Annotated in this window: 59 protein-coding genes and 1 tRNA gene (1 of these 60 running past the window's edge); 26 read left to right on the top strand and 34 right to left on the bottom strand. The window is 68.8% G+C overall.

Annotation, left to right across the window (positions count from 1 at the left end; translation table 11 throughout):
- Positions 1-438, bottom strand: coding sequence for a hypothetical protein (locus ABGA98_RS35875; RefSeq protein ID WP_347622889.1), 438 nt, complete (start codon positions 436-438; stop codon positions 1-3).
- A 77-nt stretch (positions 439-515) separates the two neighbouring features.
- Between ABGA98_RS35875 and ABGA98_RS35880 the strand changes: the two genes are divergently transcribed.
- The 3 genes from ABGA98_RS35880 (at position 516) to ABGA98_RS35890 (ending at position 2790) form a co-directional block, all read left to right on the top strand.
- Complete coding sequence (locus ABGA98_RS35880) at positions 516-1052, top strand: MFS transporter (protein ID WP_347622890.1); 537 nt, start codon at positions 516-518, stop codon at positions 1050-1052.
- A gap of 92 nt (positions 1053-1144) precedes the next feature.
- Positions 1145-1663: a copper chaperone PCu(A)C gene (locus tag ABGA98_RS35885; RefSeq protein WP_347622891.1), complete on the top strand. Its 519-nt coding sequence runs from the start codon at positions 1145-1147 to the stop codon at positions 1661-1663.
- Positions 1660-2790, top strand: a complete 1131-nt coding sequence (locus tag ABGA98_RS35890; RefSeq protein ID WP_347622892.1) for a Dyp-type peroxidase — start codon at positions 1660-1662, stop codon at positions 2788-2790. Before ABGA98_RS35885 ends, ABGA98_RS35890 begins: the two co-directional genes overlap by 4 nt.
- 3 nt (positions 2791-2793) lie before the next feature.
- Here ABGA98_RS35890 and ABGA98_RS35895 read toward each other — a convergent pair whose 3' ends face one another.
- Positions 2794-4122 (bottom strand): aminotransferase class I/II-fold pyridoxal phosphate-dependent enzyme, encoded by a 1329-nt coding sequence (locus ABGA98_RS35895; RefSeq protein ID WP_347622893.1) that lies wholly within the window; start codon positions 4120-4122, stop codon positions 2794-2796.
- A gap of 34 nt (positions 4123-4156) precedes the next feature.
- Here ABGA98_RS35895 and ABGA98_RS35900 point away from each other — a divergent pair, with 34 nt between their 5' ends.
- Both ABGA98_RS35900 and ABGA98_RS35905 read left to right on the top strand, forming a co-directional pair.
- Complete coding sequence (locus ABGA98_RS35900; protein WP_347622894.1) at positions 4157-4783, top strand: FMN-binding negative transcriptional regulator; 627 nt, start codon at positions 4157-4159, stop codon at positions 4781-4783.
- Positions 4784-4829: 46 nt separating this feature from the next.
- Entirely contained in the window at positions 4830-5285 is a 456-nt protein-coding gene (locus ABGA98_RS35905; RefSeq protein ID WP_347622895.1) for a transcriptional regulator, read from the top strand.
- 291 nt (positions 5286-5576) lie between these two features.
- On the opposite strand, the gene ABGA98_RS35910 is transcribed toward ABGA98_RS35905, so the two are convergent.
- The 4 genes from ABGA98_RS35910 to ABGA98_RS35925 form a co-directional block, all read right to left on the bottom strand.
- Positions 5577-5807 (bottom strand): hypothetical protein, encoded by a 231-nt coding sequence (locus tag ABGA98_RS35910; RefSeq protein ID WP_347622896.1) that lies wholly within the window; start codon positions 5805-5807, stop codon positions 5577-5579.
- Positions 5808-6513: 706 nt separating this feature from the next.
- The gene (locus ABGA98_RS35915; RefSeq protein ID WP_347622897.1) at positions 6514-7185 is read right to left on the bottom strand and encodes a class I SAM-dependent methyltransferase; all 672 of its coding nucleotides are present in this window, start codon (positions 7183-7185) and stop codon (positions 6514-6516) included.
- A gap of 69 nt (positions 7186-7254) precedes the next feature.
- A complete protein-coding gene (locus ABGA98_RS35920) occupies positions 7255-7938 on the bottom strand; it encodes a response regulator transcription factor (protein ID WP_347622898.1) in 684 nt (227 codons plus the stop codon).
- On the bottom strand, positions 7935-9119 hold the full coding sequence (locus tag ABGA98_RS35925; protein ID WP_347622899.1) for a histidine kinase: 1185 nt from the start codon (positions 9117-9119) through the stop codon (positions 7935-7937). Before ABGA98_RS35925 ends, ABGA98_RS35920 begins: the two co-directional genes overlap by 4 nt.
- Before the next feature lie 726 nt (positions 9120-9845).
- Between ABGA98_RS35925 and ABGA98_RS35930 the strand changes: the two genes are divergently transcribed.
- The gene (locus ABGA98_RS35930; protein WP_347622900.1) at positions 9846-11687 is read left to right on the top strand and encodes a serine hydrolase domain-containing protein; all 1842 of its coding nucleotides are present in this window, start codon (positions 9846-9848) and stop codon (positions 11685-11687) included.
- Positions 11688-11741: 54 nt separating this feature from the next.
- Here ABGA98_RS35930 and ABGA98_RS35935 read toward each other — a convergent pair whose 3' ends face one another.
- The 3 genes from ABGA98_RS35935 to ABGA98_RS35945 all read right to left on the bottom strand — a co-directional run bounded on the left by ABGA98_RS35935 (position 11742) and on the right by ABGA98_RS35945 (position 13780).
- A complete protein-coding gene (locus ABGA98_RS35935) occupies positions 11742-12554 on the bottom strand; it encodes a hypothetical protein (protein WP_347622901.1) in 813 nt (270 codons plus the stop codon).
- Positions 12545-12847, bottom strand: coding sequence for a hypothetical protein (locus ABGA98_RS35940; RefSeq protein WP_347622902.1), 303 nt, complete (start codon positions 12845-12847; stop codon positions 12545-12547). The genes ABGA98_RS35935 and ABGA98_RS35940 overlap by 10 nt, the downstream gene beginning before the upstream one ends.
- 459 nt (positions 12848-13306) lie before the next feature.
- Complete coding sequence (locus tag ABGA98_RS35945; protein ID WP_347622903.1) at positions 13307-13780, bottom strand: MarR family transcriptional regulator; 474 nt, start codon at positions 13778-13780, stop codon at positions 13307-13309.
- Between the two features lie 103 nt (positions 13781-13883).
- Here ABGA98_RS35945 and ABGA98_RS35950 point away from each other — a divergent pair, with 103 nt between their 5' ends.
- The 4 genes from ABGA98_RS35950 (at position 13884) to ABGA98_RS35965 (ending at position 15651) form a co-directional block, all read left to right on the top strand.
- On the top strand, positions 13884-14450 hold the full coding sequence (locus ABGA98_RS35950; protein ID WP_347622904.1) for a YceI family protein: 567 nt from the start codon (positions 13884-13886) through the stop codon (positions 14448-14450).
- Between the two features lie 235 nt (positions 14451-14685).
- Positions 14686-14865 carry a hypothetical protein gene (locus tag ABGA98_RS35955; RefSeq protein ID WP_347623135.1) on the top strand — a complete coding sequence of 60 codons (180 nt, stop codon included), beginning with the start codon at positions 14686-14688 and terminating at the stop codon, positions 14863-14865.
- Positions 14866-15075: 210 nt separating this feature from the next.
- Complete coding sequence (locus ABGA98_RS35960; protein WP_347622905.1) at positions 15076-15381, top strand: hypothetical protein; 306 nt, start codon at positions 15076-15078, stop codon at positions 15379-15381.
- A gap of 21 nt (positions 15382-15402) precedes the next feature.
- On the top strand, positions 15403-15651 hold the full coding sequence (locus ABGA98_RS35965; RefSeq protein WP_347622906.1) for a hypothetical protein: 249 nt from the start codon (positions 15403-15405) through the stop codon (positions 15649-15651).
- 374 nt (positions 15652-16025) lie between these two features.
- Here the strand turns inward: ABGA98_RS35965 and ABGA98_RS35970 are convergent, their stop codons facing one another.
- The 5 genes from ABGA98_RS35970 to ABGA98_RS35990 form a co-directional block, all read right to left on the bottom strand.
- The gene (locus tag ABGA98_RS35970; protein WP_347622907.1) at positions 16026-17393 is read right to left on the bottom strand and encodes an amidohydrolase family protein; all 1368 of its coding nucleotides are present in this window, start codon (positions 17391-17393) and stop codon (positions 16026-16028) included.
- Positions 17394-17672: 279 nt separating this feature from the next.
- Positions 17673-18296 (bottom strand): NAD(P)H-dependent oxidoreductase, encoded by a 624-nt coding sequence (locus tag ABGA98_RS35975; RefSeq protein WP_347622908.1) that lies wholly within the window; start codon positions 18294-18296, stop codon positions 17673-17675.
- The gene (locus tag ABGA98_RS35980; RefSeq protein ID WP_347622909.1) at positions 18293-19396 is read right to left on the bottom strand and encodes an LLM class flavin-dependent oxidoreductase; all 1104 of its coding nucleotides are present in this window, start codon (positions 19394-19396) and stop codon (positions 18293-18295) included. The genes ABGA98_RS35975 and ABGA98_RS35980 overlap by 4 nt, the downstream gene beginning before the upstream one ends.
- Positions 19397-19504: 108 nt before the next feature.
- A complete protein-coding gene (locus ABGA98_RS35985) occupies positions 19505-20386 on the bottom strand; it encodes an enoyl-CoA hydratase (protein ID WP_347622911.1) in 882 nt (293 codons plus the stop codon).
- A gap of 71 nt (positions 20387-20457) precedes the next feature.
- Positions 20458-20715, bottom strand: coding sequence for a helix-turn-helix transcriptional regulator (locus tag ABGA98_RS35990; protein WP_347622912.1), 258 nt, complete (start codon positions 20713-20715; stop codon positions 20458-20460).
- An 870-nt stretch (positions 20716-21585) separates the two neighbouring features.
- Here ABGA98_RS35990 and ABGA98_RS35995 point away from each other — a divergent pair.
- Positions 21586-22011, top strand: coding sequence for a DUF5980 family protein (locus ABGA98_RS35995; RefSeq protein WP_347622913.1), 426 nt, complete (start codon positions 21586-21588; stop codon positions 22009-22011).
- Between the two features lie 94 nt (positions 22012-22105).
- Positions 22106-22333: a hypothetical protein gene (locus ABGA98_RS36000; protein ID WP_347622914.1), complete on the top strand. Its 228-nt coding sequence runs from the start codon at positions 22106-22108 to the stop codon at positions 22331-22333.
- A 24-nt stretch (positions 22334-22357) separates the two neighbouring features.
- Here ABGA98_RS36000 and ABGA98_RS36005 read toward each other — a convergent pair whose 3' ends face one another.
- Together ABGA98_RS36005 and ABGA98_RS36010 are read right to left on the bottom strand one after the other, a co-directional pair.
- Entirely contained in the window at positions 22358-22696 is a 339-nt protein-coding gene (locus ABGA98_RS36005) for a VOC family protein (RefSeq protein WP_347622915.1), read from the bottom strand.
- A 60-nt stretch (positions 22697-22756) separates the two neighbouring features.
- The gene (locus tag ABGA98_RS36010; RefSeq protein WP_347622916.1) at positions 22757-22930 is read right to left on the bottom strand and encodes a hypothetical protein; all 174 of its coding nucleotides are present in this window, start codon (positions 22928-22930) and stop codon (positions 22757-22759) included.
- 92 nt (positions 22931-23022) lie between these two features.
- Between ABGA98_RS36010 and ABGA98_RS36015 the strand changes: the two genes are divergently transcribed.
- The 5 genes from ABGA98_RS36015 to ABGA98_RS36035 all read left to right on the top strand — a co-directional run bounded on the left by ABGA98_RS36015 (position 23023) and on the right by ABGA98_RS36035 (position 27078).
- Positions 23023-23661 carry a TetR family transcriptional regulator gene (locus tag ABGA98_RS36015; protein WP_347622917.1) on the top strand — a complete coding sequence of 213 codons (639 nt, stop codon included), beginning with the start codon at positions 23023-23025 and terminating at the stop codon, positions 23659-23661.
- Positions 23662-23694: 33 nt separating this feature from the next.
- On the top strand, positions 23695-25314 hold the full coding sequence (locus ABGA98_RS36020) for a CocE/NonD family hydrolase (protein ID WP_347622918.1): 1620 nt from the start codon (positions 23695-23697) through the stop codon (positions 25312-25314).
- 173 nt (positions 25315-25487) lie between these two features.
- Complete coding sequence (locus ABGA98_RS36025) at positions 25488-26033, top strand: flavoprotein (protein ID WP_347622919.1); 546 nt, start codon at positions 25488-25490, stop codon at positions 26031-26033.
- A gap of 4 nt (positions 26034-26037) precedes the next feature.
- A complete protein-coding gene (locus ABGA98_RS36030; RefSeq protein WP_347622920.1) occupies positions 26038-26247 on the top strand; it encodes a helix-turn-helix transcriptional regulator in 210 nt (69 codons plus the stop codon).
- 9 nt (positions 26248-26256) lie between these two features.
- Complete coding sequence (locus ABGA98_RS36035; protein ID WP_347622921.1) at positions 26257-27078, top strand: hypothetical protein; 822 nt, start codon at positions 26257-26259, stop codon at positions 27076-27078.
- Positions 27079-27269: 191 nt separating this feature from the next.
- Here ABGA98_RS36035 and ABGA98_RS36040 read toward each other — a convergent pair.
- The 9 genes from ABGA98_RS36040 to dnaA form a co-directional block, all read right to left on the bottom strand.
- Positions 27270-27343, bottom strand: a tRNA-Ile gene (locus ABGA98_RS36040).
- 125 nt (positions 27344-27468) lie between these two features.
- A complete protein-coding gene (locus ABGA98_RS36045) occupies positions 27469-28146 on the bottom strand; it encodes a DUF3566 domain-containing protein (RefSeq protein WP_347622922.1) in 678 nt (225 codons plus the stop codon).
- A 2-nt stretch (positions 28147-28148) separates the two neighbouring features.
- Positions 28149-30647 carry a DNA gyrase subunit A gene (gene gyrA / locus ABGA98_RS36050; RefSeq protein ID WP_347622923.1) on the bottom strand — a complete coding sequence of 833 codons (2499 nt, stop codon included), beginning with the start codon at positions 30645-30647 and terminating at the stop codon, positions 28149-28151.
- A gap of 84 nt (positions 30648-30731) precedes the next feature.
- The gene (gene gyrB / locus ABGA98_RS36055; RefSeq protein WP_347622924.1) at positions 30732-32675 is read right to left on the bottom strand and encodes a DNA topoisomerase (ATP-hydrolyzing) subunit B; all 1944 of its coding nucleotides are present in this window, start codon (positions 32673-32675) and stop codon (positions 30732-30734) included.
- Between the two features lie 337 nt (positions 32676-33012).
- On the bottom strand, positions 33013-33513 hold the full coding sequence (locus ABGA98_RS36060) for a DciA family protein (RefSeq protein ID WP_347622925.1): 501 nt from the start codon (positions 33511-33513) through the stop codon (positions 33013-33015).
- The gene (gene recF / locus ABGA98_RS36065; RefSeq protein WP_347622926.1) at positions 33503-34747 is read right to left on the bottom strand and encodes a DNA replication/repair protein RecF; all 1245 of its coding nucleotides are present in this window, start codon (positions 34745-34747) and stop codon (positions 33503-33505) included. The genes ABGA98_RS36060 and recF overlap by 11 nt, the downstream gene beginning before the upstream one ends.
- A 72-nt stretch (positions 34748-34819) precedes the next feature.
- On the bottom strand, positions 34820-35764 hold the full coding sequence (gnd, locus tag ABGA98_RS36070) for a phosphogluconate dehydrogenase (NAD(+)-dependent, decarboxylating) (protein WP_347622927.1): 945 nt from the start codon (positions 35762-35764) through the stop codon (positions 34820-34822).
- A 45-nt stretch (positions 35765-35809) separates the two neighbouring features.
- Positions 35810-36949: a DNA polymerase III subunit beta gene (gene dnaN / locus ABGA98_RS36075; RefSeq protein WP_347622928.1), complete on the bottom strand. Its 1140-nt coding sequence runs from the start codon at positions 36947-36949 to the stop codon at positions 35810-35812.
- A 543-nt stretch (positions 36950-37492) separates the two neighbouring features.
- Positions 37493-39073, bottom strand: coding sequence for a chromosomal replication initiator protein DnaA (gene dnaA, locus ABGA98_RS36080; protein ID WP_347622929.1), 1581 nt, complete (start codon positions 39071-39073; stop codon positions 37493-37495).
- Positions 39074-39529: 456 nt separating this feature from the next.
- On the opposite strand from dnaA, the gene rpmH reads away from it, so the two are divergent.
- The 8 genes from rpmH to ABGA98_RS36120 all read left to right on the top strand — a co-directional run bounded on the left by rpmH (position 39530) and on the right by ABGA98_RS36120 (position 45067).
- On the top strand, positions 39530-39667 hold the full coding sequence (gene rpmH / locus ABGA98_RS36085; protein ID WP_043614899.1) for a 50S ribosomal protein L34: 138 nt from the start codon (positions 39530-39532) through the stop codon (positions 39665-39667).
- Positions 39668-39729: 62 nt separating this feature from the next.
- Positions 39730-40095: a ribonuclease P protein component gene (gene rnpA / locus ABGA98_RS36090; RefSeq protein ID WP_347622930.1), complete on the top strand. Its 366-nt coding sequence runs from the start codon at positions 39730-39732 to the stop codon at positions 40093-40095.
- Positions 40092-40373, top strand: a complete 282-nt coding sequence (gene yidD / locus ABGA98_RS36095) for a membrane protein insertion efficiency factor YidD (RefSeq protein WP_132632270.1) — start codon at positions 40092-40094, stop codon at positions 40371-40373. Before rnpA ends, yidD begins: the two co-directional genes overlap by 4 nt.
- Before the next feature lie 4 nt (positions 40374-40377).
- The gene (gene yidC, locus ABGA98_RS36100) at positions 40378-41328 is read left to right on the top strand and encodes a membrane protein insertase YidC (protein WP_347622931.1); all 951 of its coding nucleotides are present in this window, start codon (positions 40378-40380) and stop codon (positions 41326-41328) included.
- A 20-nt stretch (positions 41329-41348) separates the two neighbouring features.
- Complete coding sequence (locus tag ABGA98_RS36105) at positions 41349-41837, top strand: R3H domain-containing nucleic acid-binding protein (RefSeq protein WP_347622932.1); 489 nt, start codon at positions 41349-41351, stop codon at positions 41835-41837.
- A 284-nt stretch (positions 41838-42121) separates the two neighbouring features.
- Positions 42122-42793 carry a 16S rRNA (guanine(527)-N(7))-methyltransferase RsmG gene (gene rsmG, locus ABGA98_RS36110; RefSeq protein ID WP_347622933.1) on the top strand — a complete coding sequence of 224 codons (672 nt, stop codon included), beginning with the start codon at positions 42122-42124 and terminating at the stop codon, positions 42791-42793.
- A 146-nt stretch (positions 42794-42939) separates the two neighbouring features.
- Positions 42940-43866, top strand: coding sequence for a ParA family protein (locus tag ABGA98_RS36115; RefSeq protein WP_347622934.1), 927 nt, complete (start codon positions 42940-42942; stop codon positions 43864-43866).
- Between the two features lie 238 nt (positions 43867-44104).
- Complete coding sequence (locus ABGA98_RS36120; RefSeq protein ID WP_347622935.1) at positions 44105-45067, top strand: ParB/RepB/Spo0J family partition protein; 963 nt, start codon at positions 44105-44107, stop codon at positions 45065-45067.
- A gap of 534 nt (positions 45068-45601) precedes the next feature.
- On the opposite strand, the gene ABGA98_RS36125 is transcribed toward ABGA98_RS36120, so the two are convergent.
- The 3 genes from ABGA98_RS36125 to ABGA98_RS36135 all read right to left on the bottom strand — a co-directional run bounded on the left by ABGA98_RS36125 (position 45602) and on the right by ABGA98_RS36135 (position 49308).
- Positions 45602-46645 (bottom strand): low specificity L-threonine aldolase, encoded by a 1044-nt coding sequence (locus ABGA98_RS36125; protein WP_347622936.1) that lies wholly within the window; start codon positions 46643-46645, stop codon positions 45602-45604.
- A 331-nt stretch (positions 46646-46976) separates the two neighbouring features.
- Positions 46977-47930 carry a D-alanine--D-alanine ligase gene (locus tag ABGA98_RS36130; protein ID WP_347622937.1) on the bottom strand — a complete coding sequence of 318 codons (954 nt, stop codon included), beginning with the start codon at positions 47928-47930 and terminating at the stop codon, positions 46977-46979.
- A gap of 145 nt (positions 47931-48075) precedes the next feature.
- Positions 48076-49308 carry a PLP-dependent aminotransferase family protein gene (locus ABGA98_RS36135; RefSeq protein ID WP_347623129.1) on the bottom strand — a complete coding sequence of 411 codons (1233 nt, stop codon included), beginning with the start codon at positions 49306-49308 and terminating at the stop codon, positions 48076-48078.
- A gap of 268 nt (positions 49309-49576) precedes the next feature.
- Between ABGA98_RS36135 and ABGA98_RS36140 the strand changes: the two genes are divergently transcribed.
- A complete protein-coding gene (locus tag ABGA98_RS36140) occupies positions 49577-50194 on the top strand; it encodes a GNAT family N-acetyltransferase (protein ID WP_347622938.1) in 618 nt (205 codons plus the stop codon).
- 108 nt (positions 50195-50302) lie between these two features.
- Here the strand turns inward: ABGA98_RS36140 and trxA are convergent, their stop codons facing one another.
- The 6 genes from trxA to murJ all read right to left on the bottom strand — a co-directional run.
- A complete protein-coding gene (gene trxA, locus ABGA98_RS36145) occupies positions 50303-50617 on the bottom strand; it encodes a thioredoxin (RefSeq protein WP_347622939.1) in 315 nt (104 codons plus the stop codon).
- An 11-nt stretch (positions 50618-50628) separates the two neighbouring features.
- Entirely contained in the window at positions 50629-51561 is a 933-nt protein-coding gene (gene trxB, locus ABGA98_RS36150) for a thioredoxin-disulfide reductase (RefSeq protein WP_347622940.1), read from the bottom strand.
- Between the two features lie 137 nt (positions 51562-51698).
- Positions 51699-52673 (bottom strand): hypothetical protein, encoded by a 975-nt coding sequence (locus tag ABGA98_RS36155; RefSeq protein WP_347622941.1) that lies wholly within the window; start codon positions 52671-52673, stop codon positions 51699-51701.
- Positions 52663-53298, bottom strand: coding sequence for an RNA polymerase sigma factor SigM (gene sigM / locus ABGA98_RS36160; protein ID WP_347622942.1), 636 nt, complete (start codon positions 53296-53298; stop codon positions 52663-52665). Before sigM ends, ABGA98_RS36155 begins: the two co-directional genes overlap by 11 nt.
- 15 nt (positions 53299-53313) lie before the next feature.
- On the bottom strand, positions 53314-54825 hold the full coding sequence (locus ABGA98_RS36165) for a protein kinase family protein (protein ID WP_347622943.1): 1512 nt from the start codon (positions 54823-54825) through the stop codon (positions 53314-53316).
- Positions 54826-54992: 167 nt separating this feature from the next.
- On the bottom strand, positions 54993-55961 hold the 3' portion of the coding sequence (gene murJ / locus ABGA98_RS36170) for a murein biosynthesis integral membrane protein MurJ (protein ID WP_347622944.1). It continues 639 nt past the right edge of the window; 969 of the gene's 1608 nt are visible here — the last part of the coding sequence; its start codon lies off the right edge, out of view; its stop codon occupies positions 54993-54995.

A 55961-nucleotide genomic window follows, 5' to 3' on the forward strand; every position in this document is an offset into this window, starting at 1 on the left:
CTAAGGGCCGCGTGTGTGTTCGATACGCCGGTTCGCCTGACGGCGAATCGGCTGCCCCTGTCCTGCTCCGCAGGGGTCCGATTCCTCCCCCGCCTGAAGGCGGGGGTTTCCACGGAGGTATCTGATGCACGCGAGCCCGTCGCGCGTCGGCCGGAGCAGGCCGCCGGGGTCCTCGGTCATGGTGCCTTCGCGCAGGTGGTCGTCGAGTTCGCGGAGCGCGGCGTCGCCGTAGCGGTAGAGCGTGACCAGCTGTGGCCGGGTGAGCGGGCGCAGGGGGAGGGTGAAGCGCAGGTCGACCAGCAGGCCGGGGGTCACGCCCGACGACTCGGCCAGGTCGGTGACCGATCGGAGTGCCGCGGCGTGCAGGTTGACGTGGGCCGCGTCGATGATCGGGGCGATCGCCGCCGCATATTCCGACAGGTCATGAAATTTCGGCATCAGGTGGATTATGCCGGTATGTAGGGAGATCGAGGAGTGCCGAGCGGACCGGCCGGGCCCCATGGAATGCTGAGCGTATGGCCACGCCGCTCCGCCTCGCCCGCACCACGGTGTTCGCCGTGGTCTGCCTGGGCCTGGGCGTGGCGGCTCACGTGCTCGGCGGCGCCAGCGTGCCGGCTCCGGCCATGGCGGGCGGGCTGGCGGTGGCGTTCGTGGCCGCGTACGCGCTGGCCGGGCGCGAGCGCTCGATCACGGTGATCCTGCCGCTGCTGGCCGCGCTGCAGGTCGTCATGCACGTGCTGTTCTCGATGTCGCACGCGGCCACGCCGCACCAGATGGCCGGCCACCTCCACTCCGGGCTGGTCCCCGACCTCGGCATGCTGGTCGCCCACGGGTGGGCGGTCGCGATGACCGCGCTGTGGCTGGCCCGCGGCGAGGCCGCGCTCTGGTCGCTGCTGCGACGCCTGGTCGTGCGGCTGCTGGTCATCTGGCTGCCGCTGCTCACGACTCCTTTCTCCACACCCCTGTGGACGGCGGAGCCGCGCGAGCTCCGCCCGGCCGTGCTGCGCCACGTGGTCAGCAGGAGGGGTCCACCGCGGGTTGTCGCCGCCTGACCTCCGGGTCGCGGCAGGACGGTTCCTTCCCATAGACAACCCCACGCCCGGCAGGGCCTGCTTCGGCATGCCGGGCGGAGAAAGGCCATGCCATGTTCTCTCGTCATGCCCTCGTGCTCGCCGCCGCCGTGGTGGCGCTGGCCGGCTGCGGCGGCTCGACCACCGCGTCCGCTCCCGCCGCCACCACCGCCACGACGGCGGCCGCGGCCGCGCCCGCCGGGCTCTCCATCACCGACCCCTGGGTGAAGACCGTCAAGAAGGGGATGACCGCGGCCTTCGGGACGCTGGTCAACAACGGCGACACCGACGTCACCATCGTGTCCGGCACGTCGCCGCTGTCGCCTGTCATCGAGCTGCACGAGGTCGTCGAGTCCGGCGGCAAGATGGTCATGCGGCCGAAGGAGGGCGGGTTCGTGGTGCCCGCGCGCGGCACGCACCAGCTCCAGCCCGGCGGCGACCACATCATGCTGATGGGCGTCTCGGAAGAGGTGAAGCCCGGGGCGAAGGTGCCGTTCACGCTCCAGGTGAAGGGCGGGCAGCCGCTCGAGTTCAGCGCCGTCGGCAAGGACTTCGCCGGCGGCGAGGAGGACTACCAGCCGGGGCACGAATGATCAGCCGCAGAGGGCTGCTGGCCGGGGGCGCCGCCACCGCGGCCGGCGCCTTCACGCGCCGCGAGACCCCGCCGCCGACCCATTCCGAGCGGACGAGGGTCGAGCCGTTCCACGGCCCGCACCAGGCGGGCGTGGCGACGGCGCCGCAGGTCCACGCCGTGTTCCTCGGGTTCGACCTGCGCAAGGGCATCCGCAAGGAGGGCGTCGTCCGGCTGCTCCAGCTGCTCACCGACGACGCCGCCCGCCTCACGCAGGGCCGGCCCGCCCTGGCCGACACCGAACCGGAGCTGGCCGCCGCCCCCGCCGGGCTGACGATCACCTTCGGGTTCGGGGAGGGGCTGTTCGACAGAGCCGGGGTGGACTCGCCCGTCCGCCCGCTGCCCGCGTTCGAGACGGACAAGCTGGACAAGCGGTGGAACGGCGGCGACCTGCTCGTCCAGGTGTGCGCCGACGACGGCCTGACCGTCGCGCACGCCGTACGGATGATCGTGAAGGACGCGCGGTCGTTCACCCGCGTGCGCTGGACCCAGCGCGGGTTCCGTGGCGGGGCCGGAGGGGAGACGCAGCGCAACCTGATGGGCCAGGTCGACGGCACCGTGAACCCCACCGACCTGGACAGGGCCGTCTGGATCGGTCAGGGCCCTGCCGGGATGCGCGGCGGCACCACGATGGTGTTGCGCAGGATGCGCATGCACCTGGAGACGTGGGACGCCGTCGACCGCGTGGCCAGGGAGTTCACCATCGGCCGGCGGCTCGACACCGGCGCCCCGCTGACGGGCGGGGCCGAGCGCGACGAACCCGACTTCGACCGGAAGAACCACCTGGGGTTCCCGGTGATCTCGGAGTACGCCCACATCAGGCGGGCCCACGTGGCGGATCCGGCGCAGCGCATCCTGCGCCGGCCCTACAACTATGACGAGGGTCTGACCGAGGACGGCGAGTCGGACTCCGGGCTGCTGTTCGCCTCCTACCAGGCGGACATCGAGCGGCAGTTCGTGCCGATCCAGCGGCGGCTGGCCGAGGGTGACCTGCTCAACGAGTGGGTCACCGCGATCGGCTCGGCCGTCTTCGCCATCCCGCCGGGGTGCGCCCCCGGCGGGTGGATCGGGGAGGGGCTGCTGGGGTAGCCGCTAGCCGTACCGGCCGGTCGAGGCGGGACGCAGGGCGGCGGCGAGGTCGTCGGCGAGCCCGACGATCTCGTCCTGCCCGAGCGTGGCCGTGGTGAGGCGCAGCGCCGGCGGCGTGGCCACCCGGTTGCGGGCCCCGGGGGCGGCCGCCCAGCCGCGGGCCAGCAGCCGGGTGATCGCCGTGGACTCGTCGGCGACGGGAACCCACACGTTGAGCCCGGTGCGGCCGTGCGCGGTGATGCCGCGCACGGCCAGCGCCTCCACCAGGCCGTCCCGGCGCCGCGCGTACGCCGCGGCCACCGCCTGGGTGTCGACCGCCTCCGTACGCCAGAGGTGGGCGACGGCGCGCTGCAGCAGGTGGCTGACCCAGCCGGTCGCGAGCCGCTGGCGCCCGCGCAGCCGGTCGAGCGTGGTCGGGTCACCGGTGACCAGGGCGAGGCGGAGGTCGGGGCCGAGGGACTTGGCGGTCGAGCGGACGAGGATCCACCGCCGCGTGACGCCGGCCAGCGGGTGCAGCGGCAGGTCAACGAAGCCCGAGCCGTGGTCGTCCTCGACGAGGAGCACGTCCGGGTGCGCGGCCAGCAGCTCGCGCAGGCCGGCGGCGCGGGCGGCGGAGACGGCGGCGCCGGTCGGGTTCTGCGCGCGGGCCGTGACCACCACGGCGCGGGCCCCCGCCCGCAGGGCCCGGCCGAGCTCGTCCGGCAGCGGCCCGTCGTCGTCGAGCCGCATCGGCACGATACGCAGCCCCATGGCGGTGACCAGGTCGAGCAGGGACGTCCAGCCGGGGTCCTCGACGGCGACCGCGTCACCGGGGCGCAGGTGGACGGCGAGCACCCGTTCGACGGCGTCGAGGGTGCCCGACGTGATCGCCAGCGGCGCGGGGGACAGGCCGTCCGCTCGCAGGCGGGCCCCGGCCAGGGCGAGCAGTTCCTCGTCGTCGCCCGTCCCGTACAGCGCGGGCCGTTCCTCGTGCGCGCGGGCCGCGGCGGCGAGGGCCTCGTGCAGGGCCGGCAGCAGCGCGGGGTCGGGGTTGCCCTGGGACAGGTCGCGCACGCCCGGAGGCACCTCGATGCGGATCTCCTCACGGAACGTGCTGGCCGGGCGCGGCCTGACCCGCGTGCCACGCCGCCCGGCCGTCTCGACGACCCCGCGCTCGCGCAGCAGCCGGTACGCCGCCGCCGCCGTGCCGGGGCTGACCCCGGCCGACGCGGCCGCCTCGCGCACCGGCGGCAACATGCGGCCGGGCGGCAGCCGCCCTTCGGACACGGCGGCCTCGACCCCCGCCGCTATCTCGCTGGCCGACCCACCGGCAATCGTGTACGTTTCTAGCACAAATCCGATTATGTACTAATACAAAGAGGTTCGGGTGCTGATTCATCCGTGGGACGCGGCCCGCGACAAAGAAGAGTGGATGACCTGGCTCCGCACACGGGATTTCGGCCAGCTCGCCGCGAACGGCGTGAAAGGCGGCCCGCCGATCCTGGTGCCCACGCATTTCCTGTTCGACGGCGGCAAGGAGGTCGTGCTCCACCTGGCCAGGCCCAACCCGATCTGGCCGGCGATCGAGGCCTGCCCGACGGTGGTGGTGAGCGTGCACGACGACTACGCCTACATCCCCACCGGCTGGCGTGCCGACTCGCCCGAGACCGGCGTGCCGACCAGCTACTACGCGTCGGTGCAGCTCACCTGCGTGGCAGAGATCGTGGACGGCGAGGAGGGCAAGATGGAGATCCTGCGCCGCCAGCTCGCCCACCACCAGCCGGACGGCGACCACGGCGAGACGCGCGCGGGCGCGGGGCCGTACCACCGGATGTTGTCGGCCATTCGAGGGCTGCGGCTGGAGGTGGTGGGGGTGCGGGCCAAGTTCAAGTTCGACGACCACCGGCCGGTGGAGCAGCGCGAGCGCATCGCCGCCGAACTCGCCGCACGCGACCTGCCGCACGACGCGGGCGCCAGGGAGCAGCAGCTCAGGCGGATGAGCAGGGCGGTATGAGACAGCGGAAAGTACCGATATGACTGCTTAACGTTACAATGTTCACATGAGCGAGCAGGATGGTCCCGGCCGTGAGCGGGTCCTCGCCTGGGTCGAGCGGGTGGCGGCGTTCGTCTCCGAGGAGTGGGGACTCGCCCCCATCAGCGGCCGGATCCTGGGCTGGCTCATGGTGTGCGACCCGCCGGAGCAGACCGCGTCCGACATCGCCGGGACCATCGGGGCCAGCCGCGCGTCCCTGACGACCAACCTGCACCTGCTGACGTCCCACAAGCTCATCCGCCGCTTCCGCAAGACCGGGGAGCGCAACGTCTACTACGCGATCGAGGACGACGCCTGGGCCAAGATCGTCCGGCAGAAGCTGGCCGTGTTCGCCGCGTTCGACGAGCTGGCCGCGGAAGGCCTGCGGCTGGGCTGGCGCGACCTGGCCCGGACGGCGCGCATCCGTGCCGCCCGGAAATCCATCGCCGAGGCGCTCCACCAGGTCGAGGCGGGGACCGAGTGAACAACGCTGTGGATAACCGACCCTCCCTGTGGATAACACCGTCACCGCGGGAGCCTTGACCCGGCCCGGCGGCGACAGTGCCGCGGCACGGCCTGCGGCCTCCACGTCGCCGGAGAACCCGTCGCCCGATCCGCCGCACACACCCTTTGACCTTGCATCATCACGTAATGCGATGATTCGTCACGCTCCGAGTCGGGCGTGTAACAACCTGATATCGCCTCATCCGAATGGGCTGACAAGGGCTCTGTCCACCGTGCGCCGCGTTGTCCACAGCCCTGTGGACAACGCGCGTCACCAGGTCCAGTAGTTGCGCCCTTCCGAGTTCCAGCTCTTCGGGAAATACTGCTGGATCTTGAACGCATGCCGAGCCCGCGGGCGATGTGCTGGTCGCGCTCCACCTTCCTGGCGATCGGCTTGCCCGGCCTGAGCCGGCCATGCCATCGCGGCCAGCACGGTGACGGTCGCGGTTCCGGCGACGAGAAGCGGCTTCGCGCCCCTTTCATAGATCTTCGCGGCCCGCACGCTACCGACCCTGGTGGATCGATCCACCACGCACGAAAATCGTCGAACCATAGGGCGGGGTACGCGGTGTCCGCCGCGCTCACATGCCGGCGCGCCCCTGGTACGGCACGTTGCCCCCGAGCGGGATCACCTTGACGGACGCGCCCGGGCAGGCGGGGCGGCCGGCGTGCAGCCTCCTGGGATCGGCGCGGCCGGACGGACAGGAAGGTGTTCCCGCCGGCCTGGATGCGCCAGATGCCCAGGTGGGGAGCCGGTCGACGCCCGTACGCCAGCGCGTGACGAGCCGCGGCCGCGGTGGCTTGAACCGGGCGCGCGGAGGCCCGTGATCACGTCCGGGGAAGGGGAGAGGCGCCAGAACCCCGCCGCCGGCGCACCTGCCGCCCGCCGGTTTCCCGGCGTGCCGCTTGAAGGCCGAGCGCCGAGGCGGGCACGTGTCGTCCCGCCCGTCACCGTGGTCGACGTGGACGGAGTCTCCGTGGACGACCGACGCGGCGTGCACCGGCTGCCACGGCATCGGCCCCATGCCCACGCAAAGGGCGACCCCGATCAGAAGGGTCGACCACCGCTTCCGTCCAGGCCGCTCGATCCTTCGTGAGCCAGAGACCACACGTGAACGCTACATCGCCATATGTCATTAACCGACTACTTAGAGGTGATATCTCCGTCTATGGCCGGACGTTGGCGAGGTGGCCGTTGCGAGGCCCCATCACGAGGCGGCCCTGGTCAGCTGCGGGCGGGACGGGTCGGCCCGGTAGACGGAGACGGCGTAGGGCCGTGAGGAGTCCCGTTCCACCCGCTCGGCGAGCTTCGTGACCGTCGGGCTTCCCTCGATGAACCCGTGCAGCCGCTCCGCCTCCGGCCACGGGTGCACGAGGACGAGGACGCCTCCAGGAGCCAGCAGCGAGCGCAACCGCTCCGAGGCCCTGCGCAACCTGTCACCACGGCCGATGTAGTAGAGGGTCTCCGCGCAGAACACGAGGTCGTACCGGTCCTGCTCCTCGTAGCCGAGCAGGTCGGCGTGGACGAACCGGACGCGCGCGCCATCACCTCCCGCGCGCTCCCTGGCGCGTCCGAGCGCCCTCTCCGACACGTCGAGCCCCGTGATCGCGGCATCCGGCCAGGCCTGCGCCAGCATCTGCGTGAAGACGCCCTCGGCGCACCCCACCTCCAGGATGCGGGCGAACGTCCCCTCGGGCAGCTGGTCGAGCGTGGCCCGGTATTTACGGCGCTCGTACGAGTCCGTGGCGAGCGACCAGGGATCGGGCCGGCGATGCCACCAGTCGAAATACCGGTGCAGCACCCTCCCCTGAGCCCGCGGGCCGAGGAGGGAGACGGTCCGGAAAAGGGTGCGATGCAGCAGCTCGGGGATTCGGGACACGGGATACGACACCAGACCTTTCGCGGCAGATGATCGTGTCCCGAACCTACGAGCGCGACCGCGGGCCTGTCATGGCGCTGCAGGGGGATCGTGGGATCTAGCTCCGCCGTAGGGGGTGACCAGCCCGGTCTGGAACGCGTACACCGCCGCCTGGGTGCGGTCGCGCACCCCGATCTTCGTCAGGATGTTGCTGACGTGGCTCTTCACGGTCTGCTCCGCGATGACGAGACTGTCGGCGATCTCGGTGTTGGACAGACCGTGCGCGATGAGCGTGAGGATCTCGCTCTCGCGCGGGGTCAGCGGGCCCTGGGCCTCCCCGGTGAACGGCCGTGGCGGGCCCAGCCGGGCGAAGGCGCTGATCAACCGGCGGGTGACGGACGGCGCCAGCATGGCGTCCCCGTTCGCGACGATGCGTACGGCCTCGCTCAGCTCCCGCGCCGTGGCCTTCTTCAGCAGGAAGCCGCTGGCGCCGGCGCGCAGCGCCTCGTAGACGTACTCGTCGAGGTCGAAGGTGGTGAGCATCAGCACCTTGGTCCGCCCGGCGAGGCGGCGGGTGGCCTCCAGGCCGTCGGTCCCCGGCATGCGCACGTCCATCAGCACGACGTCGGGCGCCAGCGCGGCGGCCTTGACCAGCACGTCGTCACCGTCGACGGCCTCGCCCACCACCTCGATGTCGGGCTGGGCGTTGAGCAGCACGACGAACGCCTCGCGGACCATCGACTGGTCGTCGGCGATCAGCACCCGGATGGTCACCTGGCCTCCGTCCCGCCGAGCGGCAACCGTACCGTCACCTCGTAGCCTCCGTCCGGCCGCGCCCCCGCCCGCAGGTCTCCGGCCAGCATGGCCACGCGCTCGCGCATGCCGAGCAGGCCGTGCCCGGGACGAGCGGAGGAGGGAGGCGGGTGGGGTGGCGGGTCGTTCTCGACGCGGATGTGAAGATCGCCAGGTTCGTACGCCACCTCGACGCCGACCCGTGCGCCCGGAGCGTGCTGGAGCGCGTTGCTCAGCGCCTCCTGCACGATCCGGTACGCCGACAACTCCACCCCCGGAGGGAGCGGCCTGCGTTCGCCGTCGACGCGCATGGTCACCGGCGTGCCGGCCGCCCGCAGCCGGCCCACCAGCTCCCCCAGCCGGTCAAGGGTCGGCTGCGGGCTCGCCTCGTCCGTTCCGTTCCTGAGCAGGTCGAGAATGCGGTGGAGCTCGGTGAGCGCCTCCACCGCGCTCGACCGGATCGTGGCGAAGCTCCTCGCCAGCTCCGGGGGAGGGTCGGGCACCCGGTAGGGGGCCGCCTCGGCCTGCACCGCGACGACCGACATGTGGTGGGCCACCACGTCGTGCAGCTCCCGCGCGATCCTGGCGCGCTCTTCCAGGAGAGCGGAGCGGGTCTGCTCCGCCAGCGCCTTCTGGTCCGCCAGGGCCACCCGGCGCAACGCCTCCCGATGCCCGCCGAGCGCTCCCACGGTGATCAGCACCATGCCCGACAACAACGACATGTCCATCAGGCTCACCAGCGTCTGCTCGCCCGGCAGCCCCGCCCACAGGACGACCCCGGCCGCCAGCGTGCCGAGCCACATCTCGGCCAGCAGCACGCGCCGGGCCCCGAACCCCACCAGGCCCAGCACGGACACATGCGCGACCAGCACGGGCGCGGGCCACACCATCCCGTCCAGCTGGGCATGAGACGTCACGGCCGCCGCCACGGCCGCGACCAGCGACAACCACCACGCCGCCCTGGGCCGGAAGCGGGACACCACCAGCGCGATCGCCGTCGCCAGCCCCAGCGTGCCGGCCGTCACGTTGCGTACGCCGTAGTCGTCGAGCAGGGTGTGCCAGACGATCGCGGCCAGCACCACCCCGAGAGCGCCCACGAGCGGCAGGGTCACCGCCGAGCGGAGCGGCAGAGCGAGCCCCACGCCTTCCGCATCGAACGCCAAGACCCACCGCGCACCATGTCTCACCCGGTCACTCACCCGATCTCCCTGCCTCGCGCGTCAGCCCCTCTCCGATCAGTCTGTGTCAAGCGCGTACGTCGTGCCGGATGAAAATCAACCGGCCACGGGGAATCCATTAGTGAATGCACTGACTATGCAGATGACAATTCACCTGCGAAGTTTGTCAATGGACCGCGCATGGGCAAGGATAGTGCAGGGAAACCATCCAACGAAGGGGCCGCAATGAAACGACGCCCGGTCATGGTGAAGGTGGAAGAGACCCAGCTGCGGGTCGGTGCGGTGACGGCGTCCAACTCCACGGGAAACTGAGGCACACGGCGTTTCACTGCGAAAACACGGAAACTCGACGGGAGCGCAGGCTGTTCCCCTGCAGCGCCGCACGGCGACGAAATTCATCCCCACTTTTGCCGTTGTGGAGACCGGGACAGCCTGCCTCCTTTCCGGTGTTCGGCGACCCCACAGCCCGCGTGAGCACGTCGCCCGGAGGCTCGTGGAGGGTTGCCATGGCATAACCGACGGCCTCTCTCCCCTTGCCAGGGCCGGGCTGGCAGCGCGGCATCGTCCCGCGTGGCGGGCCGGCCTGAACGGTGGGCGTCGTCATGAGGAAGATCGTGTCCCATCCGGCGGCGCGGGCGCGAGATTTCCGCCTACCGCCCCCTCATGCCAGCATTCCCGAGGATAAGCGTTGACCTTGAGGAGTGACCCCAGATGGACAGGAGACGTTTTCTCGCGCTGGCCGGAGCCGCGGGCGCCGCCGTCGGAGGGCTCGCGGAGCCCGCGCTGGCGGCCGGCTACCCGTCGTTCAACCGGCGGATCCCCGAAGAGGCGCACGCCAAGATGAAGGAGCTGGCCCCCTACCGCATCACCTCATTCGCCTTCACCCCCTCCAACGGCTGGGTCATGGTCACCGCCGACGGCCGTTACTTCGCCCGCGGCATCCCTGACGGCTGCTTCACCGAGCTGAAGAAGCTGGTCACCGCGGGCTTGCGCATCCATTGCGTGGCCTTCCCGCCCGAGGGCGGCGACCGGTGGGTGATCACCACGGACAAGGGGGTGTCGGCGCGGAACATCCCGGAGGAGTGCCACCAGCGCATCACCGCGTACTACGCCGCGGGACAGCAGGTGGAGCACGTCGCCTTCCCGCCGTCAGGCGGCAACCGGTGGGTGGTGGTGGCCGCCAGGGGCACCTTCGCCCGGGGCATCGACGACGAGTGTTACCAGATGATGCGCAACCTGGAGCAGGGCGGCCGCCGCGTCACCCGGGTCGCGTTCCCGTACACCGGAGGATGGCTGGTCGTCGCGCAGGACGAGTTCCACGGTCGTGACATCGACGGCGAGTGCCGCACCGAGCTGAACGACATGATCGCCGCCGGCTGGGAGGTGCACAACGTGGCCTTCTCGCCGGCGAACAACGGCTGGTCGCTGTGCTCGCGCGGCACGCTGCCCGCCCTGCCGGCCGACCCGGTGCGCAAGGTGGAGAACGCGGTGGGCGGCGCCGACATCTGGCGGCGCATGAGCGCGCACAAGACCCCCGGCGTGGCCGTCGCGGTGGTCACCGGCAACCGCATCGCCTGGTCCACCGGCTACGGCCGGCTGGAGGCGGGCGGCGCGGCGGCCGTCCATCCCGAGAGCGCCTTCCAGGCCGCCTCGATCAGCAAGGCCGTCGCCGCGGTCGGCGTACTGCGCCTCATGCAGACGCTCGGCAGGCCGCTGACCGACGACATCCGCCCCTACCTCGGCTGGACGCTGCCACGCCGCGACTGCGTCACCCTCAAGGCGACGCCGACGATCGAGCGCGTGCTCACCCACCGCGCCGGCATCGCGGGGCGCGGCTCCACCTACCCGCTCGACGCCTGCTCCGGCTTCTCCTCCGGGGGCGGCGGTTTCCCCGGGTACGGCCCGGAGGCCACCGTGCCGTCCTTACTGCAGGTCATGAACGGCCAGGGCAACACCCCCAAGATCGAGCTCACCACCGATCCCGGCACCGAATACCACTACTCCGGAGCCGGCTTCGTCCTGCTGCAGCGGATGATCGAGGAAGAGACCGGGCAGTCCCTGACGCAGTACATGGACCAGCAGGTGTTCACCCCGCTCGGCATGAGGACCAGCTCGTACGCGCTGGAGCCGGGCTTCGAGCGGGCCGCGGGCCACACCACCGCGGGCGCGGTCATTCCCGGCAAGCGCAACCGCTACCCCGAGTCCGCCGCCGCCGGCCTCTACACCACCGTGCAGGACCTGTGCCGGCTCGTGTGCTACCTCAACAAGGCCTGGACCGCCTCCGGCGACGTGACCGGCCCGCTCAACCGGGCGTCCGTACGCAGCCTGCTCAGCCCGGGCCCGCAGAGCGGCATGGGCCGCGGCCTGTTCATCTCCGGCGTCGGGACCAAGAACTTCGCCTACACCCATGACGGCTCCAACCGCGGCTTCAAGTCCGTGGTCAAGGGCTATCCGGAGCTGGGGGCGGGCTACGCGATCCTCGCCAACGGCGACGACCTGGGCCTGGTGAACGAGATCGCCGCCGCCGTCAGATCCGTCTACGGGTGGTCCTGACCGAGACGGACGGCAGCCGGCGCGCGCGGCTCCACCATCGCCCGAAGGCTCGCGTCACGACGGGTTGAAGCCGGTCCCGACGCAGTTGGGACACTTACGGCCGTCCTTGTAGGGGTCGTCACCCGAGCCATCGCAGTAGTCGCAGCGCTGCCCGGCCTTGCCGGGCTTGTCGTGCGCCTCGTCGCTGTTCCGCTTCGGCAGCCAGGAGAAGCCTCCGTCTCCGCTCTTCTTCCCCATGTTCACCTGCATGGGTTCCGGCGGGTGGGGGACACCCGCGTACGCGGGGCGTGGCATGGCGTTAGCCCGCCTGGCTCCGTACGCGCCGCGGATGCGCTGCCCGGCGGTGCGCAGCAGATCGATGGCGCGACGCACCAGCGGGACGACCTTGTCGCGCAGCCGCTGCCCGAGCTCGCCGACGACCCGGGCGACCGCGGCCCGCGCGGTCAGCACGCCGCCCAGACCGGCCAGCCGCCCGCCGGGCCCGGCCAGGTTCGCGACGAGCAACTGGCGCGAGAGCCAGGCCAGCCGGGCCAGAACCGCGGTCTTCGCCGCCCGGATCGCCATCGCGGCGAACCCGAGCGCCGCTGCGGTCCAGGCCGCTGCCCGCAGCACGTCACCGGTGCCGCCTTCGCCCGTCATGGTGTTCCAGTGGCCGGTGAAGGCCTCGCCTGCCGCGCCTTCGTCTGCGGCGGCGAAGGTGGCCGCGGACTCGTGCAGGTCGCGCGAGCCGGGCTCGACCTCCCGTACGAACTCCGCAAGGACACCGCCGAGCCGGTCGAGCCGGTCCTCGTCCCAGAGGAAGAGCTCGCCCGGCAGGCCGGCCAGGGCGGCCGCCTCCGCGTACGCGGGCGGGAGCGTCAGAGCCATCTGGACGCCTCGCCGGCGCGGTCGTCGGCTGAGCGCACCTCCGCCACGGACTCCACCATGCCGCCGGCCGTGGATGCGAAGGCCTGCGCGGTGCGGCCGGAGACCTCCACCAGCAGGTCGGTGAACTCGGCGGCGGCGATCGCCAGCTCGGAGCCCTCGCCGCCCACCGGACCGACAGAGGCCAGCCCGTCATGCAGCCGTGTCACCGCCGTGGCATGGCGCGCCGCCCCCTGACCCGCGGCCTTCGCCGCGACCCCGGCCGCGTTCGCGTCGACGGACATGCGGTCCGGCATAACACCTCCTACGCCTCTCCTGAACCAGACAGCCTGACACGAGGCGAACGGCGGGCGGGCTCCTTTCGAGGATCGTCCAAGCGTCCTACCGCGAGGCGGCAAGGGCCTTTCCCTTGATCCTTGACAAGTTTGAATTTGAACATACAAGAACGTCCGAAGCAGAGACACCAGGGAGGCAGCCGTGCGAACGATCAGGAGATCCGCCTCCGGAGTTATCCACAAGGCCGCTGGGGCGGCCTGCGGCCGTCCCCGACCGGGTGATCTGGGTGTTCGCCCGGGTCACGCCCCTGCCGCAGCCCACCGCCCGCCTCCGCCTGCTCGGGCGCGGCGAGCACGTCGGCCAGGACGACCGTACTCGCCCGAGCTCCGGATCGGCGGGATCGCGGGCGGCTCGTGTGCTCAGTGGTTGAGCCCATGGCCACTCAGACGCGCGGGATCTCGGAGGAGTTGTGGATTCGTTCATCCGGCCGACCGGGCGACGCGTGATCGCAGTCGGTGGAAGATCTCGCCGAGCTGGGTCACCTCGTCGGCGGTGAGCGCGTCGAAGACCAGGTGTCGTACGGCGCGTACGTGCGCGGGCGCGGCGCGTTCGATGGTCGCCCGTCCTGTCTCGGTGATGCGGACGAAGGCGCCGCGGCCGTCCTCGGGGCAGCCCTGCCGGGACACCAGGTCCCGCTTCTCCATCCGGGCGACGTGGTGGGAGACCCGGCTGCGTTCCCACTGCAATTCCGTGGCCAGGTCGGAGATCCGGCTACGTCCGTCCGCGGAGTCGGTCAGCACGACGAGCACCTGGTAGTCGGGGTTGGACAAGCCGGAGTCGGTCTGCATGTCGCGGTTGAGCGTCGCCAGCAGTTCGGCGTTGAGGTGCATCCATTCGCGCCACATGTGCTGCTCGTCGTCGTTCAGCCACGGAATGTCGTTCGTCACAGCCACAGGGGACAGCGTAGCAGGGAAGGTGACACATCATGTATGGTCCATATCATCTATGTGATGCGTCACGTATGTTGTGGCGTGGCCTGATGTGAGGAGTACCGACGTGAGCAGCACCCCGACGACGACCGCCCTGACCGACCTCTCCGGCGTCTACGTCCTCGACCTCGACCACACGCGGATCGGGTTCGTGGCCCGGCACGCGCTGGTGACCAAGGTGCGCGGCCAGTTCAACGAGTTCGAGGGCAGCGTGTGCATCAACGCGGCCGAGCCCAGCCAGTCCACCGCGGACGTCACCATCCAGGTTGCGAGTATCGACACGCGCAACAAGCAGCGTGACGACCACCTGCGCAGCAGTGACTTCCTGGCGATGGACCAGTTCCCGGAGATCACCTTTTTGTCCACCGGAGTCCGCCTCGCAGGTGAGCAGACGGTGGAGCTGACCGGCGACCTGACCATCAAGGGGGTCACCAACTCCATCACCGTGCCGTTCGAGTACCAGGGCGGAGTCCTCGACCCCTTCGGCAACCGCCGCATCGGCTTCGAAGGCTCCGCGGTCATCAACCGCAGGGACTTCGACATCACGTTCAACGCGGCCCTGGAGACCGGTGGCGCCCTGGTCAGCGACAAGATCACGCTGGAGTTCGAGCTCGCCGCCATTCAGCCGGCCTGACAGGTCGAGGCGAAATCACGCCTCTCGGCGAGGCCGCATCCAGCCGACTCGATCACCGAGCCGGACACCCGGGAGGCCATCCGCGCCTTCCGGGTGGCGCCCATCTCCGCCGACGCGATCGCGGCCGCCGTCGCCTACGCCGTCGAGCAACCACCCGACGTAGACGCCAACGAAGTCGTCATCCGCCCGACCAGACAGCGACAGCGCACAGAACCACGTGAGGAACTGACAGATCATGGCAACCGCACTCGGACTTGGCCTGCCTCAGAACCGCCAGTACGCCGGCAAGAACGTGCCCGACGTGGCTCGCACCGCCGAGCAGATCGGATACCAGAGCCTGTGGGCCTACGAACGCAGGCTTCGGCTCGGGCTGGTCGCTCGACGAGTACGCAGCCGCGGGCGTCCGGCCCTATGAAGAGCGCGGCAAGGCGTTGGACGAGGTGATCAACGTCTGCCGGGCGGTGTGGGGCCCCGACCCGGTGACGTACGACGGCGAGACCACCCGGATCGCGTCCGCCGTGATCGGTCCCAAGCCCGCCCGGCCGGTCCCGATCCTGCTGGCCGGCGGCACAAGCAGGCCCAGCGCCGCCTCGTCGACCACGCCGACGGCTGGCTCCCGCTGGCCATGGGTGTCGAGCAGACCGCTGCCCAGTGGCGCGACCTGCGGGAATTGGCGGCTGAGCGCGGACGCACCAGGCCGATCCAGACGGTGCTGCGGGCGAATGCCGACTACACGCCTAAGCCGTACGAGGGCCCCGACCGTGCCCTGTTCCAGGGCAACACCGAGCAGATCGTCGAAGACCTGGCCGCGCACGCCGGGATCGGCTTCGAGGAGATCCTCATCGACCTTCAGGTGGGTCCGCGCGACGCCCAGGAGTTCAAGGACGTCGCCGCCGAGGTGTACGAGAAGGCGCGAGCAGCCGGGATCTGAAGGCGATCGAGGAGTACGTGCGTGCGCTGCTACTCCATGCCCGGCGGCATCCGCGCGATCGAGCGGGGGGAGACCTGGCTCGCCCGCCTGGGCGCCACGGCCGTCGGCACGCTCACCCTTGACTGGTCGAGTCCTCTCTGGACGGACATCGGGGGGACCGCCGGATACGTTCACCGCATGGCCGTCCGTCAACAGGCGGTGGGCCTTGGGGCGCTCCTGCCCGACTTGGCGGCAGACGTCGCATGGCACAACCACCAGCGCTTTCTGTGACTCAACTACGTCGCATCCAACGGCAGGCTCCGCAGCTATGACGAGGCGCGAGGTTTCGTCCACCGAGGCGAAGTTCTCGTGGGTGGCACTGCTGGCCAGGGTCACGACGATGGCCCCGTACCTGCGTCAGCCGTTTCGAACTGGCACTCCAACACCAGTTGGCCGATCTTCGGGCGTTTCAGGCGTCTCCTGCCAGATGGAAAGTGATCCATCGATCGGTGTAGCCGGAGCCGGCCTTGTCGCCCAACGCGGTACTCCGGTTTATGTGTACTCCGGCTACTCCGAGACGCGTCAGTGGAGGTACTGGCTGTCACTCCACGGTGCCCACCGGGATCGTCCAGGACGACGCCGGGGCGGAGATCACGTGCTCAAGCTCAGCTGTACGCGAACAGGTCCTGCCTGAAGCCCCTCGCCTTGAACAGATGGTCACGCGAAGCTTCGAGCTCCCGCCGCAGCCGGCCGAGATCCACGTCGAGCAGGCGCCCCCGCCACTTGCGGACCTTGCCGGCGACGATCACGGTCTCGACGTTGGTACGGTCCATCAGCGACACGATTGCTCCCGGCACACTGTTGAGCGGGGCCACGTTGAGCGCGGTCGCGTCGAGAAGGAGGATGTCGGCCTGCTTGCCCGGCGTGAGCGAGCCGGTCCTGCCGTCGAGCCCCAGGTGCCTGGCGCCGTTGATGGTCGCGTAACGCAGCACGTCGCGGACGGTGAGGAGTTCGGGCGTGCCTTCGGCCGGCTTCGGCCAGTTGTTGGGCGGCACGGGGTCGCCCTGGTCCAGGACCAGCTGGTTGACGAGCATGCGCTGCATGGTCATCGCCGAGCGCATCAGCGTGAACGCGTCCGCGGCCATCGTCGTCTCGACGTCGGAGCTCAGCGAAGGCTCCATGCCGAGCTCCTGCATCTTGAGAATCGGCGGGGTGCCGTGCCGCATGACCATCTCGATGGGGAAGGCGATCGAAACCTGCGCACCGGAGTCCCTGAACACCTTCCAGGTCTCGTCGGACATGCCGGTCATGTGGATGAAGAGGTTGTCCGGCCCCAGCTCGACCCCTCCGGTGCCCTGGGCGATGGCGTCGAGTGTCGGCCGCATCCCCCACGCGCCGACCGAGTGCGCGGCGATCCTCAGGCCCAGTTCGCGGGCGATCCGCCAGGATCGGGTGTACACCTCCTGGCCGAGGTGGACCTCGCCGCCCATGATCATGGTCACCAGCTGGTCGTCCGAGGAGAACCACTGTTCCCTGATGCGGCGGGCGTCCTCTGGGTACTCGGCTCCCACACGGCCGTCGCCCTCGAAATAGCCGAACGCGGTCCGCCGTCCCGTGTCCATCAGCGCCTTGACCGCCGCGTCGGAGTGTTCCGGGGAATGGTGGATCTGCGACACGTCGAGCGTCAAGGTGACGCCCGCGTCAAGCTGCGAGAGTCCCGCGAACAGTTCGTTGATGTACACATCCTGCGGCCGGTAGGCCCGCGCGAACCCGTACAGGACGTGATCGGTGTAGTTCGGGTTCGCGCTTGGCGAGCCTGATTCATCGTCTTGGAGCAGGCCATTGGCGAGAAACGCACGCTCTGCCGTCTCGAACATATGGTGGTGCGTGTCGACGAAGCCCGGCATGACAATGCGCCCGCGCGCGTCGATCACGTCCGCGCCGGAAGCGGGGATGCCGGGTTTCACCTCGACGATCTTCGTGCCCTCGACCAGGACGTCGGCGACCTCGAAGTTGCCCACTTTCGGGTCCATCGACAGCACCGCCCCGCCCCGGATCAACGTCGAAACCCTCCATGGTCCTGCCGTTGGCGGAGAGGTGGTGGCGCAGGGCGCCGAAGACCAGTTCAAGCCGGTCCTCGGTGTAGATGCGGTTGCCGATCCAGCCGTCGCCCACCCGTGCCGCCCGGCGCAGGCCGAATCGCTGTCGCCGCCCACGTATATGTGGATTTATCGGGTGGGCGCAGGGAGATGGACAGCGGGGGAAGGGGCCAGGCGTTGCCGTGTGGCGAGAGGGCGTCCGTCGGCGTGTGGTCAGCCCCTGGTCTGTGAGGTGCTGAGCAGGTCGAGCACGTCGGTGATCGCCATCTCGATGCGTCCGTAGACGCGGGGGTTGAGCAGGGTGGTGCCGTCGAAGTCGCCCGACGAAGCGAAGACGGCTACCGGGACGGTCATCGCCTGGAAGAATCCGAACAGGGGTCGCAGTGCGTGTTCCAGGACGAGTGCGTGGTGGTCGCCGCCGCCGGTGGCGGCCAGGAAGACCAGCTTGTTCGCGAGCGCGTACTGGTCGATCAGGTCGAAGAAGTGCTTGAACAGGCCGGTGTACGAACCGCGGAACACCGGGGTGGCCGCGATCAGCAGGTCGGCCTCCTCGGCCTGGCGGAGTACGGCCTCGACCTCGGGTGCAATCTGCTCTCGTTCGACGGCTCCGGTGAACGCGGGGCCGAGCCGGTAGACGTCGATCCGGGTCTGGTGGACCGCGACGCCCGTGGGGGCGAGCGTGCTGCTCAGGCTTTGGAGGACGACGTCGACCAGGCCCATGGTCTTGGACTTCTCGCTTGGGCTGCCGTTGACGACCACGACCCGCAGCGTGCGGTCAGGTGTGCCGTCGGCGGGGGTGGCGTTGACGATGACGGGTGCGTCGGGTAGGGCGGTCACGCCACCTTCTCCTTTCTTGCGGCGACCTCGCGGCGCACCACGGGAGCCACCTCGGTGCCGAGGAGTTCGATGGCGTCGAGCACGTCCTTCTGCGGCATGCCGCCGAAGCCCATCTGGATGAGGGCGCGGTCCAGGCCGTAGATCTCGTGGTAGGCGAGCAGCTTGTCGATCGCCTCTTGCGGGCTCCCGACGACGAGGCCGGCGTTCGGAGCGGTCTGGGCGTCGAACGCGGCCCGGGGCATCCGGAACCCACTGCCGCGCTGGTGGTTGTTGTCCATCATGCCCTGGGCGAAGTACGGGTACATGATGTCGCGTGCGAGTTGGCTGGTGCGGCCGACATACCCGTGCAGGTTGATGCTGGTGCGCAGTGCAGAAGGCTCGTGCCCGGCCTGCTGGGCGGCGGCGCGGTACATATCGATCGTCTGCTCGTGGAACGTGATGGGCCCGAGCAGAAGGGCCATGGCCATGGGCAGCCCGAGGCGCCCGGTGCTGATCGCGGACGCCAGGGTGCCGCCCACGCCCACCCATATCGGCAGCTTCTCCTGGAGCGCGCGTGGGCCAATGTCGGCGTTGTCCAGCGCCGGGCGGAACCGCCCGTTCCAGGTGATGGGGTTCTGGGCGCGGATCTTGAGCAGGAGGTCGAGCTTCTCGCGGAACAGGTCGGCGTAGTCGGTCAGGTCATAGCCGAACAGCGGGAACGACTCCGTGTACGAGCCGCGGCCGGCGATGATCTCTGCCCGGCCGCCGGAGAACTGGTCGAGCGTGGCGAACTGCTCCCACACGCGGACCGGGTCCTCGGAGCTGAGTACTGTGACCGAGCTGGTCAGGCGGATCTTCTCGGTCGCCTCGGCGGCTGCGGCCAGGACCATCGGCGGGGCCGAGCCGACGAAGTCGGTGCGGTGGTGCTCCCCGACGGCGAACAGATCGAGGCCGACCTGGTCGGCGAGCCGGGCCTGCTCGATGGTCTCCCGCGCCCGCTGGTGCGGTGACGGGAGCACGCCGGTGTGCGGGTCCTCGGTGATCTCGACGAACGTCATGAAGCCGATCTCGAACGGGGACGGCTGCGCCTTGGTCGCAGCGTTGCTGGCAGTGATACTCATGTTGGTTTCCTTCTGGTGCGTCGTGGGTGCGCGAGGGCCGACTCGTCGTGGGTGATGGAAGGCCCTCGCGCGATGACGTCCGTGCAGGCAGGCTTATGACGCCTGCTGTCACACGTCGGTGTCGGGCAGCCCCCAGAGCTCGCGCGTCAGGCCGAACCCGGCGGGGTCGATGTAGGCGCCGTTGTGCTTGATGCGGCTGTGCGCGTGCCCGAGCGTGTGGAGGTGGAACGCTGCCTGCACCGCGTTCCACTGGCCTTGGATGTCGAGGGTCTGGTTCACGGCCTTCTTCGCCATCTTCAGCCCGACGGTCGGGCGGGTCGCGATCCGCCGCGCGAGCTCCAGCGCGGCCGTTTCCAGCTCCGCGCGCGGGACGACCCGACTGACCATGCCGAGGTCCTTCGCCTCGGACGCGGTGATGACGTCACCGGTGAACAGCAGTTCCTTCGCCTTGCGGGCGCCGAACTCCCACGGGTGCATGAACAGCTCGACCTGGCCGATGCCGAACGCCGTGACCGGGTCGGCGAAGCGCGTTTCCTCGCTGGCCACAATCAGGTCGGCAGGCCACATGATCATCATGCCGCCGGCCAGGACCCGTCCCTGCACAGCGGCGATCACGGGCTTGGGGAAGTTGCGCCAGCGCCAGTGCAGTTGGATGAACACCTCGTTCTCCCAGGCCATGTCACCCTCGACGCCGCCGAGGCCGAGACCGCCCTCCAACGTCACCTGGTCCATCCCGTCGGTGCTGAACAGGGCCTCTACGTCGTGCCCGATCGAGAAGTCGTCCCCTTCTGCCGCGAGCACGAGCACGGAGATCGAGTCGTCGGCCGCGGCACGCCGGTAGGCGGCGTCGAGCTGGTAGAGCAGGTGGACGTCCTGCAGGTTGCCCTGCTCGGACCGGGTGAGCGTCGCGCGGGCGACACGCTCGACGGGCACGTCGTAGGTCACGCGCTCACCGAGCTTCACCGGCGCGGGCAGTTCATTTGTAGCCATGTCGTCCTCTTCTCTCATGGGTGATGCTTCTCGGTGGCCATGCTGGTCAGGGGTTGTCGCCGGTGGCTGCTTCAGACAAGTCGGCGCGCCTCGTCCTCGGTGAGAGTCCTGCCGAGGGTGACCTCGTGGAGGTCGCCGAAGATCTCCAGGCGGATGGACTGGTCGATGCCGCCGATGCGGACCGGTGCGTACCCGGCCGCGCGGATCAGGCGGGCGACGGCGGCGATGGTCGGGACCGAGGGGGTGGCCACGCGGCCTGTCTCGATCTTCCGGAGTGTCTCTGGTGAGACGCCTGCGGCGAGCACGGTCGTCGTCGGGGTGCTGCTCACGTCGGTACTCCTCACATCAGACCACGCCACAATGTACGTGACGCGTCACCTACATGACATGGACCATACATGATGTGTCACCTTCCCTGCTACGCTGTCCCCTGTTGCTGTGACGAACGACATTCCGTGGCTGAACGACGACGAGCAGCCCGGCGTAAAGTCCGAGATGAAGTTCGTATACGCCGGGCTGCACCAGTTGTGCGCGCCGCTGCTTGGTGGATCGCCGGCGCCCAGCCCGAACGCCACACCCAGGGCGGCCTGCTGCGGGTCGGGGGGAGGGGGCAGGCCGCCGGGCAGCGCGCCGAGCCGGTCCCACGCCACTGAGGGCCCTCCCACCAGGCTCGGTTTACGAGCTCCGGCCAGACGCCATCGCGGGTGGTGACAGGGACTCTGGGAGAGATCAGGAGGTCACGCAACTCCGTCAGCGGTATTTCACGCTGGGGCAGCTAGGAGGAGAGGATCCTGCCGTCGAGAGCGAGACCGGCGGGAGCGTTCGAGAGAAGCCTGTCCGCCAGACCTCCGTCAGAGGCGGTTGCTTGGGTGAAGGTGCGTTACCGGTCCACGGGAGCGCTGCGGATCTGAGGCCCGCCCCAACCGGCGATGACGGAGTTCATCACCGACACACCTGCCGACTCCATCTCACAATCGTCGTGCTCGCCAAGGCTCGTACCGAGCAATGACAGCACGTCCACAACCCCACCCGCGGCTCTCGGCAACCACAGGGCCGACGCCACCACCAGACGATCACGACGACTCGACGCAGCCGCCCTGCACCAGACGTCAGGCGGCATGGGCCTTTTCCTTGATTCTTGACAAGTTTAAATTTAAACAGGCAGGAACGTCCGAAGCAGAGACACCAAGGAGGCAGCCGTGCGAACGATCAGGAGATCCGCCAGGCTGGCGCTCGGCGTGACGGCCGGCGCGGCACTGGCACTGTCCGGCACCACACCGGCCTCGGCGAGCACGTGGGAGCTCATGCACTCCCACCAGCAGATATGCGTGCAAACCAACCACGACCGCAGCACCTACCTCATTGCCGCAGTCGTCGGAAGCTGGACGAAGACCATCCAGATGGGGATGAAGAACCTGCCCGCGGGTTCGACCAGCGAGGGTTCGCCCATCCCGCCCGGATCCAACTACACCGACCCCGAGGACGGGTCCACGACGATCAACGGCTGGATCTGGCTGACGATCCCGCCGCTCCCGGCCGGGGCGTACGAGTCGTGGTTAACGGCCTCGGACGGTACGCAGACCCAGTCCAACCCCGTCACCATCAACGTCAAGGACCGGTGCTAGTCGCCAGGTGATCCTGGCGGAGCAGGCGGGAGTGTCCGTAACCGGCGCGCGAGCCACGAACCGGACACTCCCGACCGCCCGCGATGATAGGTGCATGGCAGACGACAGAACCCGGTGGGACCTGCACGTGGAGATGTACGCCACCGAGGAGCAGGCACAGGAGATCAAGGACCAGGTGCAGCGCCTGCTGTGCCCCGATCCCGGCCACCGTCCACCGTGTGCGATCCCCTGGTCCACCAGCCTCTACGAAGCCGAGGGCGAAGACGCGGCCGGCCTGGAGGAGCAGTACCTGATCGAGCACGGCGGCGACTCCCGCGGCTGACACAGCCCGCGCAGCCTGGGAACCTCAGACCGGGCCGCCGCCGAAGCTGATCTCGTTGCCCTCCGCGTCGCGGTAGATCACCTTGGTCACGCCGTCGTACGTCTCACGCCCGGCCGGCTCGATGCCCCGCCGGGCGATCTCGGCGACCCGCCCCTCCAGGTCGTCGACGAACTGCAGCACCAACGCGTTCCCCGCCCGCTCCGGGTCCTGGATGATGTAGATGTAGCGGTTCTCGGCCGTCTCCCAGACCGCCTCGATGTCGTTCGGCAGGAACGAGGGCTGCCCGCCAAAGAGCCGCTCGTACCACGGCAACGCCGCCGCGTAGTCGGTGACGGGGATGCCGGCGAAAAGGTACTGCGCCATGTCGTCCTCCAGAGGCATGGTCGATGTGTCACCGATACCGACCCCCCGCAGCGCCCAAACTCATCGGGCAGTGCAGGCGAACAGGATGTGGGTGCCGCCGTCCACGACGCCGGGCTCCTGACAGGCGGCGATCTCATGCTCCAGGAAGCGCGCCCACCGGTCAGGATCGGACTCGAGCGCCGCGAGCGTGTCCGGGTCGCCCAGGGTGGCCCAGTTGCTGGCGGCGGCCGCCACGATCTCCCCACCGGCAGCCCGGACAAGATCGCTCAGGCCGCTGTGGCAGGGCCGACTTCCCTTCCATTGACCAAATGGTTAACATACTGTCCATGCGATCAGCCGAGGATGATTTGACCGCACGAGCCCGGATCAGGAACGCGGCGCTCGAGTTGTTCGGCGCCGAAGGAGTCGGCAGGGTGAGTCTTCGCGCGGTGGCCCAGCGGGCCGGCGTCTCGCACGCATTGGTGCTGCATCACTTCGGCACCAAGGACGGCCTGCGCCAGGCGTGCGACGACTACGTGATCTCGCTGGTGCGCGATGCTCCGGACGCCGACCTGGGCGACGCGGCAGGGCTGGCCGCCATGCTGGAAGCGGGTACGGCGGTACGCCGCTACCTGGGACGGGCGTTCCTGGACAGCACCCCGGAGGCGGCGGCGCTGTTCGACGAGATCGTCGCCTCCACCCGCCAATGGCTGGAGCAGGGCGTGCGCGAGGGCTGGGTGCAACCCAGCGACGACCCGCCCGCACGGGCCGCGATGTACGTGACGTGGCTCCTGGCTCCGCTGGCGTTCGGTGAACATCTGGCGCGCTCGATCGGCGTGGCGGACGTGCACGACATGCGGACGTTGCTGCGCTTCTCCCGCGCCGGCATCGAGATCTTCACCCGCGGTGTGTTCGCCGACGAGCGCGCCCTCGACGCGTGGGACGCCGTGCGTGACGAACGCAGGCCACAACGCGGCGCGCGGTGAGCGCCGCGCTTTGCCAAGAAGGGAACATCTGTCATGGGCATCGCCGCCAGGGTGCTGGCCAGTAGGGCGAAACTGGCTCCGGCCGAGACCGAGAACGTGGCCATCGAGAAGGACCTGCGTGTCCCGATGCCGGACGGCGTCGTGCTGCTGGCCGATCACTACGCCCCCCAGGGGCTGGGGAAGCGGCCGACCGTGCTGATCCGCTCGGTGTACACCGACAGGACCAAGGGCGCCATGGTAAGCCGCCTGGTCGCCGAACGCGGCTTCCACGTCGTGGTCGTCAGCGGCCGGGGGACCTGCGGATCCGGAGGGACGCTCACCCCGTTCATCTCCGAGCGCGACGACGGCCTGGCCGTCCTGGAGTGGCTGCGCCGGCAGCCGTGGTTCACCGGCGAACTGGGCACTCTGGGACAGAGTTACAACGGCTACACACAATGGGCGATCGCCGCCGGGGCCGGGCCTGAGCTGCGGGCCATGAGCACCTCGCTGATCGGGTCCAACGCCTACGACCTGGTCTACCCGGGCGGCGCACTGGCACTTGAGCTCTTTCTCGGCTGGATCAGCATGGTCGCCAACCAGGAGAAGCCGCTACCCGTCTACCTGTCCGCCGTGGCGTTAGGCGGCAAGAAGCGAGGCCGGGCCGCTCGCCTCCTCCCGCTCACCGAGGCCGACACCATCGCCATCGGCGCCGTGGCACCGCACTGGCGGGACTGGCTCGCGCATCCCGACGCCGACGACCCGTGGTGGTCGCCCGGCGACCACAGCCAGATGGTGCCGGCGGTGACCGCCCCCAACCACCTGGTCAGCGGCTGGGACGACATCGCGCTACCCGGCCTGGTCCGCGACTACCAGACGCTGCGCAAGGCGGGGCACGAGCCGTATCTCACCATCGGGCCGTGGCAGCACTGGGACGCCGAACTGTCGATGACCGCCCTACGGGAGAGCATCACCTGGCTCCGCGCACACCTGCTGGAAGACCAGAACGGGCTGCGCACGGCACCGGTGCGCATCTACGTCAGAGGCGCCGAGGAGTGGCGCGACCTGCCGGTCTATCCGCCCTCCGAGGTACGACCGCAGAGTCTGTACCTGCACGTGAACGGCGTTCTGGGAGGCGATCTGCCAGCCGACTCCGCGCCCGACCGCTACCGTTTCGACCCCGCCGACCCGACCCCGGCGGTCACCGGGATCTCCCGCATGATCGGCATCTCGCGCAAGACCGGTGAGAGCGTGCTAACCGGGCGCGACGACGTCCTGACCTACACCGGCGAGCCACTGCCGGCCGATCTGGAGGTCATCGGTGTCCCCGCCGCCGAGCTGCACGTGACCTCCAGCCTCGCGCACACCGACTTCTACGTGCGCGTCAGCGACGTGGCGCCCTCAGGCACGATCACCCATGTCTCCGACGCGCTGCGCAGGTTCGCCGCCGACCGGCCGATCGACGGAAGGGTCGAGATCGAGCTGGCGCCCGTCGCCCACCGGTTCAAGCGCGGCCACCGCATTCGGGTACAGGTCGCGAGCGCTGCGTATCCGCGCTGGGACCGCAATCCCGGCACCGGAGAGCCGCCCGCCACCGCGAGCGCGATGCGCGCGGCCGACCAGCAAATTCATCACGACCCCAGCCGGCCCTCCGCCCTCATCCTGCCGGTCTGCTGACGGGAAGGGCAACGTCTTGTCGCATGACCGGCTGCTGCCGCGGGTGCTGGTCGCTGTGCAACGCAGAGAGGGGATCGATTCATGCAACTGAGCGGCGTCGCAACCTGTCAGGGTGTCTCCTCCCCACAATCGAACCTCAACGGCCATCGCACTTGTTTCATAGGATCACGCGCATGGAGTCCCACGAGGACACGCCCGGCGTTCTTTATGTGATCGCGTGCGCCGCACCTGCCGCCGCCGATCTCCATCATCTGGTCCCCATGGCTCAGGCGGCCGGGTGGCGGGTGCACGTGGTAACCACGCCGATGGGCGAACGCTTCCTCAACGTCGCAGAGCTGGAGCGTCTGACCGGCGACCTGGTCCGCAGCACGTACCGCATGCCGCAGGACCCCAAGGGCCTCCCTCCCGCCGACGCCGTGATCGTCGCTCCTGCGACGTTCAACACGATCAACAAGTGGGCGAACGGCATCGCCGACACCTTCGCCGTCGGCCTGCTGTGCGAGGTGGTGGGGCTCGGCGTCCCGATCTTGGCCGTACCGCTACTGAAGGACGCGCTCGCCCGGCACGTCGCCTTCCAGCGGAGCCTGGACACGCTTCGAGAGATGGGCGTGCAGGTCCTGTTCGATCCCACCGCCCCGCAGGAGTCCCGCATGCCATCCTGGGAACGCATCATGCAGGAACTACACACCGTTGTCAGGGTACGACTGACACAGGAGTGATGGCATGGACGCCCGCGGGGAGATCGGCCAGCGGATCGCTCGGGCACGCCGTCGCCGTGGACTGTCCCAGGCGGTCCTGTCCGGTCTCGTCGGCCGTTCAGAGAGCTGGCTGAGCCAGGTGGAACGCGGGCAACGTGCTGTGGACAACCACACCGTGATCAACACCCTCGCTGACATCCTCGGCCTGCCCGTGGACGAACTCACCGTGAAGTAGACGAACGCGATGACGCGCTACCAGGCAGCATCGGCTATCCGGCAGGCGATGATGGGCTATGACGGCCTCTCCTCAATGATCGATCCCCGCCATACGCAGGGTTCCCCGGAGAGCGTCGTGTGGCTGCGGCATGAGATCCGCCGTGTGAACCGGCTCTACCAGGCAACCCATAACGACGAGGTCGGCCGGCGATTGCCTCGCCTGATCGTGGCTACCGAACTGGGGAGCCGCCATGCCCCCGCCGCTCAGCGCCGGGCGTACCAGACTCTTCGCTCGCTGACCTACCACTCCGCCACCACGACCCTGCGCCGCGTGGGAGAGGCGGAACTCGCCTGGGTGGCTGCTGACCGCTCGCTGGCCGCCGCGCAGGAAGCGGACAGGCCTCTCCTCGCCGCCGTGAGCGCCTACCGGCTCGGCTACGTCCTGGTACGGCTTCGTGAGACGGAACGCGCACTGCACCTGGTTCTCCAGTCGGGCTCACAGGATCGCTGCTCGGTACGCCGAACTCCGCCGAGCGCCAAGCATCGTGGCAGCAGGCATGTCATGACGGCTGGTGAAGGCTGCCTGAGTCCACATGTACCCATGACCCAACGGGATCACGTCCGACTCACGTGGCTGGAACCATGTGCTGCTGTAAAGCGCCCCCGCGTCGTGGCGTGGACGTGCGCTTGCCGGGCTGTGTTCTACGAGCTGTGTGAGGGCGGCGGTCAGACCCGCATCCGTCGCACCCTGCAGGCAGAAACCGGGGACGTGGTTCACGAGACCCACCAGTGCTCAACCGTTGAAGCTCGCGCGATATGGGCGGCACTGCTATCCGGCCGAGCCCGGTAGACGGGCACGGCGATTGGGATTGCCCCGGGTGCCGCCCCGTCGCCGTGCCACATCCTGTGGTCGTCGCATCCCACGGCCACTCTTCCCCCGCCCCCGATAGCTGCTTGCTCGCGCGTAGAGACCTGCGGCGATAGTCACTCAGAAGATCAAAAAGACCACTTCCGATTTACGGAAATGGCCTTCGAGCTGGGTGGGGCTACCAGGACTTGAACCTGGGACCTCTTCCTTATCAGGGAAGCGCTCTAACCGTCTGAGCTATAGCCCCGCGCACACCGAACGTTATCGCATCCGGCGATCGGAGGCGAACCGGTTGTTCGGTCGAGAAGAGCTTACCGTGTCCGGCGTGCTGCTCGCGCCGTGCCGGCGAAGGGCACGGCGCGAGCCCACGGGCTATTCGGCCTCGCTGAAGGTCACCTCGACGCCCCCGACCAGGTCGGAGGCGACGTTGTAGATGACCGCCCCGAGCGTGGCCAGGGCCGTGATGAGCACGACGTTGACCGCTCCGATCAGGGCGGTGTAGCCGAGGATGCGTACGGGCTCGAACCAGGACGCGATGTCGATCGGGATCGAGTTCTGGCCCTGCTCGCCCTGGCCGAGCTGGTTGACCAGGTCGACGATCGAGTCGAACACCCCCAGGGCGGACAGCACGCCGTAGAGCACGGCCACCGCCACGAACAGCACCACGAAGCAGACCAGGGAAACCACGAAGCTGAACTTCATGGCCGACCATGGTTCGATGCGCCGCAGGACCAGGTGGGCCTTGCGGGGGAGCCGCGCCCCCGCGCCGCTCGCCTTCTTCTTGGGCCGTTCGACCGCGGGCGGCGGCGGAGCCTCCGTGGCCAGCGACGGGCGGATGCGGACCGTGTCGTTGCCCTCCGGCTGCTTCGGCGCCTGCGGCTGCGGAGGTGGCGGCGCGGGCTTGGAGTCGTCTTTGGCCGGGAAGGGCCTGCCCTGCGCGGGCGAGGTGTCCCGGCTTTCGTCGAAGGTCTCTTTCTCTGCGGGCCGCTTCGGTTGCTGTCCGTTACCCGAAGCCGCCTTTGTTCTGGCGGAGCCACCTTGGGCGCTCATGACTATTCTCCTCCCCCGTCTTCCTCACTCTCCATCGGAGTCTCCATGGACTCCGCGTTCCGGGCGAGGGCCACCACGCTGTCGCCTTCAGCGAGATTCATCAATCGCACTCCCATGGTCTGACGGCCGGACTGCTTGATCTCACCGGCACTCGTCCGGATCACCCCGCCGGCTGACGTGATCGCGAAGACCTCGTCCTCTGGATTGACCATGACGGCTCCGACCAGCTTGCCACGGGAGGATACGATTTTCGCAGTAAGCACGCCTCTACCGCCACGTCCTTGAACTGGATATTGCTCCACTGGCGTCCGTTTTGCGTACCCAGCCTTCGTGGCGATAAGCACGTGTTGACCGTCGGCGATGCGATTCATGGCAAGAAGTTCGTCACCTTCGAGGAACCTCATCCCGATGACGCCACTGGTCGCCCGGCCCATGGGCCGCAGCGCGTCGTCGGAAGCGGTGAATCGGATCGACTGCGCCCCCTTGGAGACGAGCAGCAGATCGTCTTCCTCGGAGACCAGGCGTGCCCCGATGACCTCGTCGTCGTCGCGCAGGTTGATCGCGATCAGACCGCCGGACCTGGGGGAGTCGTACTCGGCCAGGCGCGTCTTCTTGACCAGCCCGCTGCGGGTGGCGAGGACCAGGTAGGGGGCGACGTGGTAGTCACGCAGGTCGAGGACCTCCATGACGGTCTCGTCGGGCTGCATGGCCAGGAGGTTGGCCAGGTGCATGCCGCGGGCGTCGCGGCCGGCGTCGGGAAGTTCGTACGCCTTGACCCGGTAGACCCGACCCTTGTTCGTGAAGAACAGCAGCCAGTGATGCGTCGTGGTGACGAAGAAGTGGTCGACGATGTCGTCCTGGCGCAGCTGCGCACCGCGTACGCCCTTGCCTCCGCGCTTCTGGGCGCGGTAGAGGTCGGTGCGGGTGCGCTTGGCGTAGCCGCCCCGCGTGATCGTGACGACGATCTCCTCTTCGGCGATCAGGTCCTCGATGGACATGTCGCCGTCGTAGGCGATGATCTCGGTCTTGCGGTCGTCGCCGTAGCGGCCGACCAGCTCGGCCAGCTCGTCGTTGACGATCTCGCGCTGGCGGGCCTCGCTGGCGAGGATCGCGTTGTACTCCGCGATCTGCGTCATCAGGGCGTCGTACTCGTCCTGGATGGCCTGCCGCTCCAGGGCGGCCAGCTTGCGCAGCTGCATGTCGAGAATGGCCTGCGCCTGGATCTCGTCGATCTCCAGGAGCCCCATGAGGCCCTGCTGGGCGGCCGAGGCGGACTCGGAGGCCCGGATGAGGGCGATGACCTCGTCGAGCCGGCTGAGGGCCTTCAGCAGCCCGCTCAGGATGTGGGCGCGCTCTTCGGCCTTGCGCAGGAGGTAGCGGGTCCTGCGGACGATGACCTGGATCTGGTGGGCGACGTAGTGCCGGATGAACTGGTCGAGCCGCAGGGTGCGCGGCACCCCGTCGACCAGGGCCAGCATGTTGGCGCCGAAGGTGTCCTGGAGCTGGGTGTGCTTGTAGAGGTTGTTGAGCACGACCTTGGCGACCGCGTCACGCTTGAGCACGATCATCAGGCGCCGCCCGACCCGCGAGGAGCTTTCGTCGCGTACGTCGGCGATGCCGGTCAGCTTGCCCTCGCGCACCAGCTCAGCGATCTTCAGCGCCAGGTTGTCGGGGTTGACCTGGTAGGGCAGCTCGGTGACGACGAGCGCCTGCCGTCCCTTGTCCTCCTCGACCTCGACCACGGCCCGCATGGTGATCGAGCCGCGCCCGGTGCGGTAGGCGTCTTCGATGCCGCGCCGGCCCACGATCAGCGCGCTGGTGGGGAAGTCGGGCCCCTTGACCAGCTTGATCGAGGCTTCGAGCAGCTCCTCGTCGCTCGCCTCCGGGTTTTCCAGCGCCCACCTGACCGCCGAGGCGACCTCGCGCAGGTTGTGCGGCGGGATGTTGGTCGCCATGCCGACGGCGATGCCGCCCGAGCCGTTGACCAGCAGCTGCGGGAAACGCGCCGGCAGGACGTCGGGCTCCTGTGACTTTCCGTCGTAGTTGGGCCGGAAGTCGACGGTCTCCTTGTCGATGTCACGCAGCATCTCCATGGCGATGGGCGCGAGCTTGCACTCGGTGTAACGCATCGCCGCCGCGGGGTCGTTGCCCGGCGAACCGAAGTTGCCCTGCCCGTCGACCAGCGGATAGCGCAGCGACCACGGCTGCGCCAGGCGCACCAGCGCGTCGTAGATCGAGGTGTCGCCATGGGGATGGTAGGTGCCCATCACGTCACCGACGACGCGGGCGCACTTGAAGTAGCCGCGGTCGGGACGGTAGCCACCGTCGTACATCGCGTAGAGCACCCGGCGGTGCACCGGTTTGAGCCCGTCGCGCACGTCCGGCAGCGCCCTGGACACGATGACGGACATCGCATAGTCCATGTAACTGCGCTGCATCTCGGACTGGATGTCCACAGGCTCGATGCGTTCAGCCGGGGGAGTGGTGTTCACGTCCGTCACAGGTTGAGGTCCTTCTTCATGGAACGGTGAGCCATGTCCTGCGGCTCACCGTGAGTAGCCGAATCTGCGCCCACGGCCGGTCGCTCAGACGTCGAGGAATCGGACATCGCGAGCGTTGCGGATGATGAAGTCGCGCCTGGCCTCGACGTCCTCGCCCATGAGCACGCTGAACAGGTCGTCGGCCTGGGCCGCGTCGTCGAGCGTGACCAGGCGCAGGAGCCGGGTCTCCGGGTTCATCGTGGTCTCCCAGAGCTGGGCCGCGTTCATCTCGCCCAGGCCCTTGAAGCGTTGTACGTTGTCGCGCGACCGGGGGTCGGGCTTGCCGTTGGCGATGCCTTCTGCGATGACCGCGTCGCGCTCGGGGTCGGAGTAGGCGTAGGAGGCGTCCTCACCCTTGCGGTCCCACTTGATCTTGTAGAGGGGCGGGCACGACAGGTAGACGTGCCCCGCCTCGATCAGCGGCCTCATGAACCTGAACAGCAGCGTCAGCAGCAGCGTGTTGATGTGCTGGCCGTCGACGTCGGCGTCGGCCATCAGGATGACCTTGTGGTAGCGCAGCTTGGTGATGTCGAACTCGTCGTGGACGCCGGTGCCTAGCGCGGTGATCAGCGCCTGGACCTCGTTGTTCTTCAGGACCTTGTCTATCCGCGCCTTCTCGACGTTGAGGATCTTGCCGCGGATGGGCAGGATCGCCTGGAATTTCGAGTCGCGTCCGCCCTTGGCGGAGCCTCCCGCCGAGTCGCCCTCGACGATGAACAACTCGCACCGCTCCGGGTCGTTCCACTGGCAGTCGGCCAGCTTGCCCGGCAGGCCGCTGCCCGACTCGAGCAGTGACTTGCGCCTGGTGAGGTCGCGGGCCTGGCGGGCCGCGAGGCGGGCGCGGGAGGCCTGCAGCGACTTGTTGATGATGTCTTTGGCCTCGCCGGGGTTGCGCTCGAGCCAGTCGCGCAGGTGGTCGTTGCACGCCTTCTGGACGAACGACTTGGCCTCGGTGTTGCCGAGCTTGGTCTTGGTCTGGCCCTCGAACTGCGGGTCGGAGAGCTTGACGGAGATGATCGCGGTCAGGCCCTCGCGGACGTCCTCACCGGAGAGGTTGTCGTCTTTGCCCTCTTTGAGGAACTTCTGCTCGCGGGCGTAACGGTTGACGATCGACGTCAGCGCCGCCCGGAAGCCCTCTTCGTGGGTGCCGCCCTCGGCTGTGTTGATCGTGTTGGCGAAGGTGTAGACCGACTCGGAGTAGGAGTTGTTCCACTGCATGGCGATCTCGACCGCGATGCCGTCGCCCTCTTCCTCGAAGGAGATGATCGACGCGTGCGCCGGCTCCTTCTTGGTGTTGAGGTGCTTGACGAAGTCGGCCAGGCCGCCCTCGTAGAAGTAGGTGACCTTGCGCGGTTCGCCGTTGATGTAATCGGGGCGCTCGTCGGTCAGCGTGATCGTCAGGCCCTTGTTGAGGAAGGCCATCTCCTGGAAGCGCCGCGAGAGCGTCTCGTAGTTCCAGGTGGTGGTCTCGAAGACGTCGGCGTCGGGCCAGAACGTGATCGTGGTGCCGGTCTCGTCGGTCTCCTCGCCCTTGGCCAGCGGCGCCGTGGGCTTGGACATGTCGAAGCGCACGCGCCAGTAGTGGCCGTTCTGCTTGACCTCGACGTCCATCGCGGTGGACAGCGCGTTGACGACGGCCGAGCCGACGCCGTGCAGGCCGCCCGAGACGGCATAGGCCTGGCTGTCGAACTTGCCGCCCGCGTGCAGCGTGGTGAGCACGACCTCGACCGCCGAGCGCTTTTCCACAGGATGAATGCCGGTGGGGATGCCGCGACCGTCGTCGACCACGCGCACACCGTTGTCGGCGAGCAGTGTGATGTCGATCCTGCTGGCGAACCCGGCAAGGGCCTCGTCCACCGCGTTGTCCACGATCTCGTAGACCAGGTGGTGCAGACCTCGTTCCCCGGTGGAGCCGATATACATACCCGGGCGCTTGCGAACCGCCTCAAGCCCTTCGAGTACGGTGATTGAGCTAGCGTCGTAGGACAACTGCGAAATCCTCCTGCCGCGGACACGCGGCGGGGGTTGCCATGATTGTCACAAGCTGCCCCTGCCGTGCCCGTCACCGTCGTGAGTGCCCCGATGCGCGGTCACCCAGGGGAGTCGGCTTGCTGCCGGGGTGACACGCAAGCGGACGTGTCCGGAATCCTTTTTCATTCTACCGCCTCCGGAGCCTCAAGGTGGCAATGAACGCGCCTGTGATGCCCGCTAGCTCGTTCGGCCCCCCGGGCGGCATCCCCCCTCCGGATAGGGGGCTTATCGCGTCTGTGGCTTTCTGATCGCCCTTGGCCCCTATCCACAATGTCCGGGCACGCGTTGGGCGCGGCTACCCATAGGTGTCGCCGGGACCCCGACTTCCGGTCACCCGCAATCCACCTGAAGGGCGCGGGGCGTTCTGCGGCCCTCTGACCTTGACCTTCGTCACCGTGCCGTCGCCGAGCTCCTCGTTGAGCCTGCGTACGAGGGTGCGCGCGAGCAGCCGCACCTGCGTGGCCCAGGCCGTCGAGTCGGCCGCGATCAGCACCTCGCCGTCGTCGAACGACTCGGGCCTGGTGTGGGCGGCCAGGTCGGGACCCACGATGTCGGCCCAGCGCCCGAACACCGCGCCGACGGCCGCCGGGCGTTCCCAGCCGCGGTCGGCGAGCAGGTCGGCGATGGCACGACCGAAAAGCTGGGGATCACCGCCCTCACGGCGCGGCCCCGCCGCTCTGCGCCTGGGCTCGCGCCGGGGGAGCTGGCCGCGTTTGGCCGCGTCGGCCTTGGCCTGGGCGAGCTTCTCCCTGGCCATCGCGGCGCCTCTGGCGGTGGCGTTCTCGTCAGCGGACACGGGTCACGCCCCCCTCGGCGACGTCGTATCTGCCTCCCGACAGCTCCTTGGGCACGTCGTCGGGCACGGCCGCGGTGATGAGCACCTGCTCGGCCGGTGCGACGATCTCGGCGAGGCGGCGCCTGCGCTGGGTGTCGAGCTCGGCGAACACGTCGTCGAGGATCAGCACGGGATCGCCGCCGTCGGCACGCAGCAGGTCGTAGGCGGCCAGCCGCAGCGCCAGCGCGAACGACCAGGACTCGCCGTGGCTGGCGTAGCCGCGGGCGGGGAGGTCGCCGAGACCGAGGATCAGGTCGTCGCGGTGGGGGCCGACGAGTGTGACGCCTCGTTCCAGCTCGGACTGGCGCACCTCCAGCAGGCGCTCGCGGATGCGCTCCTCAAGGGTTTTCCCCAGGTCTGTGGATAACGTCTGCGCAGCGGAAGATCCCCGCTCACCGGCGTCTTCGAGCAGTTCGCCACCCTCACCGTCATCCCCACCTGTGGACAACGTGCCGCGATAGGCCAGCGTCGCTGGAGCGCTCGCGGGCGCGAGCGCGGCGTAGGCCCCCGCGACCAGCGGGCGCAGCGCCTCGATGAGCTCGAGCCGGGCCCGCAACAGCTCGGCGCCGTGCCTGGCGAGGTGGGCGTCCCACACCTCCAGCGTGCTCAGCACGTCGCCCGCGCCGGCCGCGGCGAACCCGGTGTCGCTCTCCGCCCTCCTGGCGCTCCTGCCGCCTCTGCGGGCCTGCGCGGCCGTACGGAGCAGGGCTCCGCGCTGCTTGAGCACCCGGTCGTAGTCGGCGCGCACACCGGCGAACCTGGGAGCCCTGGCCACCAGCAGCTCGTCGAGGAACCGGCGGCGCTCCGACGGGTCGCCCTTGGACAGCGACAGGTCCTCGGGGGCGAACAGCACGGTGCGCAGCAGGCCCACGACGTCGCGCGCCCTCGGCACGGGCGAGCGGTTGAGCCTGGCGCGGTTGGCCCGGCCCGGGTTGATCTCCAACTCGATGAGCGCCCGCCGGTCGTCGCGCTGCACGGAGCAGCGTATGACCGCCCGCGTGGCGCCCTGCCGGACGAGGGGCGCGTCGCCGGCCACCCGGTGGCTGGAGTGCGTCGCGACGTAGCCGAGGGCCTCGACCAGGTTGGTCTTGCCCTGGCCGTTGGGCCCGACGAACGCCGTGACGCCCGGCTCCAGGCCGAGCTCCACGGACGCGTAGGACCGGAAGTCGGTCAGCGAGAGGTGGGCGACATGCACCCCACGAAGGTTAGTGGGCCACGCGCGCCCCCGGGGTCACCGGCTCGCGAAAGGCGGCGGAGGCCGTGACGGCTAGCGCTGGCTCTCGCGGGGCGGCGTGACGTCGGCGCCCGGCGCGTCGGCGCCCTTCTCGGTGCTGCCCTCCGCCGCGGCGGTCGCGTGCCCGCCGAACTGGTTGCGCAGCGCCGCGACGACCTTCATCGCGGGGGAGTCGTCCTGGCGCGAGGCGAACCTAGCGTAGAGCGCGGCGGTGATGACCGGCAGCGGGACGGCGTGGTCGACGGCCGCCTGCACCGTCCACCGGCCTTCGCCGGAGTCTTGCGCGTAGCCGCGGAGCTGGTCGAGGTGCTCGTCGTCGTCGAGCGCGCGCACCATCAGGTCGAGCAGCCAGGAGCGGATCACGGTGCCGGTGCGCCAGCTGCTGAAGGAGCCCTTGACGTCTTTGACGACGTCGGAGGCCTCGAGCAGCTCCCAGCCCTCCGCGAAGGCCTGCATCATGCCGTATTCGATGCCGTTGTGGACCATCTTCGCGAAGTGCCCGGCGCCGACGTCGCCGGCGTGCACGAAGCCGTCCTCGCCCTCGGGCTTGAGCGTGTCGAAGATCGGCATCAGCCGCTCGACGTGGGCGGAGTCGCCGCCGCACATGAGGGCGTAGCCGTTCTCCAGGCCCCAGACGCCGCCGCTCACGCCGCAGTCGACGAACCCGATGCCCTTCTCCGCCAGCTCACCGGCGTGCTTCTGGTCGTCGCCGTAGTGGGAGTTTCCGCCGTCGACGACGATGTCGCCCTCGTCGAGCAGCTCACCGAGATCGTCGATCGTGGCCTGGGTGGGCTTGCCCGCGGGCACCATCACCCAGACGGCGCGTGGCGCTCGCAGGCGCTCGGCCAGCTCCTTCAGGCTGCCCACGTCGCTGATCGCCGGGTCACGGTCGTAGCCGACGACCTCATGACCGCCGCGGCGCAGCCGCTCGGCCATGTTGCCGCCCATCTTGCCCAGTCCGACCATGCCGATCTGCATGTTGTCTACCCCCTCGTCAGGCTTCCATCATCCCCGAAGGCCGGGTCAGCCTGACAGGCGGATGGGCATGATCAGGTAGCGATAGTCCGCCGCGGCCGCGTCGTCCACAGGCTTGCCACCGGTGAGGATAGCGGGCTTCGTCGAGGTGGTCATCTGCAGCCGGGCCACGTCGGAGTCGATGGCGCCCAGCCCTTCCAGCAGGAACTGGTGGTTGAAGGCGATGTTCATCTCCTCGCCCTCGTAGTCGACGGGCAGCGCCTCGACGGCCTGCGCCTCGTCGCCGCTGCCCGCCTCCAGCACGACCTCGCCGCTCTTGAACGCCAGCCGTACGGGGGTGTTGCGCTCGGCGACCAGGGCCACGCGCTTGACCGCCTCGACGAACGGGCCTGTGGACAGGTCGGCGTGGGCGGAGAACTCGGTGGGCAGGAGCGAGCGGTATTTGGGGAACTCGGGGTCGAGCAGCCGGGTCGTGGTGCGCCGCCCGGCGCTGGAGAAGCCGATCATGCCCTCGCCGGTGCCTCCGGCGGAGCTGAGCGCGATCTCCACCTCGGCGCCGGTCGCGCCGAGCGCCTTGGCGGTGTCGGCGAGCGTCTTGCCGGGGATCATCGCGATGGCGGAGAAGTCGGGCTGCCCCGGCTGCCACTTCAGCTCGCGTACGGCCAGCCGGTAGCGGTCGGTCGCGGCGAGGGTCACCGTGTCGCCCTCGATCTCCATGCGCACGCCGGTGAGCATCGGCAGCGTGTCGTCCCGGCCCGCGGCGACGGCGACCTGGCCGACGGCCGAGGCGAACACGTCGCTGCCGACGCGGCCCGCGGCCGGCGGCATTGCGGGGAGGGACGGGTAGTCCTCCACAGGCATGGTCAACAGGGTGAATCGCGCGCTGCCGCACGTGACGACCGCCTTGGCGCCGTCGACCACGAAATCCACAGGCTGTGCGGGAAGCGACCGGGTGATCTCGGCGAGCAGCTTGCCGGAGACGAGCACGACCCCCGGCTCGCCGGTGTGGACTTCGAGCGTCACCTCGGCGGAGACCTCGTAGTCGAATCCGGAGAGCTTGAGCTGCTGCTCGTCCGTGACCTCCAGGCGCATGCCGGCGAGCACGGGCACCGACGGTCGCGCCGGGAGGCTGCGTGCCGTCCATGCCACCGCCTCAGCGAGGACGTCTCGCTCGATTCGGAACATCACGGTGATCAGCCTCCTGGGTTCGTCGTTGCTTCAAGGATCTCAAGGATCCACCCTCCCGGACTCGCGCTCCGGGAGAACCCCTCTATGGGTCTTTGAGTTTCTTAGTAAGAGAGATAAGAGGTCATCACACTAGGGGCTGTGGATCCTGTGGACAACCGGCGTCTTGGCAGGTCAACGGCCATATTTTCATCCACTGTCGCTGTGGGTGACGCCTGGGGAGAACTTCCGCGCCTGGGGACAGAGATTTTTCGCCCACAGGCCGTCCCCAGATCTTGGTGCCTTCATCCACGGCCGGACCGGGGTTATCCACGAGGTTTCCACAGGTTATCCACGGGGTATTAGGGCCCCTTCTGGAGCTCCAGATCCGTTGTTCACAGTCTGTCCACACACTGTCCACTGGTAGTCCCCAGGTTCTCCCCAGGATGTCCCCACCGTTGTCCCCAACCATTGTGGATGGATTTTTCCCAGCATTGTCGGGCGAACGGCGAGTGAATTTTTGCGTTTGCGCTGGTCCACAGTGTTTTCCACAGGCTGTGTATGAACTCAAGATCCACGGGGTGTCTGCTTGATCCGCATTGTCAGCTCGTTGACCTGGTTGTACATCGACCTTCGCTCCGCGATGAGCGAGCGGATCTTGCGCTCGGCGTGCATCACGGTGGTGTGGTCGCGGCCACCGAACTGCTGGCCGATCTTCGGCAGCGACAGCTCGGTCAGCTCGCGGGCGAGATACATGGCGATCTGCCTGGCGTTGACGAGCGCCCGGCTGCGGGAGGTGCCGCACAGGTCGTCGATGCTGATGCCGAAGTATTGAGCGGTCTCGCTCATGATCGCCGCGATGGTGATCTCGGTGTCGGACTCCGAGGTGATGAGGTCCTTCAGCACCACCTCGGCGAGCTGCAGGTCGACGCCCTGCCGGTTGAGGCTGGCGAACGCGGTGACCCTGATCAGGGCGCCTTCGAGCTCGCGGATGTTGGTGGAGATGCGGCTCGCGATGTATTCGAGCACCTCGGGCGGCGCTGCCAGGCCCTCCTGGATGGCCTTCTTCCTGAGGATGGCGATCCGCGTCTCCAGCTCGGGCGGCTGCACGTCGGTGATCAGGCCCCACTCGAACCGGTTGCGCAGCCGGTCCTCCAGCGTGATCAGCTGCTTGGGCGCCCGGTCACTGGAGATGACGATCTGCTTGTTGGCGTTGTGGAGCGTGTTGAAGGTGTGGAAGAACTCCTCCTGCGTCTGCTCCTTGCCCTCCAGGAACTGGATGTCGTCCACAAGCAGGATGTCGATCGCGCGGTAGCGGCCGCGGAACCCGTCGGCCTTGTGGTCGCGGATGCTGTTGATGAAGTCGTTGGTGAACTCTTCCGAGCTCACGTACCTGACCCGCGCTCCGTCGTACAAGCTCTGGGCGTAGTGCCCGATCGCGTGCAGCAGATGCGTCTTCCCCAGCCCCGAGTCGCCGTAGATGAAGAGCGGGTTGTACGCCTTCGCGGGCGATTCGGCCACCGCCACGGCCGCCGCGTGGGCGAACCGGTTGCTGGCGCCGATGACGAATGTCTCGAATGTGTATTTCTGGTTGAGACGGGCTGGTTCGCTGGGCTTGTTGCTCTTGGCCTCCCAGCGGTTAGGCGCCGGCTCGGGGCTCTTTTCCACAGGAGGTGTGTACGGCTGCCCCTGTTCAAAAGAGAAGCTCTGCTGTGGATATTCGGTGGATATCTGGGGCTGCTCGGGCTGTGGAGAATAGAACTGTGGAGGCTCGGAAGCCTGCTTGTGCTGCGGTTGCGCAGGCTGTGCATAACGCGGCGGACTCTCCACATCCTGGGGATAACTGTGAGTCACAGGTTGTTGATGAACGTCCCCAGGCGGCTGCTCAGGTGCCGTCGTGTCGATCATCACCGCCAGCCGCATCGTCCGGCCGAGCTCCTGCGACAGCGCGTGCGCGACGAGCGGGCGCAGCTTGCCCTCGATGAGGTCCTTGAGGAAGTCGTTGGGGACGCCGAGCACGATCGTGTCGTTGGCCAGGGCGATCGGACGCACCATCGACAGCCATGTGCGCTGCTGCACCGGCACGTTCTCATTGAGGAAGTTGGCCAAGGCCCTCGCCCATACCGTGCCGAGGTCGACAGCGTTCATGATGCGGCTCCCCCTCCTCCCTCTCGCGGCCCCCCGCGATCGTTATCCACATGGCGGGGCCGCCTCCTGCTCTCGGCGACCCCTTCGTCCACAGCGTGGCTGCCGGGCTTCTCGTCCCGGCCTCCACAGGCCCTCCACAGGAGATCCACAGGTTGTGCACAGCCCTGGAGCAGGCCCAGAAGGGCCGACAGTATCTATGTGCACAGCTGCGTTCAAGGCGTTGTCCACAGCGTAGTGGCACCTGGGTGCACATACTGTGGACGCTGGCGCGGCAGTGGAAAAGTCGCCTGTGGATTAGTGGACAACCGGTCTGGTTTGACCTGAGCCGCGCTTCCCCCGTAACGTACGACGGTCGGCTTGTCACGCGACGGCTATTTCGCGTGCCCTCGCTTCACTGACGAGTCATCCTGTGTGTTAAGCGCCGTCCTGGCGCATCATCAAGCCTGGAGCCCACCCGTGAGCAAGCGTACTTTCCAGCCGAACAACCGTCGCCGCGCGAAGACCCACGGCTTCCGGCTGCGGATGCGCACCCGGGCCGGTCGCGCCATCCTCGCCGCTCGCCGCCGTAAGGGCCGCGAGAAGCTGTCGGCCTGATCGACCCGCGCCTGATAGTCGGCCCGCCGGTGCATCTCGCCGGCGGGCGTTAGGCGTATACGGTGCTGTCCCGTCAATCCCGCATGCGACGCGGGGACGAGTTCGAGGCGGCGGTGCGGCGCGGCAAGCGCGCCGGCCGACCGACTCTAGTGGTGCATTTCACCATTTCAGGGGAGAGCGAACCCCTGGTGGGTTTCGTGGTGAGCAAGGCCGTCGGTGACGCCGTGACGCGCAACAAGGTCAAGCGACGGCTCCGACACCTGATGCGGGACCGTCTTGACCGGCTGCCGCGAGGTAGCCTTCTGGTGGTACGCGCCAATCCACCGGCCGCGTCCGCGCGATTCGAGCAGCTGGCCGCCGAGCTCGACTCCGCACTGGAACGTTTGCTCAGGCGGCACGAGTCCTCGACGGGTGGACAACAGAGATGACAGAGCAGCCGCAAGTGGTGGCGCCGAGCCCCGCCGCTCGGGCGCTCATCCTCCCCATCCGGTTCTACCGGGCCTTCATCGGCCCGATGCTCGGTCCGCGCTGCCGGTTCTACCCGTCGTGCAGCGCGTATGGACTCGAGGCGATCGCCGTGCACGGAGCATTGCGCGGCACGTGGCTGACTGTCCGGCGCATCGGGCGGTGCCACCCATTCCATCCCGGAGGTATTGACCCGGTGCCCCCACGCCCGGTCCGGTCCCACGAAACGCAAGGGAGATAGCTCGGTGGAGCTGTCCTGGCTGAGCTGGCTGTACCAAGCCGTAGCCCAAGTCATCATCTGGATCCATACTGCATTCAGCACGGTCCTCGACCCGGACAGCGGGCTGACCTGGGCGTTGACGATCATCACGCTGACCGTGTTCATGCGGATCCTGATCTTCCCGCTCTTCCTGAAGCAGATGCGATCTTCGCGGAAGATGCAGGAACTCGCCCCCAAGGTGCAGGAGCTGCGCAAGCGCTACAAGAACGACAAGCAGCGGATGAACCAGGAGGTCATGGCGCTCTACCAGGGCGCCGGAGCCAACCCCCTCGGTGGCTGCCTGCCTGTCGTCGCGCAGTTCCCCATCTTCATCTCCATGTTCACCGTGCTCCAGAAGATGGCCAACGGCGAGCCCGACTACGGCATGACGCAGGAGCTGGTCGACAGCGCGAGAAGCGCCCACATCTTCGGCGCCCCGCTGCCCGCCCACTTCTGGATGTCGGCCGAGCAGCTCACGACGTTCCAGGCCGGCGCGGTGCAGACGAAGATCGTGCTGGGCATCTTCGTGGCGATCAGCTCGCTCACCACGTTCCTCACCGTGCGGCAGAGCGTCACCCGGTCCATGGCCCAGATGCCGGACAACCCCATGGCGCAGCAGCAGAAGATCCTGATGTACATCTCGCCGCTGTTCGCCATCTTCAGCCTCAACTTCCCCCTCGGCCTGATCCTCTACTGGGTCACCACCAACGTGTGGACGCTCGGCCAGCAGCACTGGTTCTACAGCCGGCACCCGATGCCGCAGTACGACGCCAAGGGCAATGTGATCCCCGTGCCGCCGAAGCAGGGTCTGATCGCGAAGATTCGCAAGACACCCCCTGAGGAGCAGGCGCCGCCGCCCCCGCCGGAGCCTAAGATCATCAGGCAACAGCCGAGCCGCCAGTCCCGCAGCAAGCGCACCGGCAGCAAGAAGTCGTGAACACGAAGGAGAGGCCGGCCATGACCGAGGCCGAGCAGGAAAAGGCTCCTGATCTCAGCGCGCTGGAGCAGGAAGGCGAGATCGCTGCCGACTACGTCGAGGGCCTTCTCGACATCGCCGACATCGACGGCGACATCGACATGGACGTCGAGGGCGACCGCGCCCTGGTCTCCGTGGTCGGGCTCAAGGGCACCGAGCTGGTAGGGCCCGGGGGAGAGGTCCTCGAAGCGCTGCAGGAGCTGACCCGCCTGGCCGTGCACCGGCAGACCGGCGAGCGTTCCAGGCTGATGCTCGACGTGGCCGGCTACCGCGAGCGCCGCAGGGCAGAGCTGACCAAGCTCGGCACCGAGGTCGCCAACCAGGTCAGGGAGCGCGGCGAGCCGAAGTCCCTGCACCCGATGACGCCGTTCGAGCGCAAGATCGTCCACGACGCCGTGGCGTCCGCCGGGCTCCGCAGCGAGTCGGAGGGCGAGGAGCCTCAGCGGTACGTCGTGGTCCTGCCTGCTTGACACGTCCCACCCGGCCGTCTGCCCGCCGCCTGAACGCGGGGCAGGCGGCCGTTCGCATGTTCAGCCGTCGCGACCGGCCGCCACGCGGGCACCCACGTCAACGCGCTCGGCCGTACCGCTCCCCGCCGCTCGCGCGGCCCGGCGTCAGCTCGGGACAGCCCGCTAGTCTTCCCCTGTGATCGCACATCTAGCCTTGGGTGGGGGACGAACTCCTGACGTCCTCGCTGTCCCGAGGGCGATCGGCGTCCGGCTTCGACCAAGCACCAAGAAAGGGCCACCGACCAGTGAGCGATGAGCTTCCGGAGCCGCCGGAGATAGCGCGTGACGTCTTCACCGGGGAGGCTTGGGGGCGTGCTAACACGTACGCCGAGCTGCTGGCGGGTCCTGGAGTCGTCCGCGGGCTGCTAGGTCCGCGGGAGGTGCCGCGGATCTGGGATCGCCACCTGCTCAACTGCGCGGTCGTGGCGGAGGCCGTGCCGCCTGACGTGCGCCTGGTGGACATCGGCTCCGGCGCCGGGCTGCCGGGGCTCGTGCTGGCGATCGTCCGTCCGGACATCACGGTCACGCTCCTGGAGCCGCTGCTTCGGCGTACCGTGTTCCTGCAGGAGTGCGTCGACACGCTCAAGCTCGGCAACGTCGAGGTGCTGCGCGGGCGGGCGGAGGAACTGGCGGGCAAACGCGAGTACGACATCGCCAGCGCTCGCGCGGTGGCCCCGCTCGAACGCCTCCTCCGCTGGGCCATGCCGCTGCTGTGCGAAGGCGGCGAGCTGATCGCCATGAAGGGGGAGCGTGCCGCGGGCGAGCTCGCCGAGGCGGAGGCCGAATTGCGCGCCACCGGGGCCCGAACGGCTGAGCTCGTGACCGTCGGGCGCGGTAAGGTCGAGCCGCCTGCAACATTGGTTCGGGTGGTAGCGGGTCGCGCGCCGGAGCGAGCCGGGCGGCGACGAAGGAGGTGACGGTTGTGCCAGTCGCGTCAAGCGGTCTTGGCTGGCCGGACAGCCGTCCGTCCGAGAGTCCAACCGGAGTTGGCTGGCCCGAAATGGGCGTGTCGCGACAGTCAATTCCCGGCACCGGCACACCACTCGTTGAAAGGATGGCCATCGTGACCCAGACCCCCCTGAACCCCGGCGAATCGCCGTTGGTACGAGAGGCGCTCAGCTCAGTGGTTTCACGTGAAACATCCGCAACCCCGACGGCCGTCCAGTCCGGCGAGAGCCCCAACGGCGGCGACGGCAGCTGGCCTCGCCCGGCCAAGACGAGGGTGATCGCGGTGGCCAACCAGAAGGGCGGCGTGGGCAAGACCACCACCTCGGTCAACATCGCCGCCGCCCTGTCGATGCACGGTCAGCGAGTCCTCGTAGTCGATCTCGACCCTCAGGGCAACGCTTCCACCGCGCTGGCCACGGAGCACCGCGGCGACGTGCCCGATGTCTATCAGGTGCTTGTGGACGACCTGCCCATGGCCGACATCGTCAAGCAAGTGCCCGACATGCCCAACCTCTATTGCGCTCCCGCGACCATCGACCTGGCGGGTGCGGAGATCGAGCTGGTCTCCCTGGTGGCGAGGGAAGCCCGCCTCCGCCGCGCGCTGGCGGCCTACGACGCGATCGACCTCGACTACATCGTCATCGACTGCCCGCCGTCCCTGGGGCTCCTGACCGTGAACGCCTTGGTGGCCGCCGACGAGGTCATGATCCCCATCCAGTGCGAGTACTACGCGCTGGAGGGCCTCGGCCAGCTCCTCAGAAACGTTGACCTGATCAAGGCGCACCTCAATCCGACCCTCAACCTGTCGACGATCGTTCTCACGATGTACGACGGCCGCACCCGGCTGGCCTCGCAGGTGGCGGACGAGGTGCGGGCCCACTTCGGCGAAACGGTGCTCAACACGGTCATCCCGCGCAGCGTTCGCCTGTCGGAGGCACCCAGCTACGGCCAGTCGGTCATGACGTACGATCCGGGGTCCAGCGGTGCGATGGCCTACATGGACGCCGCCCGGGAGATCGCCCACCGCGCCACGGTCGCCTGAAGTTCGCGCCCTGCCGCAGGACGTGGTTGCCGCGCCTCGACCGTCGTCCGAGCGCGCCACACCCATCAGGGCTGGGTAGAAGCGTGAGATCGTGGGGGCGGTCATGAGTTGGGCAGATTTGTGATCGTCTCGGGGTAAATCCAACGGGACGGTGTGTGGCGAGCGGACACTCCGTCCGGCGCACAACGGTAACCTCTCCAGGAGTGACCGGAATGGACCGGCTGGATGAGGAGACGCAGTGAGTCAGCAGCGGCGGGGATTGGGCAAGGGGCTCGGGGCGCTCATCCCGACCGGTCCCATCGTTGACGGCACGGGGACGGTCCCGTCCTCGGCCAACGGGTCAACGGCGGAGACGGGCCCGAAGCCGGTCGCCGGGGCGTACTTCAAGGAGATCGCCCTGGAGGCGATCGTTCCCAACCCGCGCCAGCCTCGTGAGGTCTTCGACGGCGAACGCCTTGAGGAGCTTGCGAAGTCCATCCGCGAGGTGGGGCTCCTGCAGCCGATTGTGGTGCGGTCCGTCGGTGGCGGGCAGTACGAGCTGATCATGGGGGAGCGGCGCTGGCGGGCGTGCAAGCAGGTCGGTCTCGACCCGGTCCCCGCGATCGTCCGCAACACGCAGGATACCGACCTCCTGCGGGACGCGCTCATCGAGAACCTTCAACGTGAGCAGCTGAACCCGTTGGAAGAGGCCGCGGCGTACCAGCAACTACTTGACGACTTCCAGGCGACGCACGATCAGTTGGCACAGAAGGTCGGCCGCTCGCGTTCTCACATCACCAACACCCTCCGCCTGCTGAACCTCCCGCCCGAGATCCAGCCCAAGGTTGCCGCCGGTGTCATCAGTGCCGGCCACGCACGAGCGCTGCTCGGGTTGAGCTCCGTAGAGGAGCAGATCCAGCTCGCGCAGCGGATCGTGGCGGAACTCCTTTCGGTACGGGCGGTCGAGGAGATCGTCGCCATGGGGAGCGCCCAGGCCGCCCAGAAGGCTCCCCGCGAACGCCAGGCCGCCAAGCCCACCGCCCCCGGGCTCACCCATCTCGCCGACCGCCTCTCCGACCACTTCGAGACCAAGGTCAAAGTCGATCTGGGACGCCGCAAGGGCCGCATCGTCGTGGAGTTCGCGACGATCGATGACCTTGAGCGCATCATCGACACCATGGCGCCTGAGGCCGTACGCGCAATGCGGGACGCGCAGGAGTAACCGACGGCTGTTTCACGTGAAACCACGCCGAGAGCGAGGCGCTGTTTCACGTGAAACAGCCGTTCCCGTCTCACATGCCCGAGGGCACGGCAGGTCGTCCCCAAACCGGGGGCCAGGGCGATGGAAAAGCTGAGAGGGATGAACCGTCGAGGAGTCAAACGTGCGTAGCCCACGTACGTCCCAGCCGCCGGGATAATCCTCGACGGGGGGACGCGGGGACGCGGGGACGCGGGGACGCGGGGACGCGGGGACGGTGTCTGTGGTCGTTGGTAGTCGCCGTGCCCGCCGCGTGGGAGCGACGTTCGACTCCGTGTAGGCAGATCCAACTGCGTGACCCGACAGGTGAAGCCCGCCCTCCACGATGGGCTGCCAGCGCGCGAGGGGGTGCTTGAGCGCCCGCGGTGGAGGAAGGGCACCCGGTGGGCCTCGTGGAGTGGCGGGCCACTCCGAGGAGACGGGTGCCGCTGTGTTTCACGTGAAACGTCGGCCGGGGGGGGCATCCTCCCGTGTGTTTCACGTGAAACACACGGGAGGTCACATGGCGGCCTTGCGGATGTCGTCGAGGAAGTCGTCGACGTGGTCGGGGGTCGTGTCGAAGGCGGTCATCCAACGGACGACGCCGGTGGCCTCGTCCCAGTAGTGGAACAGGTACCGCTGCAGGAGCGCCGTGGCCACCGTCGGCGGCAAGGTGGCGAAGACGGCGTTGGACTGCACGGGGTAAGCCAACGACACACCGGCGATGCCCTCCAGACCGTCTGCCAGTCGCGTGGCCATCCGGTTGGCGTGATCAGCGTTCCGCCGCCACAAGTCGTCCGTCAGGAGCGCCGACAGTTGGGCCGAGATGAAGCGCATCTTCGAGGCGAGCTGGAGCGACTGGCGGCGCAGGAAAGGCACGGCCCGGGTCAGCTCGGAGTCGAGCACCACCACGGCTTCGGCGGCCAGCGCACCGTTCTTGGTGCCGCCGAAGCTGAAGACGTCCACTCCCACGTCGGTGGTGATGGCTTTCAGATCGCAGTCCAGAAAGGCGGCGGCATTGGCGAGCCGTGCGCCGTCCACGTGAAGGCGGAGTCCGGCCTCGTGTGCCGTCTCCGCGAGGGCGGCGATCTCCTCGGCGGAGTAGGTGGTGCCGAGTTCCGTGCACTGGGAGATGGAGACGACGGCGGGCTGGGATTCGTGGTGGTTGCCGACACCGCCCAGGCGAGCCTTGATGTCGTCGGGTTGGAGCTTGCCCTGCGCGGTGGGGATCGTCATCAGCTTCACGCCGAGCAGCCGCTCAGCCGCCCCTGCTTCATGGGTGGCGATGTGGGCGCTCTCGGCGCAGAGAATGGCGTCGTAGCGGCCGAGCATAAGGGCGAGGCCGACCATGTTGGCGCCCGCTCCGTTGAGCACCGCGAAGCCTTCCGCGTCCGGCCCGAACACCTCCTTGATCCCTTCTTCGAAGGCCGCGGTCCAGCGGTCGCCGCCGTAGGCGGGCGCGTCTCCGTCGTTCGCGGCGGCCATGGCCGCCAGGATGTCCGGGTGCACGCCCGCGTGGTTGTCGCTGGCGAAGCTCTTGGGGTACGTCGAATCGATCAGCACATCGCAAGGCTACTTTCACAACCGACGCAGACCACCTCGGGGCAGGGGAGACGGGTGCCTGGCAAGCCAGCACGGGCCGGTTGCCGACGGGTGCTGTGCTTGTCGCATGCCGGTGAGATCCGGAGTGGCGGCGCTGCCGTGGGTCGGGCGGATTGGCAGTGGCGACGCCGTCGTGGGTGGAGGCGGTATGGGGAGTGGCGACGCAGGTGCGGGTCGGTCGGTTTCAGGTTCGGGTCGGGCTTCAGGCACGCGGCCGGGTTCGTGCGGGTGCGCTCCAAGGGGGTGCGGGTCCGTGCCTGGGGTCCAAGGTGGTTGCGGGGGCGCGCCTAGACTAGCGGAAGCGGGCGGCGGCGTTCTGGAGGAGGGTACGGCAGAGGTCGCCCAGGTCCTGTCCGGCCGCTTCGGCGGCCATGGGCAGGAGGGAGGTCTCCGTCATCCCCGGCGCCACGTTGACCTCGAGGAAATGGGGGACGCCTGCCGCGTCGACGATCAGGTCCGTACGGGAGATGTCGCGCAGGCCGAGCGCCGTGTGAGCGGTCACCGCCGTCTCCGCGCACGCCGCGGCGGCCTTGGGGGAGAGGCGGGCGGGGGCGAAGAACTCCGTGTGGCCGGCCGTGTAGCGGGCCGCGTAGTCGTAGACCCCTTCGTCGGGGACGATCTCCACGGCGGGCAGGGCCTCCGGGCCGTTGCCGATGTCGACGACGGAGACGGCCACCTCCACGCCCTCGACGTACCGCTCGATCAGTGCCGTGTCGCCGTAGGCGAAGCAGCCGACCATGGCGGCGGGGAGCTCTTCCGCGGTGCGGACGATGGAGGCGCCGAGCGCCGAGCCACCGCGGGCGGGCTTGACGAAGAGGGGCAGGCCGAGCCGCTCCACGATGCGGCCGAGCACGACGGTGGCGCCGAGGTCGTGGAAGGTCTCCTTCGGCAGCGTGACGGACTCGGGGGTGTGCAGGCCGACGGAGCGTACGACGGCCTTGGCGGTGGGTTTGTCGAAGGCCACCCGGCAGGCGTCGGGGCCGGCGCCCACGTAGGGGACGTTGAGCAGCTCCAGGACGGAACGGATGGCGCCGTCCTCGCCCGCGCCGCCGTGCAGGGTGACGAACACGGCCTCCGGCGGGTCGGCGAGGATCGAGGGCACGAGGGACGCGTCGGTGTCGCGGGCTTCGACGTCGACGCCCGCCGCGCGCAGCACCTCGCTGACTCGGCGACCGGACCGCAGAGACACCTCTCGCTCATAGGAGAGGCCTCCGGCCAGCACGAGCACGTGGCCCAGATCGCTCATCACAACTCCTCCGCTGATCGCACGCTGTCCAACCGTACCGGCGTCGGGGGTGGATGGTGTACGGCAGGGGCTTCGTCCGCGCGCCTGGCCGGGCGGAGAAACGAAAAGGGCCGGCGTCACCCGGCGCCGGCCCTTTTCGTGACGTTCAGGCCAGGTCGGGCCCGGGTGTGTCCACGCCGGCGTGTTCGCGGGCCGACGAGGTGCCGAACGTGTCGCGCAACTGCATCTCCTGCTCGATCACTCCGGCGAGCCGGCGCACCCCTTCACGGATGCGGTCGGGCTCGGGGAAGCAGAACGACAGGCGCATGTGCCGCGCCCCGCTGCCGTCGGAGAAGAACCCGGTGCCTGGTACGAACGCCACCCGCTCGGCCACGGCCCGGGGCAGGATGGCCTTCGAGTCGAGCCCTTCGGGCAGGGTGGCCCAGACGAAGAACCCGCCGGCGGGGCGGGTCCAGGTGACCTCTGGCGGCATGAGGGCGTCGAGCGCGTCGAGGAGGGCGTCGCGGCGCTCGCGGTAGAGCTCCTTGAACGTCTTGATCTGCTCGCGCCATGGCTGCGTGGCGAGGTATTGGCCGACGGCCAGCTGCGTGAACGAGGAGTGGGACAGCACGGCCGACTCCATGGCGAGCACGAGCTTGTCGCGGATGGCGTGCGGGGCGAGTGCCCAGCCGACGCGGAACCCGGGGGCGAGCGTCTTGGAGAAGGACCCGAGGTAGACGACGCCGTCGGGGTTGTCGGCTCGCAGGGCGCGCATGGGCTCGCCGTCGAAGCCGAGCAGCCCGTACGGGTTGTCCTCGATGACGAGGACCCCGGCCCGCTGGCAGATGTCGAGCACCTGCTGGCGGCGGGCGATGTTGAGGGTCACGCCGGCCGGGTTCTGGAAGGTCGGGATCGTGTAGAGGAACTTGATGGGCGCGCCCGCGGTCTCGAGGGCGTAGATGGTCTGGGCCAGGGATTCGGGCACGATGCCCTGATCGTCCATGGCGATGTGAACCACTTTGGCCTGGTAGGCGGCGAACGTCCCCAAAGCCCCCACGTACGAGGGGCCCTCGGCGAGCACCACGTCGCCGGGATCGATGAAGATCCGGGTGATCAGGTCGAGGGCCTGCTGCGAACCGACGGTGACGACCACGTCGTTCGGCCCGGCGTGGATCCCCTCCAGCCGCATGACCTCGCAGATCTGCTCGCGCAGGTGCGGGTCACCCTGGCCGGATCCGTACTGCAGCGCGACAGGGCCGCGCTTGGTGACCAGGTCGGAGACCAGCTCGCCGACCATGTCGAGGGGGAGCGCCGTGACGTACGGCATGCCGCCGGCCAGCGAGACCACCTCGGGCCTCGACGCGACGGCGAAGAGAGCTCGGATCTCGGAGGCGACCATCCCGGTAGCTCGTGCGGCGTACCGATCGACGTACGCGTCGATGCGCGACCCGTGAGTCGCGGGTGCCTGACCGTGATCCCGCTCTGCTGTCACGGCCCACCTCCTAGGTGTCATATCGGACTGAAACACCAGATTACGCTAGACGGACATGTCGCCCGTGACGGGGCTGACCGTCGTGGTGTCGGCTGGTGGCATCTTCACTGGGCTACGATGCCACCTGTGGACGCGGTTTTCGCGCGCTTTTCCGGGTCAACGATAGGGGCGGTAGTTGTCGCGCCGGCTGGTCAACATAACCCTGGACAATCTTGACGATCTGCCGAGGCGCTGCCGGCGGTGTGTGTTCTGGGAGCTCGATCCCGTCAACGGCGAGCGCGCGGTGGACGCGGGCGACTCCGGGCTGGAGAAGGAGGCCTGGATCTCCGGCACGCTCCTGGAATGGGGGAGCTGCGGGAAGATCGTCTATGTCGACGGCGTGCCCGCGGGCTTCGTGCTCTACAGCCCGCCGCTCTACAGCCCGCGCTCGCTCGCCTTTCCCACCTCGCCCGTCAGCGCCGACGCGGTGTTGCTGATGTCGGCCCACATCATTCCCGAGTTCTCGGGCGGCGGGCTGGGCCGGATGCTGATCCAGGGAGTCGCCAAAGACCTGACCCGGCGCGGGGTGAAAGCCATAGAAGCTTTTGGCGACCTCAAGTGGGAAGAGCCTGGTTGCATAGTTCCCGCGGAATACTTGCTTTCTGTTGGATTTAAGACAGTTCGTCCGCATTTGAGATTTCCGCGGCTCAGACTGGAACTCAAGACCGCCGTTTCGTGGCGCGAGGACGTCGAGGTGGCGCTGGAACGGCTTCTCGGCTCCATGAGTCCGGAACGCGCCCTACGTCCCGTCTGACGGCATCTCAGCCCTCCATGCGCCCATGCGAAAGCCCCCGCCACGAAGGACGGGGGCTCTGCCGGGCGAAGCGCGCCACGAAGGGCGAACTACCAGCGCCACAGGGCGCTAGATGATGCCCTCGAGCTCGCGCAGCAGCATGGCCTTCGGCTTGGCGCCGATGATCTGCTTCACGACCTCTCCACCCTTGTAGACGTTCAGCGTGGGGATCTGGAGTACGCCGTACTGGCGCGGAACCTCAGGATTCTCGTCGATGTTGAGCTTGACGATCTCCAGCTTGTCGCCGTGCTCGTTGGCGATCTCCTGGAGGATGGGCGAAACCTGGCGGCACGGACCGCACCATTCGGCCCAGAAATCGACCAGGACGGGCTTGTCGCTCTTGAGGACCTCGTTGTCAAAGGTGGCGTCGGTGACAGCCTTCACGGTGCGCTCCTTCACTTCTCGATGGTGGCCAGCCAGCGCTCGGAGTCGAGCGAGGCCGCGCAGCCGGTGCCGGCCGCGGTGATGGCCTGGCGGTAGGTGTGGTCCACGACGTCTCCTGCGGCGAAGACGCCCTCGATGTTGGTGGCGGTGCTGGGGGAGGCCACCTTGATGTAGCCGTTCTCGTCGAGGTCGATCTGCCCCTTGACCAGCTCGGTGCGCGGGTCGTGGCCGATGGCCAGGAACAGCGCGTCGGTGGCCAGCTCGCACTCCTCGCCGGTCTTGCGGTCGCGCAACTTGACCGCCTCGACCTTGGTGTCGCCGATCACGTCGACGACCTCGGAGTCCCAGACGAACCGGATCTTCTCGTTCGCGAACGCGCGGTCCTGCATGATCTTGCTGGCCCGCAGCGTGTCACGCCGGTGGACCACCGTCACCATGCGGCCGAACCTGGTCAGGAACGTGGCCTCCTCCATCGCGGTGTCGCCGCCGCCGACGACCACGATGTCCTTGTTGCGGAAGAAGAAGCCGTCGCAGGTGGCACACCAGGACACGCCGTGCCCGGACAGGCGCTTCTCGTTCGCCAGGCCGAGCTCGCGGTAACCGGACCCCATCGCCAGGATGACGGACTTGGCGTAGTAGGTGTCGGTGTGGGTCTTGACGACCTTGGGGTTGGCCTCGAGGTCGACCTCGACGACGTCGTCGGCGACCAGCTCGGCCCCGAAGCGCTCGGCCTGCTTGCGCAGGTTGTCCATCAGGTCGGGACCCATGATGCCGTCGGGGAACCCGGGGAAGTTCTCCACGTCGGTGGTGTTCATGAGCGCGCCGCCCGCCGTGACGGAGCCCTCGAAGATCAGCGGCTTGAGCTCGGCACGAGCGGAGTAGACGGCCGCGGTGTAGCCGGCTGGGCCGGAACCAATGATGATCACGTTACGCACGTCGCTCAACGCTTCACGCCTGCCTTCCTCGTCTGCTGATGCCATCGCGTCAACAGATCCTAGGCCGCCCTGATTCCCCACCCTGCCCACAACACCCGCCCAAAACGAAAGAGCCCGCCGAAGCGGGCTCTGACGTGGGGTTTCGCCTACCAGCGGCCCAGCGCGGGCCTGCGGAGGTTTTTGCAGTTGAACGGGTCGACGACGTCGATGCGCAGCCTCTGCGCGGCCTTGTCCTTCCACGAGGCGATCACCAGGGCCTCCTGGCCGTTGTACTGCCCCTGGTCGACCGCGTACGTCGGCAGCTTCGAGCGGTTGGCCACCCTGCTCACGCACTTGTCGACGCTCGCGGCGTCGGACCTGCCGCCGCCGACGATGGGCGCCGGGCCGAAGACGCCTTCGAGCGGCTGCCGCAACTCCTGGTCGCTGTAGTTGTGCTGGCTGTCGGTCAGCGCGTACGACTTCGCCCGCTGCGGAGCGCGCTCCGCCTGCGAGGGTGTCGAGACCGGCTTCGACTGCGTGGGCAGCGCCACCGGTGGGGCGACGGCGTCGCCCTGGCTGCCGCCACCGCTCGCCAGCAGGTTGGTGGAGGCCACCGCCGTGCCGACCACGACGGCCGCCGCCGCTGCCGCGACCGCGGGCAACGCCCAGCCGCGTCGTCGTGCGCGCGTGCGCCTGGCCGGGACGATGGTGCCGTCGTCGGCGACCACCCCCAGGCGCACCGGCTCGGCGGCGTCCTCTCCTGGGGCATCGGCCGACGCCGGCTCAGGAACCGCGGGCCTGCCGAAGCGTGCGGGCTCCGGCACCTCGGACGCGCGCTCCCACGGGGCGTCCCGCATGAGCTCGTCCCAGTCCGGTGCGTCCGCGAGGCCGACACCTCCGCCCCTCCGGGACTCCGCCTCGGCGGCCAGAGCCTTGTCGATGCGCAGTGCGACGCCCATCGGCATGGCCGGTGTGGGGGTCGCCGCGAGCACCTCGCGAACCGTCGCCAGGTCCGCCAGTAGCTCCCCGCAGGGGTCGCAGACCGCGAGATGCCCGCGGACCTGGCGTGCCGTGTCGACGTCTAGGAGACCCTCGGCCAGCTCGGCCAGGATGTCCAGATCGTAGTGCGTATCACCCGTCACGAAGTTCTGCTCCCTTCGCGGATGAGACGCGATTGCCGTCCGTTCGGTTCCGCAGATGCGAAAGAATCGGGGCAAGTTTCGCGCGTCCTCTGGCGCACCGGCTCTTCACCGTGCCGCTCGGCACCTGGAGCACCTGAGCTGCGTCTTCGACCGAATAGCCCATCATGTCGACGAGGACGAGAGCCGCCCGCTGATCGCCGGGCAGGAGTTTGAGCGCGGCGGAGACCTCCATGGAGACCTCACGCTCCACGGTCTGGTCGGGCAGGGGGGTCTCGCGCTCTGCGGCCTCGATCAGCTCGTCGTCGGCGACAGGCCTGACGGACTTGCGGCGCATGCGGTCGAGACAGGCGTTGACCACGATGCGGTGCAGCCAGGTGGTGACGGCCGCCTCGCCGCGAAACGTGGCGGCCTTGCGGTACGCGGAGACGAAGGCGTCCTGCACGGCGTCGGCGGCCTCGTCAGGGTCACCGAGCGTACGCAGGGCGACCGCCCACATGCGGTCACGGTGCCTCTTGACGATTTCGCTGAAGGCGTGAGGGTCCCCGTTGATATGGGCAGTCAGCAGCTCGGCGTCTGTGACCGCCGGCCGCTCCGCTGCTGAGGGTGTCTCGGGTGGGGAGTTCACAAGAGAGTTTCCTGATTATGCCGATCCGGGAGAGTGCACCACTACTTCATAGATGGTGCCATGAAACTTGCCCGCATCCGCCGGAACGCGCGTAAACCAGATCAAAACGTACTGACCGCTTGCCGGTTCTTCGGGGGTGAGGGTGGTCTTACCTGCTGCGTTCTTCTCGGTCGCCACCGTTTTCAGCGCGTCGAGATCGGCGGAGTCGCCCACCTTGAGCTCCACGGTCGCGCCCGGCGCGTCGCCCAGCGTGGCCACCACGTCGCTGATCTGCATGGACTTGCCCATGTCGAGCAGCAGGCCGACGCCGTCCTTCAGCCGGCCCAGGTCGGCGCTGGTGTAGGCCTCGGTCTTCCACAACGTGCTGGGCTTGCCGTCGATGGCCAGCTTCGCGATGTCGGACTTCTCGTCACTGTCGCCGAGCGGGTCGAAGCCCTTGGCGCTCTCGGGCTTGACGGCCTGGGCCTCGGCGGACGCCGACGCCGACGTGCTGGGCACGGTCGGCTGCGCCTCGGGAGTGGTGGGGCTGCCCAGGCTCCTGCCGATCGTCCACGCGCCCACGCCGACGGCGGCGATGACGAGCAGCACCACCAGCGTCATCAGCACCCGGTTGACCATGCTGCCCTCGCGCTTGGGCACGCGGTGCGGCGGGGGCTGCGGCGGCGGGACGGCCAGCTTCTGGCGGTGGGCGATGTCGAGACCCTCGGTGTGGGAGGCGGAGGCCACCGCGGGGGTCGAAGGGTAGGAGATCGGGATCGGCATCGGCCTGGCGACGTCGGCCAGCGCATCGGCCACCTCGGCCGGAGTGGCAAGCGCGCCCTGGCCCCTGCGCGACTCGGGCAGGCACGCCCGCACGGTCACCGCGTCGAGATAGCCGGGCACACCCGCGGTGACCTGCCGCGGCGTGCAGAAGTGGCCGTCGGTCATCGGCGCCGCGGGCAGCCCGCCCTCTTCCTCGTCGCCGGGCCAGTGGCCGGTCAGCCCCGCGTAGAGCAGCCGGCCGAGGCCCTCGGCGTCGTCGAGCGCCGGCTGGTCGGTGGTGAGACCGTACATGGCCGCGTCGACGGCCACGCCGAGCACCTTGACCGTGTTGCCGGTCGTCCACACCAGGTGGGACGGGCGCAGGCACAGGTGGTAGAGCTGCGCCTCGTGGGCGTGCGCGAGCGCCTCGGCGGCCTCGGCGACCAGCCCCGCCGCGCGCTCCGGCTCCAGCGGGCCCGAGGCCAGCAGGTCGGTCAGGCTCTCGCCGGTGACCCACTCGCTGACGACGTAGGAGGCCTTGTCGTCCTCCGCCGCGTCGAACACCTGGGTCAGACGCGGGTCGGTGAGCCGGCTCGCCGAACGGGCGGCCGTGACGACCTCGTGGACCCGGGGGAAGCCGGGGGCGAAGGTGTGGACCGCCACGGGCCGGGCGAGGATCTCGTCGATGGCCTTCCACAGGGTGGCGCCGTCGGACTCGCTGACGCGGTCTTCGAGCCGGAAGCGCTCGGCCAGGCGGGTGCCGGGTTCGACGGCCGACGTGCTCACTGGCTCACTCCGCTGGGCCGATCGGGCGTGCTCATGACTCGACTCACCTGCGTGGTCGTGTACCACGAAGGCACGCTATGCCGGGTGGATCCGCCCACGCCCCTCCTGCTTCCATTCGCCGCGTGTCGGGCTCCATGGTAGTGCCGAGTAGATTCCGCCCGCGTTCTTTACCGACCTACCCGCCCCGCGACCATCCCAACGATGGAGTTGACCTCCGGGATGCGCATTCTGTGCGCAACGCCGAGATAGAGGATCAATCCAAGGCCGCCACCGACGGCCAGAACGATCAGCGAATTGACGAACCCTAGCCCGTCGAAGACCCCCGTGACCACCCAGACCGCCCCGAGCGCCAGCACGGCGGTGGGCAGAGCGGCGAGATACATCCTCGTCAGCGCCATGCCGATGCTCCATCCGCCCAGCCCTTGAACCCGGCGGCCGGCCAGCCACCACGCCGTGAGGGCGCCAAGCGCGTACGCGACCGCGTACGCCAGAGCCAGCCCCATCACGGCGTAACGCGCCGGCAGCAGCGTGAAGAACAGCCACATGAGCAGGGCGTTGACCGCCGTCGTGCCCGCGCCGACGAACACCGGCGTGCGGGTGTCGCCGAAGCTGTAGAAGACCCGGAGCAGCAGTTGGAAGAGCGCGAACGGCACCAGCGCCAGCCCGTAGACCTGCAGCACGTTGCCGATGTAGACGGCGTCGGCGACGCTGTTGGCCCCGTGGCCGTAGATCGGCACGGTGATCGCCGGGCCGAGCACCATGAGCAGCAGTGACACCGGCACCATCAACGAGCAGATGAGGCGTACGCTCGACCCGAACTCGGAGCGGACGTCGTCGAACCGCCCGTCGCTGACGGCCCTGCTCATGCGCGGCAGCATGGCCGTGATCACCGAGACGCCGATGACGCCGTAGGGCAGCTGGAAGAGCTGGAACGCCAGGGTGTACGGGCTGATGCCGTGCCCCTCCACCACGGAGCCCGCGGCGCTGGCCAGGTTGGTGGTCAGCACGAAACCGAGCTGGGTGACGACGGTGTAGCCGATCGTCCAGACGCCGGCCTTGGCCATCTCACCCAGCCGGGCGTTGCGCAGGTCGAGGCGGGGCTTGAAGGAGAACCCGGCGCGCTTGAGCGCCACGAT

The organism is Nonomuraea sp. B1E8, from assembly GCF_039871515.1.
Lineage (GTDB): Bacteria > Actinomycetota > Actinomycetes > Streptosporangiales > Streptosporangiaceae > Nonomuraea.

Excerpts from the sequence above, each read along its gene's own strand:
- ABGA98_RS35875 (WP_347622889.1), bottom strand. The coding sequence starts at position 438 with ATGCCGAAATTTCATGACCTGTCGGAATATGCGGCGGCGATCGCCCCG.
- ABGA98_RS35880 (WP_347622890.1), top strand. The coding sequence starts at position 516 with ATGGCCACGCCGCTCCGCCTCGCCCGCACCACGGTGTTCGCCGTGGTC.
- ABGA98_RS35885 (WP_347622891.1), top strand. The coding sequence starts at position 1,145 with ATGTTCTCTCGTCATGCCCTCGTGCTCGCCGCCGCCGTGGTGGCGCTG.
- ABGA98_RS35890 (WP_347622892.1), top strand. The coding sequence starts at position 1,660 with ATGATCAGCCGCAGAGGGCTGCTGGCCGGGGGCGCCGCCACCGCGGCC.
- ABGA98_RS35905 (WP_347622895.1), top strand. The coding sequence starts at position 4,830 with ATGAGCGAGCAGGATGGTCCCGGCCGTGAGCGGGTCCTCGCCTGGGTC.
- ABGA98_RS35930 (WP_347622900.1), top strand. The coding sequence starts at position 9,846 with ATGGACAGGAGACGTTTTCTCGCGCTGGCCGGAGCCGCGGGCGCCGCC.
- ABGA98_RS35935 (WP_347622901.1), bottom strand. The coding sequence starts at position 12,554 with ATGGCTCTGACGCTCCCGCCCGCGTACGCGGAGGCGGCCGCCCTGGCC.
- ABGA98_RS35940 (WP_347622902.1), bottom strand. The coding sequence starts at position 12,847 with ATGCCGGACCGCATGTCCGTCGACGCGAACGCGGCCGGGGTCGCGGCG.
- ABGA98_RS35955 (WP_347623135.1), top strand. The coding sequence starts at position 14,686 with ATGGCAACCGCACTCGGACTTGGCCTGCCTCAGAACCGCCAGTACGCC.
- ABGA98_RS35960 (WP_347622905.1), top strand. The coding sequence starts at position 15,076 with ATGGGTGTCGAGCAGACCGCTGCCCAGTGGCGCGACCTGCGGGAATTG.
- ABGA98_RS35970 (WP_347622907.1), bottom strand. The coding sequence starts at position 17,393 with ATGGACCCGAAAGTGGGCAACTTCGAGGTCGCCGACGTCCTGGTCGAG.
- ABGA98_RS35980 (WP_347622909.1), bottom strand. The coding sequence starts at position 19,396 with ATGAGTATCACTGCCAGCAACGCTGCGACCAAGGCGCAGCCGTCCCCG.
- ABGA98_RS35985 (WP_347622911.1), bottom strand. The coding sequence starts at position 20,386 with ATGGCTACAAATGAACTGCCCGCGCCGGTGAAGCTCGGTGAGCGCGTG.
- ABGA98_RS36000 (WP_347622914.1), top strand. The coding sequence starts at position 22,106 with ATGGCAGACGACAGAACCCGGTGGGACCTGCACGTGGAGATGTACGCC.
- ABGA98_RS36005 (WP_347622915.1), bottom strand. The coding sequence starts at position 22,696 with ATGGCGCAGTACCTTTTCGCCGGCATCCCCGTCACCGACTACGCGGCG.
- ABGA98_RS36015 (WP_347622917.1), top strand. The coding sequence starts at position 23,023 with ATGCGATCAGCCGAGGATGATTTGACCGCACGAGCCCGGATCAGGAAC.
- ABGA98_RS36020 (WP_347622918.1), top strand. The coding sequence starts at position 23,695 with ATGGGCATCGCCGCCAGGGTGCTGGCCAGTAGGGCGAAACTGGCTCCG.
- ABGA98_RS36025 (WP_347622919.1), top strand. The coding sequence starts at position 25,488 with ATGGAGTCCCACGAGGACACGCCCGGCGTTCTTTATGTGATCGCGTGC.
- ABGA98_RS36030 (WP_347622920.1), top strand. The coding sequence starts at position 26,038 with ATGGACGCCCGCGGGGAGATCGGCCAGCGGATCGCTCGGGCACGCCGT.
- ABGA98_RS36035 (WP_347622921.1), top strand. The coding sequence starts at position 26,257 with ATGACGCGCTACCAGGCAGCATCGGCTATCCGGCAGGCGATGATGGGC.
- ABGA98_RS36045 (WP_347622922.1), bottom strand. The coding sequence starts at position 28,146 with ATGAGCGCCCAAGGTGGCTCCGCCAGAACAAAGGCGGCTTCGGGTAAC.
- gnd (WP_347622927.1), bottom strand. The coding sequence starts at position 35,764 with ATGCAGATCGGCATGGTCGGACTGGGCAAGATGGGCGGCAACATGGCC.
- dnaA (WP_347622929.1), bottom strand. The coding sequence starts at position 39,073 with ATGAACGCTGTCGACCTCGGCACGGTATGGGCGAGGGCCTTGGCCAAC.
- yidD (WP_132632270.1), top strand. The coding sequence starts at position 40,092 with ATGACAGAGCAGCCGCAAGTGGTGGCGCCGAGCCCCGCCGCTCGGGCG.
- ABGA98_RS36105 (WP_347622932.1), top strand. The coding sequence starts at position 41,349 with ATGACCGAGGCCGAGCAGGAAAAGGCTCCTGATCTCAGCGCGCTGGAG.
- ABGA98_RS36130 (WP_347622937.1), bottom strand. The coding sequence starts at position 47,930 with ATGAGCGATCTGGGCCACGTGCTCGTGCTGGCCGGAGGCCTCTCCTAT.
- ABGA98_RS36135 (WP_347623129.1), bottom strand. The coding sequence starts at position 49,308 with ATGGTCGCCTCCGAGATCCGAGCTCTCTTCGCCGTCGCGTCGAGGCCC.